Source organism: Sphingobium sp. (assembly GCF_036170395.1).
GTDB lineage: Bacteria > Pseudomonadota > Alphaproteobacteria > Sphingomonadales > Sphingomonadaceae > Sphingobium.
Genome location: NZ_JAVHPD010000001.1, coordinates 56,862 through 108,463 on the forward strand (window position 1 = coordinate 56,862; position 51,602 = coordinate 108,463).

At 66.7% G+C, this 51,602-nt stretch carries 53 protein-coding genes and 1 tRNA gene (1 of these 54 only partly in view); 36 read left to right on the top strand and 18 right to left on the bottom strand.

The window, feature by feature from the left end; genetic code table 11:
• Positions 1-587 carry the 3' portion of a DNA-binding response regulator gene (locus tag V2B31_RS00265; protein ID WP_328274223.1) on the top strand. Its footprint begins 328 nt before the window's first position, so only the last 587 of its 915 coding nucleotides appear in the window; the start codon falls outside the window, past its left edge; the stop codon is at positions 585-587.
• Positions 588-605: 18 nt separating this feature from the next.
• On the opposite strand, the gene V2B31_RS00270 is transcribed toward V2B31_RS00265, so the two are convergent.
• Positions 606-1,169: a TetR/AcrR family transcriptional regulator gene (locus V2B31_RS00270; RefSeq protein ID WP_328274224.1), complete on the bottom strand. Its 564-nt coding sequence runs from the start codon at positions 1,167-1,169 to the stop codon at positions 606-608.
• An 87-nt stretch (positions 1,170-1,256) separates the two neighbouring features.
• Here V2B31_RS00270 and V2B31_RS00275 point away from each other — a divergent pair, with 87 nt between their 5' ends.
• Together V2B31_RS00275 and mtgA are read left to right on the top strand one after the other, a co-directional pair.
• Positions 1,257-2,546 (top strand): MFS transporter, encoded by a 1,290-nt coding sequence (locus V2B31_RS00275; protein ID WP_328274225.1) that lies wholly within the window; start codon positions 1,257-1,259, stop codon positions 2,544-2,546.
• A 30-nt stretch (positions 2,547-2,576) separates the two neighbouring features.
• Positions 2,577-3,275, top strand: a complete 699-nt coding sequence (gene mtgA / locus V2B31_RS00280) for a monofunctional biosynthetic peptidoglycan transglycosylase (RefSeq protein ID WP_328274226.1) — start codon at positions 2,577-2,579, stop codon at positions 3,273-3,275.
• A 52-nt stretch (positions 3,276-3,327) separates the two neighbouring features.
• Here the strand turns inward: mtgA and V2B31_RS00285 are convergent, their stop codons facing one another.
• From V2B31_RS00285 to V2B31_RS00310, 6 genes are all read right to left on the bottom strand, one after another.
• Positions 3,328-5,835 carry a TonB-dependent receptor gene (locus tag V2B31_RS00285; RefSeq protein WP_328274227.1) on the bottom strand — a complete coding sequence of 836 codons (2,508 nt, stop codon included), beginning with the start codon at positions 5,833-5,835 and terminating at the stop codon, positions 3,328-3,330.
• Positions 5,836-6,201: 366 nt separating this feature from the next.
• Positions 6,202-7,470 (bottom strand): ATP-dependent Clp protease ATP-binding subunit ClpX, encoded by a 1,269-nt coding sequence (gene clpX, locus V2B31_RS00290; RefSeq protein ID WP_328274228.1) that lies wholly within the window; start codon positions 7,468-7,470, stop codon positions 6,202-6,204.
• 140 nt (positions 7,471-7,610) lie between these two features.
• On the bottom strand, positions 7,611-8,246 hold the full coding sequence (clpP, locus tag V2B31_RS00295) for an ATP-dependent Clp endopeptidase proteolytic subunit ClpP (RefSeq protein ID WP_328274229.1): 636 nt from the start codon (positions 8,244-8,246) through the stop codon (positions 7,611-7,613).
• A gap of 90 nt (positions 8,247-8,336) precedes the next feature.
• On the bottom strand, positions 8,337-9,314 hold the full coding sequence (locus tag V2B31_RS00300; RefSeq protein ID WP_328274230.1) for a glycosyltransferase family 2 protein: 978 nt from the start codon (positions 9,312-9,314) through the stop codon (positions 8,337-8,339).
• 351 nt (positions 9,315-9,665) lie between these two features.
• On the bottom strand, positions 9,666-11,297 hold the full coding sequence (gene tig, locus V2B31_RS00305) for a trigger factor (protein WP_328274231.1): 1,632 nt from the start codon (positions 11,295-11,297) through the stop codon (positions 9,666-9,668).
• Positions 11,298-11,364: 67 nt separating this feature from the next.
• A tRNA-Leu gene (locus V2B31_RS00310) sits at positions 11,365-11,449 on the bottom strand.
• A 120-nt stretch (positions 11,450-11,569) separates the two neighbouring features.
• Here V2B31_RS00310 and V2B31_RS00315 point away from each other — a divergent pair.
• The 10 genes from V2B31_RS00315 to V2B31_RS00360 all read left to right on the top strand — a co-directional run bounded on the left by V2B31_RS00315 (position 11,570) and on the right by V2B31_RS00360 (position 21,642).
• Complete coding sequence (locus V2B31_RS00315) at positions 11,570-11,770, top strand: hypothetical protein (RefSeq protein ID WP_422247180.1); 201 nt, start codon at positions 11,570-11,572, stop codon at positions 11,768-11,770.
• 200 nt (positions 11,771-11,970) lie between these two features.
• Positions 11,971-12,576: a sigma-70 family RNA polymerase sigma factor gene (locus tag V2B31_RS00320; RefSeq protein WP_328274232.1), complete on the top strand. Its 606-nt coding sequence runs from the start codon at positions 11,971-11,973 to the stop codon at positions 12,574-12,576.
• Positions 12,494-13,516 carry a FecR family protein gene (locus tag V2B31_RS00325; protein ID WP_328274233.1) on the top strand — a complete coding sequence of 341 codons (1,023 nt, stop codon included), beginning with the start codon at positions 12,494-12,496 and terminating at the stop codon, positions 13,514-13,516. Before V2B31_RS00320 ends, V2B31_RS00325 begins: the two co-directional genes overlap by 83 nt.
• 319 nt (positions 13,517-13,835) lie before the next feature.
• Positions 13,836-15,269, top strand: coding sequence for a succinylglutamate-semialdehyde dehydrogenase (gene astD / locus V2B31_RS00330; protein ID WP_328274234.1), 1,434 nt, complete (start codon positions 13,836-13,838; stop codon positions 15,267-15,269).
• A 311-nt stretch (positions 15,270-15,580) separates the two neighbouring features.
• Complete coding sequence (cobA, locus tag V2B31_RS00335; protein WP_328274235.1) at positions 15,581-16,444, top strand: uroporphyrinogen-III C-methyltransferase; 864 nt, start codon at positions 15,581-15,583, stop codon at positions 16,442-16,444.
• Complete coding sequence (locus V2B31_RS00340) at positions 16,441-16,737, top strand: DUF2849 domain-containing protein (protein WP_328274236.1); 297 nt, start codon at positions 16,441-16,443, stop codon at positions 16,735-16,737. The genes cobA and V2B31_RS00340 overlap by 4 nt, the downstream gene beginning before the upstream one ends.
• Positions 16,738-16,740: 3 nt before the next feature.
• The gene (locus tag V2B31_RS00345) at positions 16,741-18,372 is read left to right on the top strand and encodes a nitrite/sulfite reductase (RefSeq protein WP_328274237.1); all 1,632 of its coding nucleotides are present in this window, start codon (positions 16,741-16,743) and stop codon (positions 18,370-18,372) included.
• Between the two features lie 140 nt (positions 18,373-18,512).
• Positions 18,513-18,953: a DUF934 domain-containing protein gene (locus tag V2B31_RS00350; RefSeq protein WP_328274274.1), complete on the top strand. Its 441-nt coding sequence runs from the start codon at positions 18,513-18,515 to the stop codon at positions 18,951-18,953.
• A complete protein-coding gene (locus V2B31_RS00355) occupies positions 18,946-19,731 on the top strand; it encodes a phosphoadenylyl-sulfate reductase (RefSeq protein WP_328274238.1) in 786 nt (261 codons plus the stop codon). Before V2B31_RS00350 ends, V2B31_RS00355 begins: the two co-directional genes overlap by 8 nt.
• A gap of 108 nt (positions 19,732-19,839) precedes the next feature.
• Complete coding sequence (locus V2B31_RS00360; RefSeq protein WP_328274239.1) at positions 19,840-21,642, top strand: DUF885 domain-containing protein; 1,803 nt, start codon at positions 19,840-19,842, stop codon at positions 21,640-21,642.
• 132 nt (positions 21,643-21,774) lie between these two features.
• Here V2B31_RS00360 and V2B31_RS00365 read toward each other — a convergent pair whose 3' ends face one another.
• Positions 21,775-23,259, bottom strand: a complete 1,485-nt coding sequence (locus V2B31_RS00365; protein ID WP_328274240.1) for a replicative DNA helicase — start codon at positions 23,257-23,259, stop codon at positions 21,775-21,777.
• 115 nt (positions 23,260-23,374) lie between these two features.
• Between V2B31_RS00365 and V2B31_RS00370 the strand changes: the two genes are divergently transcribed.
• From V2B31_RS00370 to V2B31_RS00390, 5 genes are read left to right on the top strand one after another with little or no spacing between them, the layout of a single operon-like run.
• Positions 23,375-23,857, top strand: coding sequence for a UPF0262 family protein (locus V2B31_RS00370; protein WP_328274241.1), 483 nt, complete (start codon positions 23,375-23,377; stop codon positions 23,855-23,857).
• Between the two features lie 28 nt (positions 23,858-23,885).
• The gene (locus V2B31_RS00375; protein WP_328274275.1) at positions 23,886-24,554 is read left to right on the top strand and encodes a GH25 family lysozyme; all 669 of its coding nucleotides are present in this window, start codon (positions 23,886-23,888) and stop codon (positions 24,552-24,554) included.
• On the top strand, positions 24,554-25,012 hold the full coding sequence (locus tag V2B31_RS00380; RefSeq protein ID WP_328274242.1) for a cytidine deaminase: 459 nt from the start codon (positions 24,554-24,556) through the stop codon (positions 25,010-25,012). Before V2B31_RS00375 ends, V2B31_RS00380 begins: the two co-directional genes overlap by 1 nt.
• A 5-nt stretch (positions 25,013-25,017) precedes the next feature.
• Positions 25,018-25,572 (top strand): dCTP deaminase, encoded by a 555-nt coding sequence (dcd, locus tag V2B31_RS00385; RefSeq protein WP_328274243.1) that lies wholly within the window; start codon positions 25,018-25,020, stop codon positions 25,570-25,572.
• A gap of 14 nt (positions 25,573-25,586) precedes the next feature.
• Positions 25,587-26,360 carry a metallophosphoesterase gene (locus tag V2B31_RS00390; RefSeq protein ID WP_328274244.1) on the top strand — a complete coding sequence of 258 codons (774 nt, stop codon included), beginning with the start codon at positions 25,587-25,589 and terminating at the stop codon, positions 26,358-26,360.
• Between the two features lie 107 nt (positions 26,361-26,467).
• On the opposite strand, the gene V2B31_RS00395 is transcribed toward V2B31_RS00390, so the two are convergent.
• Entirely contained in the window at positions 26,468-27,157 is a 690-nt protein-coding gene (locus V2B31_RS00395) for an anti-sigma factor family protein (protein WP_328274245.1), read from the bottom strand.
• Complete coding sequence (locus V2B31_RS00400; RefSeq protein WP_328274246.1) at positions 27,154-27,642, bottom strand: RNA polymerase sigma factor; 489 nt, start codon at positions 27,640-27,642, stop codon at positions 27,154-27,156. Before V2B31_RS00400 ends, V2B31_RS00395 begins: the two co-directional genes overlap by 4 nt.
• A gap of 91 nt (positions 27,643-27,733) precedes the next feature.
• Here V2B31_RS00400 and V2B31_RS00405 point away from each other — a divergent pair, with 91 nt between their 5' ends.
• Positions 27,734-28,984, top strand: coding sequence for a S8 family serine peptidase (locus V2B31_RS00405; protein ID WP_328274247.1), 1,251 nt, complete (start codon positions 27,734-27,736; stop codon positions 28,982-28,984).
• Positions 28,985-29,090: 106 nt separating this feature from the next.
• Positions 29,091-29,720 (top strand): hypothetical protein, encoded by a 630-nt coding sequence (locus V2B31_RS00410; RefSeq protein ID WP_328274248.1) that lies wholly within the window; start codon positions 29,091-29,093, stop codon positions 29,718-29,720.
• 82 nt (positions 29,721-29,802) lie between these two features.
• Here the strand turns inward: V2B31_RS00410 and V2B31_RS00415 are convergent, their stop codons facing one another.
• The 3 genes from V2B31_RS00415 to V2B31_RS00425 all read right to left on the bottom strand — a co-directional run bounded on the left by V2B31_RS00415 (position 29,803) and on the right by V2B31_RS00425 (position 32,433).
• Positions 29,803-30,411: a methyl-accepting chemotaxis protein gene (locus tag V2B31_RS00415; protein ID WP_328274249.1), complete on the bottom strand. Its 609-nt coding sequence runs from the start codon at positions 30,409-30,411 to the stop codon at positions 29,803-29,805.
• A 129-nt stretch (positions 30,412-30,540) separates the two neighbouring features.
• The gene (gene ctrA, locus V2B31_RS00420; protein ID WP_328274250.1) at positions 30,541-31,248 is read right to left on the bottom strand and encodes a response regulator transcription factor CtrA; all 708 of its coding nucleotides are present in this window, start codon (positions 31,246-31,248) and stop codon (positions 30,541-30,543) included.
• Positions 31,249-31,539: 291 nt separating this feature from the next.
• On the bottom strand, positions 31,540-32,433 hold the full coding sequence (locus V2B31_RS00425) for a LysR family transcriptional regulator (protein WP_328274251.1): 894 nt from the start codon (positions 32,431-32,433) through the stop codon (positions 31,540-31,542).
• A gap of 107 nt (positions 32,434-32,540) precedes the next feature.
• On the opposite strand from V2B31_RS00425, the gene V2B31_RS00430 reads away from it, so the two are divergent.
• Complete coding sequence (locus tag V2B31_RS00430; RefSeq protein WP_328274252.1) at positions 32,541-33,260, top strand: pirin family protein; 720 nt, start codon at positions 32,541-32,543, stop codon at positions 33,258-33,260.
• Positions 33,261-33,378: 118 nt separating this feature from the next.
• The gene (gene wrbA / locus V2B31_RS00435) at positions 33,379-33,978 is read left to right on the top strand and encodes an NAD(P)H:quinone oxidoreductase (RefSeq protein WP_328274253.1); all 600 of its coding nucleotides are present in this window, start codon (positions 33,379-33,381) and stop codon (positions 33,976-33,978) included.
• A gap of 115 nt (positions 33,979-34,093) precedes the next feature.
• On the opposite strand, the gene V2B31_RS00440 is transcribed toward wrbA, so the two are convergent.
• A complete protein-coding gene (locus tag V2B31_RS00440) occupies positions 34,094-35,176 on the bottom strand; it encodes an AI-2E family transporter (RefSeq protein ID WP_328274254.1) in 1,083 nt (360 codons plus the stop codon).
• A gap of 124 nt (positions 35,177-35,300) precedes the next feature.
• Here V2B31_RS00440 and V2B31_RS00445 point away from each other — a divergent pair, with 124 nt between their 5' ends.
• The 6 genes from V2B31_RS00445 to V2B31_RS00470 all read left to right on the top strand — a co-directional run bounded on the left by V2B31_RS00445 (position 35,301) and on the right by V2B31_RS00470 (position 38,772).
• Entirely contained in the window at positions 35,301-36,098 is a 798-nt protein-coding gene (locus tag V2B31_RS00445) for a TrmH family RNA methyltransferase (protein ID WP_328274255.1), read from the top strand.
• Positions 36,099-36,140: 42 nt separating this feature from the next.
• On the top strand, positions 36,141-36,572 hold the full coding sequence (locus V2B31_RS00450) for an HPr kinase/phosphorylase (RefSeq protein WP_328274256.1): 432 nt from the start codon (positions 36,141-36,143) through the stop codon (positions 36,570-36,572).
• A complete protein-coding gene (gene rapZ, locus V2B31_RS00455) occupies positions 36,569-37,495 on the top strand; it encodes an RNase adapter RapZ (protein WP_328274257.1) in 927 nt (308 codons plus the stop codon). The genes V2B31_RS00450 and rapZ overlap by 4 nt, the downstream gene beginning before the upstream one ends.
• Positions 37,496-37,523: 28 nt before the next feature.
• Positions 37,524-37,928: a PTS sugar transporter subunit IIA gene (locus tag V2B31_RS00460; protein ID WP_325419834.1), complete on the top strand. Its 405-nt coding sequence runs from the start codon at positions 37,524-37,526 to the stop codon at positions 37,926-37,928.
• Positions 37,925-38,197: an HPr family phosphocarrier protein gene (locus V2B31_RS00465; protein ID WP_328274258.1), complete on the top strand. Its 273-nt coding sequence runs from the start codon at positions 37,925-37,927 to the stop codon at positions 38,195-38,197. The genes V2B31_RS00460 and V2B31_RS00465 overlap by 4 nt, the downstream gene beginning before the upstream one ends.
• 119 nt (positions 38,198-38,316) lie before the next feature.
• Positions 38,317-38,772 (top strand): hypothetical protein, encoded by a 456-nt coding sequence (locus V2B31_RS00470; protein WP_328274259.1) that lies wholly within the window; start codon positions 38,317-38,319, stop codon positions 38,770-38,772.
• Here the strand turns inward: V2B31_RS00470 and V2B31_RS00475 are convergent.
• On the bottom strand, positions 38,769-39,722 hold the full coding sequence (locus V2B31_RS00475) for an acyltransferase family protein (RefSeq protein WP_328274260.1): 954 nt from the start codon (positions 39,720-39,722) through the stop codon (positions 38,769-38,771). The two genes, V2B31_RS00470 and V2B31_RS00475, sit on opposite strands and share 4 nt — an antisense overlap.
• A gap of 64 nt (positions 39,723-39,786) precedes the next feature.
• Here V2B31_RS00475 and V2B31_RS00480 point away from each other — a divergent pair, with 64 nt between their 5' ends.
• The 6 genes from V2B31_RS00480 to V2B31_RS00505 all read left to right on the top strand — a co-directional run bounded on the left by V2B31_RS00480 (position 39,787) and on the right by V2B31_RS00505 (position 45,812).
• Positions 39,787-40,464: an RluA family pseudouridine synthase gene (locus V2B31_RS00480; RefSeq protein WP_328274261.1), complete on the top strand. Its 678-nt coding sequence runs from the start codon at positions 39,787-39,789 to the stop codon at positions 40,462-40,464.
• Between the two features lie 12 nt (positions 40,465-40,476).
• On the top strand, positions 40,477-40,902 hold the full coding sequence (gene arfB, locus V2B31_RS00485) for an alternative ribosome rescue aminoacyl-tRNA hydrolase ArfB (RefSeq protein WP_328274262.1): 426 nt from the start codon (positions 40,477-40,479) through the stop codon (positions 40,900-40,902).
• Between the two features lie 78 nt (positions 40,903-40,980).
• A complete protein-coding gene (locus tag V2B31_RS00490; protein WP_328274263.1) occupies positions 40,981-42,525 on the top strand; it encodes a glycosyltransferase family 39 protein in 1,545 nt (514 codons plus the stop codon).
• Positions 42,518-44,041 carry a glycosyltransferase family 39 protein gene (locus V2B31_RS00495; protein ID WP_328274264.1) on the top strand — a complete coding sequence of 508 codons (1,524 nt, stop codon included), beginning with the start codon at positions 42,518-42,520 and terminating at the stop codon, positions 44,039-44,041. The genes V2B31_RS00490 and V2B31_RS00495 overlap by 8 nt, the downstream gene beginning before the upstream one ends.
• 43 nt (positions 44,042-44,084) lie before the next feature.
• Positions 44,085-44,570 carry a GAF domain-containing protein gene (locus V2B31_RS00500; protein WP_328274265.1) on the top strand — a complete coding sequence of 162 codons (486 nt, stop codon included), beginning with the start codon at positions 44,085-44,087 and terminating at the stop codon, positions 44,568-44,570.
• Between the two features lie 144 nt (positions 44,571-44,714).
• The gene (locus tag V2B31_RS00505) at positions 44,715-45,812 is read left to right on the top strand and encodes an RcnB family protein (protein ID WP_328274266.1); all 1,098 of its coding nucleotides are present in this window, start codon (positions 44,715-44,717) and stop codon (positions 45,810-45,812) included.
• A gap of 7 nt (positions 45,813-45,819) precedes the next feature.
• Here the strand turns inward: V2B31_RS00505 and V2B31_RS00510 are convergent, their stop codons facing one another.
• The 3 genes from V2B31_RS00510 to thiS all read right to left on the bottom strand — a co-directional run bounded on the left by V2B31_RS00510 (position 45,820) and on the right by thiS (position 50,473).
• Positions 45,820-48,342, bottom strand: a complete 2,523-nt coding sequence (locus tag V2B31_RS00510; protein WP_328274267.1) for a sensor domain-containing protein — start codon at positions 48,340-48,342, stop codon at positions 45,820-45,822.
• A gap of 113 nt (positions 48,343-48,455) precedes the next feature.
• Entirely contained in the window at positions 48,456-49,268 is an 813-nt protein-coding gene (locus V2B31_RS00515; RefSeq protein WP_328274268.1) for an arginyltransferase, read from the bottom strand.
• A gap of 203 nt (positions 49,269-49,471) precedes the next feature.
• Complete coding sequence (gene thiS / locus V2B31_RS00520; RefSeq protein WP_328274269.1) at positions 49,472-50,473, bottom strand: sulfur carrier protein ThiS; 1,002 nt, start codon at positions 50,471-50,473, stop codon at positions 49,472-49,474.
• Between the two features lie 114 nt (positions 50,474-50,587).
• Between thiS and aroQ the strand changes: the two genes are divergently transcribed.
• Both aroQ and accB read left to right on the top strand, forming a co-directional pair.
• Entirely contained in the window at positions 50,588-51,028 is a 441-nt protein-coding gene (aroQ, locus tag V2B31_RS00525) for a type II 3-dehydroquinate dehydratase (protein ID WP_328274270.1), read from the top strand.
• Positions 51,029-51,117: 89 nt separating this feature from the next.
• The gene (gene accB, locus V2B31_RS00530; RefSeq protein ID WP_328274271.1) at positions 51,118-51,597 is read left to right on the top strand and encodes an acetyl-CoA carboxylase biotin carboxyl carrier protein; all 480 of its coding nucleotides are present in this window, start codon (positions 51,118-51,120) and stop codon (positions 51,595-51,597) included.
• The last annotated feature ends 5 nt before the right edge of the window (positions 51,598-51,602 follow it).

Here is a 51,602-nt window from a genome sequence, read left to right on the forward strand (position 1 = left end):
CCATCGTGGTCGAGGAATTGCTGGCGCGGGTTCGGGTGCATATGGCGAATGCGCGGCGGACCCAGGACGGCGAGTTCGCGCTGGACGCGACAGGGCGCAATCTGATCGCGGTGTCGGCGACGGGGCAGCTCAGCTGGAGCACGCCGGGCGCGGAGCGGCTGATGGAGATGCTGGAGCCAGGATGGAGCCGGGGCGCGCAGCCGCCCGCGCTGCTGCGCCCGGCGCTCGCGCGGCTGCTGGGCGACGATCGTCCCGCGGGGACAGCGGCGAAGGCGGACAGCGGGGTAGGCGATACGATCGAACTCATCATCGTCGGCCGGCCGCGGCGCGACGAAATATTGATCCGCCTGAACCATCTCGACCCGCAGGCCGATATCGGCCGGCTGCAAAGCCATTTCGGCCTGACCCAGCGGGAGGCCGAAGTGCTGCTATGGGTGAGTTATGGCAAGCCCAACCGGGTCATCAGCGAGATATTGGCGATCAGCCCGCGCACGGTGAACAAGCATCTGGAGCAGATTTTCGAGAAGCTGGGCGTGGAAACCCGCGCCGCCGCCGCCGCTTTCGCGGTGCGGGTGATCGCGCAATGAGGGGGGCGCGATGGGCGACTAACCCGCGCTGTCGAGGCCGGCCGCCTGGCGCGCCGCCGCCATGATTTCGTCGGAGAGGCTGGGATCGGAGACGCCGCGCGCGAGGGCGACTGCGCCGACCATCTGCGCCAGCCGCGCCAATGTCGTAGCGCGATCCATATCCGGCGCAGCCTGCCGAAGGATAGCGGCGAGCGTTTCGAGACCCGCGCCGAACGCCTCCGCCAGCGCCCCGCCCTGCCGCGCCGCATCCGCGCCGAGGCCGACCAAGGCGCAACCGGCTTCGGGCGAATCGCGGTTGCGGGCGCTGAGATAATCGTTCGCGATCGCGCGGGCCGGGTCATCGGCCTGGCCGGCCAGCGCGCGCCATCGCTCCGCGCTTTTCTCCAGCGCCGCCGCGCAGGCTTCGGCCGCCAGCGCCTCCTTCGACGCGAACTGGTTGTAGAAGCCGCCATGGGTGAGGCCGCTCGCCCGCATCACATCGCCGATCCCCACGCCATCGACGCCCTGCGCCCGGAACAGGCGCGATGCGGTCTCCACCACCGTTTCGCGATTGCGCGCCGCCTGTTCCCGGCTGACCTTCATATCCACTTTGCTCCGATCGGCGTCTTGACCTTATATATGATGTCCGTAATTTAACGCCAGCCCGATTTCAGCCCCAGGGGGATGTCCATGCTCTCGACCGCTCTTGCCGCCCGCCTGTCCGCGCGGCGCATCCATTATGGCTGGGCGGTCGTGGGCGCGACCTTCCTCACCATGCTGGTCGTCGCGGGCGCGGTCGGCGCGCCCGGCGTGTTCATCGTGCCATTGCAGAAGGAATATGGCTGGAGCGCGGCGGATATCAGCGGCGCGCTTGCGATCCGCTTCCTGCTGTTCGGCGGCATGGGACCGTTCGCCGCCGCCTTCATGAACCGCTTCGGGGTGCGGCGGATGATGCTCATTTCGCTGTCGATCGTCATCGGCGGGCTGCTCCTCTCGCTCGGCATGACGCGGCTGTGGCAGCTCGTGCTGCTATGGGGCGTCGTCATCGGCATCGGCACCGGGCTTACCGCCATGGTGCTGGGCGCGACGGTGGCGACGCGCTGGTTCGGGCAGCGGCGGGGCCTCGTGATGGGGCTGCTGTCGGCCAGCACGGCGACGGGCCAGCTCGCCTTCCTGCCGCTGCTCGCCGGCCTCACCGAAAGCCAGGGCTGGCGCGCGGCGCTGCTGTTGGTGTGCGGCGCGATCCTGGTCGCCGCGCTGGTCGTGCTGCTGCTGATTCGCGATCGGCCAGCGGACCTTGGCCTTGCCCCCTATGGCGAGAGCCAGGTCCAGCCCGCCCCGCCCCAGCCCGCGAGCCTGGGCGCGCTGCTGCTGAGTCCCCTCGCCATCCTGTGCGACGCGGCGCGGGTGCCGACCTTCTGGATCCTCTTCTTCTCCTTCTTCATCTGCGGCGCCAGCACCAATGGCCTCGTCCAGACCCATTTCATCCCGCTCTGCGGCGATTATGGGCTGGCGGCGGTCGGCGCGGCGTCGATGCTGGCGATGATGGGGCTGTTCGATTTCGTCGGCACGCTGGCGTCGGGCTGGCTCTCCGACCGGTTCGACAATCGCTGGCTGCTCTTCTGGTATTATGGCCTGCGCGGCCTGTCCTTGCTCTACCTGCCGTTCAGCGACTTCTCGCTCTACAGCCTGTCGATCTTCGCGGTCTTCTACGGCCTCGACTGGGTCGCGACCGTGCCGCCCACGGTCAAGCTCACGGCGCAGCGCTTCGGCCCTGAGAAGGCGAACATCGTCTTCGGCTGGATTTTCGCCGGGCATCAGCTGGGCGCGGCGAGCGCGGCGCTGGCGGGTGGCGTGTCGCGCACCGTCTGGGCGAGCTATATGCCCGCCTTCGTCGGTGCGGGGCTGCTCTGCCTGATCGGCGCGGGGCTGGTGCTGCTGATCAATCGTGGAAGGCAGGCGGTGTTCGCACCCGCTTGAACGAAGCCGCGGGTCGGCTAGTTTGGCGGGATGACAAGCCTCGCCCCTGCCCCGCGCCGCCGCCGCTTCCGCTGGATCAGCATTCCGCTCAAGATCGTTGGCGGCTTCATCCTCCTGTCGCTGCTGATGGTCGCGATCTACCGCTTCCTGCCCCCGCCGGTGACGCTGACGATGCTGTTTGATCCGAACGGCATCACCAAGGACTGGAAGAGCCTGGACGAGATCGACCCCAACATGGCGCGCGCGGCGATCGCGGCGGAGGACGGGAAGTTCTGCGCGCACCATGGCTTCGACGTGGACGCCATTGCCAGGGCGGCGATCCACAATGCCAGCGGCGGCCGCATCCGGGGCGGCTCCACCATCAGCCAGCAGACCGCCAAGAATGTGTTCCTGTGGCAGGGCGGCGGCTTCGTGCGCAAGGGGCTGGAGGCGTGGTTCACCGTCCTCATCGAGGCGATGTGGGGCAAGCCGCGGATCATGGAGGTCTATCTGAACGTCGCGGAGACCGGCATCGGCACCTATGGCGTGCAGGCGGGCGCGATCCGCTATTTCCGCCATGGCGCGGGCAAGCTGACGCGGGCGGAAGCGGCGCGCATCGCCGCCGTGCTGCCGCTGCCCAAGAAGCGCGCCGCCGTCGCGCCGAGCGGCTTCACCCGCCGCTACGGCAACAGCATCGCCCGCCGCATCGGCGTGGTGCAGCGCGACGGGCTGGACCAGTGCCTCAAATGAAAAGGGCGGGGACATGCGCCCCGCCCTTTCGGTGCTTCGATGAAGCAGACGATCAGAAGCCGACCGTCACCGTGCCCATGACCGTGCGCGGCGCACCCACCGAGAAATTCGGATTTGCGCCGGCAATGCCCTGGATGGTGCCCGCGTTGATCTGCGTGCTGATATTGCCGAAGTAGAATTCGTCGAACAGGTTGGTCACGTTCAGCTGGAAGAAGGTCTTTTCCGCCCCCCACTGGGCCAGGCTGAACCGCGCGTCGAGATCGACGGTCGTGTAGCTTGGCACCTTCACATCGTTAACATCGGTGGCGTAGCGGCTGCCGACATATTTCGCCTGCGCGCCGATCGACACGGGGCCGATGTCAACCTGAGCACGACCGCCGACCGTCCAGTCCGGCGTTTCCGTGACGCGCTTGCCCGAAGTCGGCGCGAAGATCGCCTGACCCACGGTGGTGCAGCCGATCGCCGCATTGACGGCCGAGCAGCTGCCGATCTGCACGTCGCTCTTCAGGCGGCTGTGGTTGTACGAACCGAAGCCATAGAGAGTCAGCTCGCGGATCGGCGAGAAGGCAAGGTTGGCGTCGACGCCATAGGCTTCCACCTTGCCCACGTTGCGATCGACCGAGATGCCCGCTTCCTGATCGAAGGAGGTCACGATGCGGTTCTTGAAGCTGATGTACCAGCCGGTCACCTGGGCCTGAATCTTGCCCGAGGTGTAGCGGGCGCCCAGATCGAAGGAGTCCGTGGTTTCCGGTGTGATGTTGATCACCGGCGCGCGATAGAGATTGTCGGTGCGCGGCGCCGAAATGCCCTTGGCGTAGCTGGCGAAGATGCTCGCCTGCGGCGTGATGCTGTAGGTCAGGCCGACATTGGGCAGAACCTTGTCGAACTTATAGTCGGACTGGAACGGCGCATAAAGCGAGTTGGCCGGGAAAGGCGCGACCTGCGTCGGCGGCACGATGACAAGCTGCGCCGGGGTCTGGCTGGTGCAGGTGGCAAAGCCGCTGCCCGAGGTCTGGATGTAGCAATAGGTTTCCAGATCGCGCTTGAAGAAAGGCGCGCGCACGCCGACTTCGACCCGCAGCTTCTCGTCCATGAACTTGCCGATATACTGGCCGGCGACCTGGTTCAGCAGCGCAATCGAGAGACGGTCGCGCTGTTGCAGCTGGAAGCCATCGGCGTTCAGCACCGGACGACCGTTACGGCCGCCGAAGACATTCTCGGGCGCGCCGTTGCTGCCCAGATAACCCCACTCGCCGGTCTGACGGTGACGCGCGCGATCATAGGTATAGGCCAGGCGGAAGCGGTGCTCGGGCGCGAGATCCCAGATCAGCGAGGCGAGTAGCGTATAGCGGTTGGTGTTGGTGTTGTTCGGCGTGTAGAAGCCGATCGTATCGGTGAAATCACCGTCGCCATTATAGTCGACGCCGCGCGAGGCTGGGTTCGCGCCGCGGATCAGCGCCGCATCCTCCCGGATGGCGGTGTAGCCGCCGCCGTTGGCAAGCGTATACTGATAGGCGCCATCGAGCGTGAAGATGAGGTTGTCGGTCAGTGTGAAGCGCGAGTTCAGACGCACATTGCCTGTATTCGACGGGTTGATGCGGAGGCCATAATAGTTGGTGCAGCCTACGATTCCGGCATTGCAGACCGCGTCATTTTCAAAACCGAAAAGGGTGTCGCGCTGCGCTTCGGTCAGGTTGAGCGTAACGGGGTTTGCCGACGAGATATTCGCCGCCGCAGGAATGGTGCCGGTGCCGAACAGCGTCCGCATGTCGTTGACGCTGGGGTTGCGATAGAAATTGTTACGGTTGACGTTCCAGTGACCGGCGAGCGAAATGAAGTCGCCGCTGGTGCCGAGCGGCTGGTAGATGCGCGCATTATATTGCTGCTTCTCGATGCCACCCGGCCCCTTGAACTTGTCATTCCGGGTCGTGCTCGCAGAGAAGAACATCTTGGTGCCCCAGGGACCGATTTCACCGGTCTGGATCAGGCCGAACAGGCGAAAATAGTCATATTCGCCTGCCGAACCCGACAGCAGCACGCCGAAATCATCGCTAGGCACGATCGTCCGATAGTTGACGGTGCCGCCAGCGGCCGAGGCGGTCGGACTGTCGATGTCGGTCGCGCCGAGGTTGACATTGACCTCCTGGATCAGTTCGGGGTCGAGCTGCTGATTGGGATAGATGGCATAGTTGCCCGAATCGTTCAGCGGGATACCGTCGAACGTCAACGAAACGCGGTTGCCGTCGAAACCGCGAATACGCAGGTTGCCGCCCGACGAGCCATAGGCGTCGCTGTTGGTGAAGTTCACGCCCGGGATCAGGTTAATCGCATTAAGGATCGTCTGGCCCGCGGGCTGACGTGCGATGATCTCCTGCGTCAGCACGCCGCGCGCCTTGGCCGAGTCCGGAATGACGACGCCACCGACGCCGGTGCTCGCGGTGCGCGCGCCCGTGACGATGATGGTGTTTTCGGTTTCGATCGAACCTGTCGACTGCGCCAGCGCAGCGGCGGGAGCGGCAACGGCGATGATCGCGGCGCTGCCCATCAGAAATTGTTTCATGTGACCCTTGTCCCTTTTTCCACAACCGGCGCGGCCCGCGCCGGTTGTCGTGCTTGATGAAGCCGGCCGCCTCGTGACGGCGCCTGACGACGCCCCTGTGATGCTGGGATTGCAGTTTTGTTACAATGCGGTAGGCTCGTTGTCATATTCGGCGTCAACCACTGTTACGGTCCCCGGCGAGCAGCCCCCAACCGGAACTTAAACCACATAAAACAGAGGCTTAAATCAACCGGACATGATCCAATCGCCGCTGGTGCAATTTTGCAACGCAGCGACAATTTTTGTGCGCTGCACGCACCCGTAACAAAAAAGGGGCCGGCGATCGCCTCGCCGGCCCCTCTTTTCAACCCATGTTGCGCCCTGCGATCAGGCGGCGTCTTCGGCGCGCTTGCCCTTGTCGCTGAACACGCGAATCGGCTCCTTGGTGCCGGCGACCACATCCTTGTCGACCACGACCTCGCCCACGCCTTCCATGCCGGGCAGGTCGAACATCGTGTCGAGCAGGATCGCTTCCAGGATCGAGCGGAGGCCGCGCGCGCCGGTCTTGCGTTCGATCGCCTTCTTCGCAATCGCAGTCAGCGCGTCGTCGGTGAAGCTCAGTTCCACATTCTCCATGTCGAACAGCTTGCCATATTGCTTCACCAGCGCGTTCTTCGGCTCGACCAGGATCTTGACCAGCGCGGTCACATCCAGGTCTTCCAGCGTCGCGATCACCGGCAAACGACCGACGAATTCGGGGATGAGGCCGAACTTCAGCAGATCCTCGGGCTCGCTCTGGCGGAGCAGTTCGCCGGTGCGGCGTTCCTCGGGCGCAGCGACATGCGCGCCGAAACCGATCGACTTGGCTTCGAGGCGATCGCCGATGATCTTTTCCAGACCCGCGAACGCGCCGCCGCAGATGAACAGGATGTTGGTCGTGTCGACCTGAAGAAATTCCTGCTGCGGATGCTTGCGCCCGCCCTGCGGCGGAACCGAGGCGGTAGTGCCTTCCATCAGCTTGAGCAGCGCCTGCTGCACGCCCTCGCCCGACACGTCGCGGGTGATCGAAGGATTCTCGGCCTTGCGGCTGATCTTGTCGATCTCGTCGATATAGACGATGCCGCGCTGCGCCTTCTCGACATTATAGTCGGACGCCTGGAGCAGCTTGAGGATGATATTCTCCACATCCTCGCCGACATAGCCAGCCTCGGTCAGCGTCGTCGCGTCAGCCATGGTGAAGGGCACGTCGAACGTCTTGGCGAGCGTCTGCGCCAGCAAAGTCTTGCCGCAGCCGGTCGGGCCGACGAGCAGGATGTTGGACTTGGCGAGTTCCACCTCGCCCGGCTTGGAGCCGTGGTTCAGGCGCTTATAATGATTGTGGACCGCGACGGACAGCACCCGCTTGGCGCGGTTCTGGCCGATCACATAATCGTCGAGCACGTCGCAGATTTCCTGCGGGGTCGGCACGCCGCCATCCTTCTTGCCGACGAGACCGCCCTTGGTCTCCTCGCGAATGATGTCGTTGCACAGCTCCACGCACTCGTCGCAGATGAATACGGTCGGCCCCGCGATCAGCTTGCGCACCTCATGCTGCGACTTGCCGCAGAAGGAGCAGTAAAGCGTGCTTTTCGAGTCCGAACCGGTAAGCTTAGTCATTCGTCATTCTCTCTTCCCTTTCGGGGGATCATAACCCGATCCGCGTCCGGCAAGGGATTTTCTGGTCCAAAGGCCATCCTAGACCGCGGTGCGCCCGTTCCACAAGGGGAGAAAGTGACGCGCCGCGGTAAAGATAGTCTTTAGGCGTCGCTGGATTCCGCTGCGACCGGGCGCCGATCGAACACTTCGTCGACCAGGCCGAACGCCTTGGCTTCGTCCGCCTCCAGGAAGGTGTCGCGGTCCATCGCCCGCTCCACCGCCTCAAGCGTCTGGCCGGTATATTTGACGTAGAGGTCGTTGAGGCGGCGGCGGATGCGCAGGATTTCCTTGGCCTGGATCTCGATGTCGCTCGCCATGCCCTGCGCCCCGCCCGAGGGCTGGTGCACCATGATGCGGGCGTTGCTAAGCGCGATGCGCTTGCCCGGCTCGCCGGCGGCGAGCAGGAAGCTGCCCATCGAGGCGGCCTGGCCGATGCAGACGGTGCCGACCTGCGGCCGGATATATTTCATCGTGTCGTGGATCGCCATGCCGGCCGTCACCACCCCGCCCGGCGAGTTGATGTACATCCAGATGTCCTTCTTCGGATTTTCCGATTCGAGGAACAGCAGCTGCGCCACGATCAGCGAGGCCATATGATCCTCGACCTGGCCCGTGATGAAGATGATCCGCTCGCGCAACAGCCGCGAATAAATGTCGAAGCTGCGCTCGCCGCGGTTCGACTGTTCGATGACGATGGGGACCAGCGCGGCCATGGGATCGGACATGATATCGGTCATTGTTGCTCTTTTCCGTGTGATTGCTTTTGCCCGAACCCTACATCGGGACAAAAGCGACAGGGTTCAAGAGGGCTTGAGGCCCCCGTCCGATCAGTCGCGCAGGGCGTAGTCCGACGGCGCGCGGAAGGCGAGATAGGCGAGCCGCCGCACCTCGCGCCGGCCGCGCACCACCGTGTCGAGGATCAGCCCGCACATCACCGACAGGGTCGCGAGGATCATGAGGCCGGTCACGAGGATGGCGGTCGGGAAACGGGGCACCAGCCCGGTCTCCATATAGGTAAGGATCAGCGGCGCGGCGAGCCCCAGCCCCGCCGCCGCGAGGAAGGCCGCGATGACGCCGAAGAACAGCACCGGCCGCTCGATGCGGTACAGGGTGATGATGGTCCGCAGGATGCGCCAGCCGTCGCGATAGGTGCTGAGCTTGCTGACCGATCCTTCGGGCCGCGCGCCATAGGCGGTCATCACTTCGGCCACCGGCATGGCGAGTTCGAGCGCATGGACGCTCATCTCGGTCTCGATCTCGAAGCCGGCGGACAGCACGGGGAAGCTCTTGACGAAGCGGCGCGAAAAGACGCGGTAGCCCGAGAGAATGTCGGTGAAGCTGCGGCCGAACAATTGCTTCAGAAGGCTGGTCAGCGCCCAGTTGCCAAAGCGATGGCCGCGCCGATAGGCCGCCTCCACCTCGTCGCGGCGCGCGCCCACGACCATGTCGAGATTATCCTCCAGCATGGCGGCGACCATGCGCGGCGCGGCGGCGGCTTCGTAGGTCGCGTCGCCATCGGCCATGATATAGATGTCGGCGTCCACATCGGCGAACATGCGGCGCACGACATGGCCCTTGCCCTGCTGGCTGACGCGCCGCACGATCGCGCCTGCGCTCGCCGCCAGCTCGCGGCTGCCGTCGCTGCTGTTATTGTCGAAGACATAGATGTCGGCGGCGGGCAGCGCGCGGCGGAAATCCTCGACCGTCCGCACGATCGCCCCGGCTTCGTTATAGCAGGGCAGGATCACGGCGATGCGCGGCGTGGGGCTGGCGACATCGCTGTTCACTGCCGGATATTCCTTCATCGCCTGCGCGCCCCTGCCCCGTCCATGCCAGCGACATGGCGCATCATGATTAAGATTTCGTCTGCCATGCCGCGCGCGAAATGAAAAGGCGGCTTTGGGTGAGCGGGGCGAACGGGGGTCACTTTCATTGGCCCTCTCCCGTCTTCACGGGAGAGGGTTGGGTGAGGGTCTCATTTTCTTGCCTAGGGTGCATTGGAAAAGACCCTCACCACTTCGACTAGGCAGCAAGATGCCAAGTCTTCGTTGCCTCTCCCGCGAAGGCGGGAGAGGATAAAGAAAATCGTGCGCCCGCACGTAAAAAGCGCCCGGCTTCAGCTTGAAACCGGGCGCTTTTCCTTTCTGTCGCGGCGCTTATTCGGCCTTGGCGGCGGCCTTTTTGGGAGCGGCCTTTTTCTTGGGCTTTTCCTCAGCGACCGGGGCGTCCTCAGTCACCGCTTCCTGTGCGGGAGCCTCTTCCTTCTTGGCGGCGGCCTTCTTGGGCGCAGCCTTCTTGGCGGGCGCGGCCTCAGCGGCGTCCTCCGTCACGGGTTCGGCGGCGGGCGCTTCGTCAGCGGCGGGTTCGGCGGCGGCCTTCTTTGGCGTGGCCTTCGGCTGGTCGTCATGATCGTGGTCATGGCCGCAGCCCGGCCCATGGACATGGGGCTTCAAATCGCCATCCTCGGCCTCGATCGCGGCTTCCAGTTCCTCGCGGGTCACTTCGCGGTCGGTGACTTCGGCCTTGTCGAACAGGAAGTCGACGACCTTGTCCTCGTAAAGCGGCGCGCGCAGCTGGGCGGCGGCCATCGGATCCTGGCGGACATATTGGACGAAGCGCTCGCGGTCCTGCGGGCTGTACTGCTGCGCGGCCTGCATGATGAGGCGGTTCATTTCCTGGTCGGAGACGGTCACGCCATTGGCCTGGCCGATTTCGGAGAGCAGCAGGCCGAGGCGGACGCGGCGCACGGCGATGGCGCGATAATCGTCCTTCTCCGCTTCCATTTCCTTGAGCGCCGCTTCGGGATCTTCCTCATGGCTGGCTTCATGCTCCAGCTGCGCCCAAATCTGGCCGAACTCGGCCTCGACCATGCTCGGCGGTACGTCGAAGTCATGGGCGGCGGCGAGCTGGTCGAGCAGCTTGCGCTTCATATGGGTGCGAGTGAGGCCGTTATGCTCCTGCTCGATCTGCCCCTTGAGCAGCTCGTTGAGCTTGTCGAGGCTTTCGAGGCCCAGCGATTTCGCGAATTCATCGTCCAGCTTGGGCTTGTCGCCGTTCAGCACCGACTTGACCGTCACGTCGAAGGTCGCGGCCTTGCCGGCGAGATGCTCCGCGCCATAATCCTCAGGGAAACTGACCTCGATGGTCTTTTCCTCGCCCTTCTTGACGCCGGTCAGCTGTTCCTCGAAGCCGGGGATGAACTGGCCCGAGCCGAGCTTCAGACGGATGTCCTGCGCGCTGCCGCCGTCGAACGCTTCGCCGTCGACCTTGCCGACGAAATCGATCACCAGCGTGTCGCCGTCGGCGGCGACATGGCCGTCCTCATATTCTTCCAGAGCGCCCTGCTGGCTGGCGATGCGGCCGGCGGACCCGGCGACCTGCGCGTCGGCGACCGGAACGGTCAGCCGTTCGAGCTTCAGCCCTTCGATGCTGGGGGCCTCGATCTGCGGCAGCACTTCCAGCGCGACCTTGACCTCGGCGTCCTTGCCGAACTCGAAGCCTTCGTCCAGCTCGACCGAAGGCTGCATCGCGGGGCGCAGCTTCTGGTCGGCGATCAGCTTCTGCACGCCGTCCTGGATCGAATTGTTGAGCGCGTCGCGCTGGAGCGCTTCGCCATGCATCTTCTTGACGAGGTTGGCGGGCACCTTGCCGGGGCGGAAGCCGGGCATGCGGACCTGGGGGGCGATCGCCTTCACTTCCTTTTCGACGCGGGCGTCGATGTCCGTGGACGGGATGGTCAGGGTATAGGCGCGCTTCAGGCCCTCGTTCAACGTCTCGACAATCTGCATCTCTTCTCTCAAACGCTTTCTTCAGCTGAATCCGGGTGGCGCCTGCGATGGCTTGGGTCTGGCGCACTGGTGCGGGCGAAGGGACTCGAACCCCCACATCTTGCGATACCAGAACCTAAATCTGGCGCGTCTACCAGTTTCGCCACGCCCGCATCGGTCGCCGGTCGGCGCGGCATAGAGAAAAGCGGATGAAGAGGCAAGGGATAGTGGCGCAGCCGCCGGAACCCCCGATCGGCCCCATGCGTAGCCCCTTTCCATGACAGAGGAGAGACATGATGGCGACCCGTCCCGACCCCGGCCCCGACGCCGTTCCCGGTCCCGACATCATCGAGCCGCAATCGCCGCAGGAGATGCCAACGCCCGACAACCCGGACGAGACGCCGATGGAGGAGCCCGACGAGATTGCCCCGGTCGGCCCTGACTATGACCAGCCCGACAGCGCGCCGACGGAACTGCCCCCGCCGCCGGACTGATACGCGCGCCGGAGCGGCCGACGACATGAACTGTGCTCCACGGCCCACATATCCACAACAAATTTGCGTCGGCCCGGAACTTCCGGGCCGATTGTTAAAAAATGGCCTTCTGCCCGCTGGACAGCCCCCTGCAAGCATGATTGAACTGTGACAAACAGAAGAAAGCGGGAGAGGCGCGGCTGACAATCAAGGGGGTCGACGTGCATCGGGTTCGCGCAAAGCTGGAATGGTTCAAGACCGTCATCCTGCCTCAGGAAGCCGCTCTGCGCGGCCGTCTCCGGCGCATTCTGCCCCACACTCATGAGCTGGACGACATGGTCGCCGAAGTCATGACCCGCGCCTATGCCACGGAAAATTGGGAGAATGTGACGACAGGCCGGGCCTATCTCTTCACCATCGCCCGTAATCTGGTGATCGACACCGCCCGCCGCAACAAGGTGGTGAGTTTCGAGACGATCGCCGATCTCGAACTGCTAGGCGGCGAGAACAACATGGAGTCGCAACTGCACGCCCGCGAGGCGCTGCGCCAGGTCGAGGCGATCGTCGAGTCGCTTCCCTCCCAATGCCGCCGGGTCTTCATCCTTCGCCGCATCCAGGAAAAATCCATGCTGGAAATAGCGGAGGAAATGGCGCTGTCCGTCTCTACAGTTGAAAAACATCTGGCCAAAGCCATCGCGATAGTTATGCGGGCCTGGGCGGAACGTGAGGAAACGGACTTCGAGCGTGCAGGCGTCGGGATCAGGTTCGGACAGCGCGGACAGGATCGCGATCGAAGCGGAAGCCGCGCGCCTGCTGGCCAGGCTTAACAGCGATCCCACGCCGCAAGACGAAGCCGCGATTTGCGCCTGGGTCGAATCGGACCCTGCCCATGGCGTCGCCTTCGCCCGCGCCGAAGCCGCGTGGGAAGCGGCCCAGCGCCTGAAGAGCGCAGCGGCCGACGTCACCCTTCCCCCTATCGAGCAGATCGTCAGCGAGGAGCAGCAGCGCCGCCTGTCGCGCAACATCTGGATCGTGGCGGGCATCGCGGTGCTGTTGTTCATCGTCGCCGCGATCGTCACCATCCGCACCTTCAACGGGGTCGAGCGCTACGAAACCGCGGTCGGCCAGACTCGCGACGTCAAGCTGGAGGACGGCTCTGTCCTGCATCTCAACAGCGACAGCGCGGCCGAAGTGCGCTTCACCGCCAATGGCCGCAAGGTTCGGCTGCTGAAGGGCGAGGCCGCGTTCGACGTCGCGCATGATCCCACGCGCCCCTTCGATGTCGAGGCGCGCGCGGCCGTGCTCCAGGCAGTCGGCACCGCGTTCAACCTGCGGATGCGCCCGTCGCTGGTCGAACTCACCGTCACCAAGGGCGCGGTCAAGGTTCATTCGGGCGGCGTCGCCAGCGGGCAGGTGCCGGCCGGCGGCGGCGCGGTCATCCAGCCTCGCGCCATATCGCTGACCCGCCTCGGCCCCGATCTCGTCGGCCAGCGCACCGCCTGGCGCGAACGCATGGTCGCTCTGGACGGCGAACCGGTGGAGCAGGCGGCAAGCGAGTTCAACCGCTATCGCACCGCGCCGATCCTGATCGGCGACACGCGCGTGTCGGCGCTGCGCGTCGCGGGCCGCTTCCGCACAACCGACAGCGCCGCTTTCCTGCGCGCCCTCCAGACCAGGCTGCCGGTGCGTGTCGTGCATGGCGAGGACGGATCGGTGATGCTGCTCTATCGCGACGAAGGGACGGGGCCTGCGCTGGCGGCGCGATAGGTTCGCGCCGGACAGGACAGCAGGAACTGGCGAAACGTCATCCTCCCCTTGCAGGGGAGGTGGCTGGCCGAAGGCCAGACGGAGGGGTGTCGCCCTATCGAGAGCGGGACACCCCTCCGTCACGCGCTCCGCGCGCGCCACCTCCCCCTAAGGGGGAGGATGATGCGACGTCGCCCTATGTCGAACCGGCCGAGGTCAAGCGCGCCGTTGCGCGGGCGGGACGCAGCGGCCATATGGGACCGTTCAGGGCAGGCGGATCGGCCGCACCCCCCTCCCCTATCCATTCCTTAACCCTTTTGCGGCATAGGCTTATCCCCAAATGGTCGCCTCGCTCTCTTCGCATGAACCCGCCACCGGCGCGCTGCTCTGGCAGGGGGAGCCGGGCGATGTGAGCGCCGAAGTCGAGCGCGCGCGCAAGGCCTGGCCCAAATGGGCCGCGCAGCCCATCGCCTATCGAATCGAGACGCTGCGCCGCTTCGTCAATGTCGTGCGCCGGCACGAGGACAAGCTCGCCGACCTGATCGCGCGCGAAACCGGCAAGCCGCTGTGGGACGCGCGCAACGAAGTGCAGGCGGTGATGGGCAAGGTCGACATCAGCGTCGCCGCCTATTCGGACCGCACCGGCCAGCGGCGGCTGGAGGCCAATCTCGGCGCGCGCCAGTCGGTGCGGCACAAGCCTCATGGCGTGATGGCGGTGCTCGGCCCCTATAATTTCCCCGCGCATCTGCCCAACGGGCATATCGTTCCAGCGCTGCTGGCCGGCAATGCGGTGCTGTTCAAGCCGTCGGAAAAGACGCCGGCGGTGGGCGAGATGCTGGTCAAGCTATACCATGAGGCGGGGGTTCCGGCCGATGTCGTGCGGCTGCTGCCCGGAGGGCCGGACACAGGCAAGGCGCTGACCGCCCATCCCGATGTCGGCGGCGTGCTCTTCACCGGATCGGCGCAGACCGGCATCGCGATCAACCGCCAGTTTGCCGCCCAGCCATCCAAGATATTGGCGCTGGAAATGGGGGGCAACAATCCCATCGTCGTTTGGGACACGCCCGAGATCAACGCGGCGGCGACGATCGTGATCCAGTCCGCCTTCATGACGAGCGGGCAGCGCTGCACCGCCGCCAGCCGCCTGATCGTGCGCGACACGATCGCCGACCGGCTGATCGCGGAGGTGAAGAAGCTCGCCGACCGGCTGATCGTCGATCATCCCCATGCCGACCCCGCGCCCTATATGGGGCCGGTGATCGACAATCAGACCGCCGATGGGCTGACCGAGAGTTTCCTCTATCTGATGAGCAACGGCGGCCGGCCGATCAAGCATATGGTGCGGCTGAACAAGGAGCGCCCCTTCCTCAGCCCCGCCATCATCGACGTGACGGCGATGAAGGAGCGGCCGGACGTCGAGCTGTTCGGCCCGCTGCTCCAGGTGATCCGCGTCGCCGAGTTCGGGGAAGCGATCGCGGAGGCGAACAATACGCGCTATGGCCTTTCGGCCTCGCTGATCGGCGGGTCGCCCGAACAATATAATATGTTCTGGTCCAACATCCGCGCCGGCATCGTCAACTGGAACCGCCCAACCAACGGCGCTGCCTCCAACGCGCCGTTCGGCGGCGTCGGCATATCGGGCAACCATCGGCCAAGCGCTTATTATGCCGCCGACTATTGCGCCTATCCGGTGGTGTCGGCGGAGATCGAGACCCCGCGCGCCTCGATCGGCGTGGGGCTGAAGGACATCGACGTGGCGGCGATGGGGGATTGATGGGAGAGACTCAGTGTAAGCGTAGCGGAGCGAGGGAACGCCGCGGAGCCATAATCCTCCCCTTGCAGGGGAGGTGGTGCGCGCAAAGCGCGTGACGGAGGGGTGTCCCGCTATCGAGAGGGTGACACCCCTCCACCATTCGCTTCGCAAATGGTCCCCCTCCCCTTGCAGGGGAGGATGATGTCGGACCGTACACCGAAGCCTGCATTTTGTTGTTCTACTCAGGCAACTCCCCCCAACAAAACTTTTCCTAACCCCCCGCATACCCATTCTGAATTGAACTTGGGGGCCGCTTTCGCCATCTGGCGACCATGGCTGAAGCTGCACCTTCTACCGTCCATCTCGTGGGCGCGGGGCCGGGCGATCCCGACCTGCTGACGATCAAGGCCGCGCGCCTGATCGGTCAAGCGGACGTGATCGTGCATGACGGGCTGGTGTCGGCCGACATTCTCGCCCTCGCCTCGCCCGACGCCGATCTCATTTCCGTCGCCAAGCAGCGCAGCCGCCACAGCCTGCCGCAGGACGCGATCAACGCGCTGCTGGTCGAATTGGCACGCGAAGGGCGGCGCGTGGTGCGGTTGAAGGGCGGCGATCCCTTCATCTTCGGGCGCGGCGGCGAAGAGGTCGAGGCCTGCCGTGCCGCCGGCGTGGCCGTAGAGGTCGTGCCCGGCGTCAGCGCGGCGCTCGGCAGCGCGGCGCAGGCGCAGCTCCCCCTCACCCATCGCGCGGCGTCGAGCGCGGTCAGCTTTGTCGCCGGCCAGTGCAAGGGGCTGACGGATCAGGACTGGTCGGGCCTTGCGGGCAAGGGGCGTACGCTCGTTATCTATATGGGCGTCGCCACCGCCGCCGATATTGCCGAGAAGCTGATCGCCGATGGCGTTTCGCCCGCCATTCCCGTGGCGGTGCTGGAAAATGGCACGCGCGCCGACATGCGGACGCTGCGCACGCTTCTCGCCGATCTGGGCGACATGGTCTTGCGCGAACAGGTGAAGAGCCCGGCGCTGATCGTCGTGGGCGAGGTGGCGGCGCATGCGATCGCGCGGGACGTTTGGAACAGCCTGCCATCGGTTTGGCCTGAGCCTTTCGAAGGCCGGGCTTTTCCTTCGGATGAGGGTTCGCGAACAGAAGGGCGGGGCTTCGACAGGCTCAGCCCGAACGGAGTTAGGGGCAAGTGAAGATTTTGACCGGCAATGATCTTGTGACCGGCGACGTGATCTGGTGGGCGGGCGATGGCTGGTCGCGCCAGGTGTCCGACAGCGTCGATGTCGGCGCGCAGGGCGAGGATCTGGCGCGCACCGAAGAGGCGGCGCTGCGGGTCGTGGGCGCCTATGTGATCGACGCGACGCTGACCGACGCGGGCGTCCGCCCCGCCCATATCAAGGATCGCATCCGCGCACTCGGCCCGACGGTGCGCCCCGACCTGACGTTGAAACCGAACGACGCCGACGCCGGCAACTGGGTGATCTGAACCATGTATCGCTACGACAGCTATGACCAGTCCATGGTGGACGCCCGCGTCGAGGAGTTTCGCGATCAGGTGCAGCGCCGCCTGACCGGCGCGCTGACCGAGGATCAGTTCAAGCCGCTGCGGCTGATGAACGGCCTCTATCTTCAGCTCCACGCCTATATGCTGCGCGTCGCCATTCCCTATGGCACGCTGTCGGCGCGGCAGATGCGAAAGCTGGGCGAGATCGCGGCGAAATATGACCGCGGCTACGGCCATTTCACCACGCGGCAGAATTTGCAATATAACTGGATCAAGCTGGCCGACGCGCCCGACATTCTCGCCGAACTAGCGACCGTCGAGATGCACGCGATCCAGACCAGCGGCAATTGCATCCGCAACATCAGTTCGGACCAATATGCCGGCGTTTCCGCCGACGAGATCGCGGACCCCCGCCCCTGGGCCGAGTTGTTGCGCCAATGGTCGAGCTTCCATCCTGAATTCACCTATCTGCCGCGCAAGTTCAAGATCGCGGTGATCGCATCGGACGAGGATCGGGCGGCGATGCGGCTGCACGATATCGGGCTGAAGCTGGTGGCGCGCGAGGGGAAGATCGGCGCGGAAGTCTATGCCGGCGGCGGCATGGGGCGCACGCCCATGGTCGCCCCGCTTATCAGGGACTTTGTGGGCGAGGACGAGATCGTCGCCTATCTCGAAGCCTGCCTGCGCGTCTACAACCGCTACGGCCGGCGGGACAACAAATATAAGGCGCGGATCAAAATTCTGGTCCATGAACTCGGCGTCGAGGAATATAAGCGGCAGGTGGAGGAGGAGTATGCGCATATGCGCGACCTGGGCCTCAACCCGCCGGTCGAGGAACTGGATCGCATCCGCGCCTTCTTCGCCCCGCCTGCCTATGAAACGGGCCTTGGCGAAGAGATTGACCGCGGCGACCCCGCTTTCGCGCTGTGGGTCGACCGGCAGGTCGCGGCGCACAAGGCGCCAGGCTATGCGATCGTCAACATCAGCCTCAAACCGCTGACCGGCATTCCCGGCGACGCGTCGGCCGAGCAGATCGCGCTCGTCGCCGACCTTGCCGAACGCTATTCGCTGGACGAAGTTCGCGTCACCCACGCGCAGAACCTCGTCCTGCCGCATGTGAGGAAGACGGACCTTTACGCCATCTGGCGGGCGCTGGACGAAGCGGGGCTGGCCGAGGCCAATCTCGATCTCATCACCGATATCATCGCCTGCCCCGGCCTCGATTATTGCGCGCTTGCCAATGCCCGATCGATCCCGCTGGCGCAGAAGATCGCGCAGCGCTTTGCAGCGCAAGAGCGGCAGGCGGAGCTGGGCGAGCTGAAGCTCAAGATTTCCGGCTGCATCAACGCCTGCGGCCATCATCATGCCGGGCATATCGGCATATTGGGCGTGGACCGGAAAGGCGTGGAGAATTTCCAGCTGCTGCTCGGCGGATCGGGCGCGGAGGATGCGTCGCTCGGCCAGATCACCGGCCCCGGTTTTTCCGAGGATGGCGTGGTCGATGCGATCGAGAAGGTGACGGATATCTACCTCGCCCAGCGGGAAAGCGGCGAACGCTTCCTCGACACCTATCGCCGCATCGGCATGAAGCCGTTCAAGGAGGCGATTTATGGGTGATGTCGTGCGGCATGAGCCGTTCGTCATTCCCGCGAAGGCGGGAATCTATCTCCCACGCTATCCCCAGCCGCAACGGCGGGAGATGGATCCCCGCCTCCGCGGGGATGACGGGGTTGGTCAAGCGGACGGAGATTGCCAAGATGGTTGAGTTCCTCTCCTTCCGCGACGGCGAGGCCAGTCAGGAGCCCGGCGTTACGGTCGAGGCCTTTACCGGCCAGTCCAATTCCACCGCCGTCCGCATCGAGGCGGGCGAGGATGCGCGCGAATTGCTGCCGCATCTCGACCGGCTGTCGCTCGTGGAGGTGAACTTCCCCGCTTATGGCGACGGGCGCGGCTATTCGGCCGCGCGCATCCTGCGTGAAGCCGGCTATCAGGGCGAACTGCGCGCCGTGGGTGACGTTCTGGTCGACCAGATCAACGCCATGCGCCGCTGCGGCTTCGACAGTTTCCATCCCGCAAAGCCGCTTGACGATGCCGCCGTCGATCGCGCGCTCACCCGCTATGCCGATGTCTATCAGAAGACGATCGACGGCCGCAGCCCCATTTGGGCGAAGCGGCACCCGGAGAAGACCCATGGCTGAACCCGCCCGGCAGATCGACATCATCGACGCCCGCCCCGCCTTCACTCAGGCCGATGCCAACGCGCTCAACGCCCGGTTCGAGGGAGTCGATGCCCTGACGATGCTGAGGACCGTGTTCGCGGAGGGACTGGCCGGCAATGTCGGCGTCGTCTCCTCCTTCGGCACCGAAAGCGCGGTGCTGCTCGATCTGGTGGCGAAGGCCGATCCCAGCGTGCCGGTGATCTTCGTCGACACGCTCAAGATGTTCGACGAGACGCTGCATTATCGCGACCTGCTGGTGAAGCGCCTCGGCCTTGCCGACAGCCGCACCGTGACGCCATTGCCCGATGTGCTGGCGGCGAAGGATGCGACCGGGCTGCGCTGGTCCTACGACCCCGACGGCTGCTGCGACATTCGCAAAGTGGAGCCGATGAAGCGCGCTAAATCCGGCCTGGATGCCTGGATTTCCGGGCGCAAGGCGTTCCAGTCGGTCACGCGCCAGAACCTCCCCCGGTTCGAGGTCGAGGATGGGCGGCTGAAGATCAACCCGCTGGGCGACTGGACCAAGGCTGACCTCGAGGCCTGGTTCGCCGAGCATGACCTGCCGCGCCATCCACTGGAGGCGCAGGGCTATCTGTCGATCGGCTGCGAACCCTGCACGTCGAAGGTGCTGCCGGGCGAAGACCCGCGCGCGGGGCGCTGGCGCGGGTGGGACAAGGTGGAATGCGGCATCCATTCGCCGGTCTCGCCGATCGGCAAGGCCGATCCCGAAGACCCGGCCAACCAGCCGGTTTTCTGACCCGCTGCTCGACCGAAAATATCGCCCGGCCGTAACAATGTTACGAGCGGCTGGACGGATCGTGGCAGCCGCGCAATACACTCTTATGCACATATAAGGGAGTCGCGCATGGATCGTCGTTCATTTCTCGCCAGCAGCGGGGCGGTTGCTCTGGCCGCCGCCGCGCCGCGCGCGCTTGCCCAAAGCGAGGGGCGTGACGATGCGCGCCTCAATGCCGCCTTCGCCGCCATTTTCGAGCGGCAGCTCGATCTTTCGCCGACGCTCGTCACCAGCCTCGGCCTCGACAAGGGCGCGCGCGCCGGGGCGAAAAGCCAGCTCGACGACAATAGCAAGTCGGGCATGATGAAGGATCTGGCGGCCACCCGCGCCGCCATCGCCGAACTGGAGGGCTATAAGAGCGCGAGCCTGTCGGAGAAGCAGCGGCTCAACCTCGACGTGATCCTCTATTCGCTGGGGCAGCAGACGGTCGCGCCGGGGCGCTTCGAACTCAACAGCGTGCAACGGCCCTACCGCATCTTCCAGCAGGGCGGCGCCTATTTTCGCACGCCGGACTTCCTCAACACCGCGCATACGATCAACGCCGCGCCCGATTGCGAGGCCTATGTCGCGCGGCTCGACGCGCTGGCGCGCAACCTGCGCACCGACACGGCGCTCCAGCGGGACGAGGCGGCGCGGGGCTATCTGGCGCCGGCCTGGTCACTGGACTTGACTATAGGGCAATTGAAGAAGCTGCGCGGCCAGCCCGCCGCCGACAGCTCGATGGTGCAGTCGCTGGTCAAGCGCGCCGCCGCCAAGGGCATCGCTGGCGACTGGCAGGCGCAGGCGAGCGCGATCGTCGAAAAGGCGATCTACCCCGCGCTGGACGAGCAGATCGCGGCGATCGAGGCGTTGAAGGGCAAGACGGCGGCGGGCGACGGGGTGTGGCGCACGCCGCGCGGCGACGAAATCTATGCCGCGGCGCTGAAGCAGGCCACCACCACCGACCTCAGCGCCGACCAGATCCACGCCATGGGGCTGGAGCAGGTCGCCGACATCAGCGCGCAGCTCGACACGATCCTCAAAGGCGCGGGCCGCACCAGCGGCTCGATCGGCGAGCGGCTGGCGGCGCTCAATGTCGATCCCGCACAGCTTTATGCCGACAGCCCGGAGGGACGCACAGCGCTGCTGGCGCAGCTCAACCGCGACCTTGACGCGATGAAGGCGAAGCTGCCCCAGGCGTTCCCCACCATCCCCGACACGCCGCTGGAAATCCGGGCGGTGCCGGTCGAGATTCAGGATGGCGCGTCGAACGGCTATTATAACCGCGCCGCGCTCGACGGGTCGCGGCCGGCCATTTACTTCATCAATTTGAAGGATGTGGGCGACTGGCCGAAATATGGCCTGCCGGCGCTCACCTATCACGAAGGCGTGCCGGGCCATCATCTCCAGATTTCGACCGCGCAGACGGCGGGCGACGTGCCGATGCTGCGCAAGATCGCCTTCATGAGCGCCTATTCGGAAGGCTGGGCGCTCTATGCCGAGCAGCTCGCCGACGAACTGGGCGGCTATGCGACGCCGATCGACCGAGCGGGCTATCTCCAGTCCTTCCTGTTCCGCGCGGCGCGGCTGGTGATCGACACCGGCATCCATGCGAAACAATGGAGCCGCGAAAAGGCGACCGACTATATGGTGCAGACCACCGGCTTCGCCCGGCCGCGCTGCCAGCGCGAGGTCGAGCGCTACTGCACTCAGCCGGGCCAGGCGACCAGCTACAAGGTCGGCCACGGGATCTGGAGCAAGGCGCGCGCGGCGGCTCAGGCGGCGCAGGGGAAGAGTTTCGATCTCAAGCAGTTCCACGCCATTCTTGAGGAAGGCGCGATGCCGTTGTCGATGCTGGAGCAGAGGATCGCGGTGAGGGCGAAGGCGGTATAAAATTCCTCCCCTGGCAGGGGAGGTGGCAGGCGCGTAGCGCCTGACGGAGGGGTGTCCCGCTATCGAGAGGGTGACACCCCTCCACCATTCGCTTCGCGAACGGTCCCCCTCCCCTTGCAGGGGAGGATGAGATTATTCGTAACCCATATCCTCATACCCATCCTCGGCGAGGTCGGAGAAGCGGGTGATTTTCGCGTCGAATTTCATGCGGATACGGCCGGTGGAGCCGTGGCGCTGCTTGGCGACGATGACTTCGGCCTTGCCGTAGATGCGGTCCATATTCTCGCGCCAAGCGGCATAGGCGGTTTCGTCCTCGACCTTGGGCTCCTTGGCGGCTTCATAATAATCCTCGCGGAACACGAACCAGACCATGTCAGCGTCCTGCTCGATCGAGCCGGATTCGCGCAGGTCGGAAAGCTGGGGGCGCTTGTCCTCGCGCTGCTCGACCGCGCGGCTGAGCTGCGAGAGGGCGAGCACCGGGACGTGGAGTTCCTTCGCCAGCGTTTTGAGGCCCCGCGAAATCTCCGAAATCTCGTTGACGCGGTTGCCGTCGCCCTTGCCCGTGCCTTGCAGAAGCTGGAGGTAATCGACCACGATGAAGCCGATATCGTGCCGGCGCTTGAGCCGCCGGGCGCGGGTGCGGAGCGCCGCGATGGTGAGGCCGGGCGTGTCGTCGATGAAGAGGGGCAGTTCCTGCAAGTCGCGGGCCGCGCGTGACAGGTTCTGGAAGTCGGCGCGGCTGATCTTGCCCATGCGGAGCGCTTCACCGCTGATCCCTGATTGTTCGGCCAGAACGCGGGTCGCGAGCTGGTCGGCGGACATTTCGAGGGAGAAGAAGGCGGTCTTCGCCCCCATATTTTTTTCCGGCGGGATGCCGTCGGCATTGTCGCGGACCCAGCGCGAGGCGGCATTATAGGCGATATTGGTGGCGAGCGAGGTCTTGCCCATGCCGGGGCGGCCGGCGAGGATCATAAGGTCCGAATTGTGGAGGCCGCCGATCTTGGCGTTGAGGCTGTTGATGCCGGTGGTTATGCCCGAGACATGGCCGCCGCTGTTGAGCGCGCGCTCGGCGACCTGCACCGCCATGGTCGACGCGGTGAGGAAGCTCTTGACCGAGCCACTCTCCCCCTCCCCCTCCGACACTTTGTAGAGCGCGACTTCGGCCGCCTCGATCTGCTCGCGCGGGTTGACATCCTCGCTGGTATCGAGCGCATTTTCAACCAGTTCGCGCCCGACGCTGACCAGCTGGCGCAGCAGAGCGAGGTCGTAGATCTGGGCGGCGAAGTCGCGCGCGCCGATCAGCGCCGCGCCGCTGCCGGTCAGCTGCGCCAGATAGGCCGCGCCGCCCAGTTCCTTGAGCGCGGGATCCTGATCCAGCATGGGCTTCAGCGTCACCGGATTGGCGACCATGTCGCGGTCCAGCAGGCGCATGATCGCGTCGTAAATGCGGCCGTGGAGCGGCTCGAAGAAATGCTCGGCCTTGAGCTTGAGCTGGACATCCTCGGCGATGCGGTTGTCGATCATGATCGCGCCCAGCAGTGCGGCTTCGGCTTCCACATTGCGCGGCAGCTCAACGCCGCTCGCCTCGGCGGGATGAATTTTCAGCAGTTCGACCATGCGCCCTCTTTCGGCCCGACGCGCCGCCCACGCAAGGGGGCGGTCCCCAAGCAGTTGTGGATAAGTGGCGCTTGCATTTCACCGGCCGCCGCCCCACTGACTGTTCGCTTCGCTTATGCCCGATCCGCGCATCATAGACATAAAGCTCGACGAGCGCACGATCCTCTGGCGCAACGCCGACGTGGAGCAGGAACGGCGCATCGCGATCTTCGACCTGCTGGAGGATAATCATTTCGCCCCCCAGCGCGCCCATGCCGACGGCTATGCCGGCCCCTATAAGGTGGTGCTGCGGGTCGAGGACGGGCGGCTGGTGATCGAGATCAACCGCGAGGACGACGCGCCGCTGGAAGCCGTGATCCTGGGCCTCGGGCGGTTTCGCCGGCCGATCCGGGACTATTTCGCCATTTGCGACAGCTATTATCAGGCAATCAGCAACGCTTCGCCCCAGCAGATCGAGACGGTCGACATGGCGCGGCGGGCGATCCACAATGATGCGGCGGAGCAGCTGATGGAGCGGCTGGAGGGGAAGATCGCCGTCGATTTCGACACGGCGCGGCGGCTGTTCACGCTGATCTGCGTGCTGCATATCAAGGGATAGGACGATCAGGGTCGTGACATTGGGGGGATTGCTGGGCCGGATCGCGGGGGGACTCGCGCTGGTCGCCGTGCTGGCGCTGGCGCTGTGGCTCTATGCCCGCGCCTGGGCGCCCTCCCGCGAGCAATATCCGGTGCAGGGGGTGACGATCAGCGCGGCCGACGGCGCGGTCGATTGGGGCACGCTGGCGGCGCAGGGGGCGGACTTCGCCTATATTCGCGCGGCGGTGGGCGCGGACCGGCGCGATCCCGCCTTCGCGGCGAACTGGCGCGGGGCGCGGGCGGCGGGGATGCGCTATGGCGCGACGATCGACTTTTCCCCCTGCCGCCTCGCCAGCGATCAGGCGACGCGGTTCATCACCACAGTCCCGCGCGACAATGCCGCGCTGCCGCCGGTCATCCGCCTGGCCTTCACCCCCGAATGCAGCGCGCGGCCGGGGCGCGACCTGCTCTTGTCAGAACTCAACACGCTGGTGAACCTGATCGAGGCCCATGCGGGCAAGCCGGTGCTGCTGAACGTCACCGAGGATTTCGACGCGGCCTATGACATTGGCGGCGGGATCAACCGGACATTGTGGCTCGACGGCAATTTCTTCCCGCCCGATTATGCCAGCCGCCCCTGGGTGATGTGGACAGCCAGCGACATGCGGCATATCGACGGGATCGACGGCCCGGTGCGGTGGGATGTGGTAGCGCCCTGATGCAAAGCGAACAGCGAGTGGAACAGCTGATTGAGGCTGCGCGGCAGGCGATGGCCCATGCCCATGCGCCCTATAGCCGCTTTGCCGTAGGGGCGGCGGTGCGGCTGACCGATGGCGCGATCGTGACGGGGTGCAACTTCGAGAATGCGAGCTATGGCCTTTCGCTATGTGCCGAGACGGTGGCGCTGGCGAGCGTCAATGCGCAGGGGCGCTTGGCCGATGTCGAGGCGATCGCGGTCGTAGGCGGGGCGATGGACGCTGAGGCCGAAGCGCTGGTTACCCCTTGCGGCCGGTGCCGGCAGATCATGAACGAGGCGGAGCAGATGGCCGGCCGCCCCCTCGCCATATATTGCGCGACACCGGGCGGCGACCGGATGCTGACCCTCAGCGTCGCCGATCTTCTTCCTCATGCCTTTGGTCCCAAGGATTTAGGGATCGTTCCTGACAGGACATCTTAACAGCCATGGCCATACTTTCCGACCGCTGGATCCGCGAGCAGGCGCTTGCCACCGGCATGATCGAGCCCTTTGTCGAGAGCCAGAAGCGCGAGGGCTGCATCAGCTACGGCCTCTCCTCCTACGGCTATGACGCGCGGGTGGCGGACGAGTTCAAGATCTTCACCAATGTCGACAGCGCGGTGGTGGACCCCAAGGATTTCGCCGCCAACAGCTTCGTCGATCGCAAGACCGATGTGTGCATCATTCCGCCCAACAGCTTCGCGCTCGCCCGCACGGTCGAATATTTCCGCGTGCCGCGCGACGTTCTGGTCATCTGCCTCGGCAAATCCACCTATGCGCGGTGCGGGATCATCGTGAACGTGACCCCGCTGGAACCGGGCTGGGAAGGGCATGTGACGCTGGAATTTTCCAACACCACCCCCCTGCCCGCGAAAATCTACGCCAATGAAGGGGCATGCCAGTTCCTGTTCCTTCAGGGCAATGAGCCGTGCGAGGTCAGCTATGCCGACCGGGCGGGCAAATATATGGGGCAGCAGGGCGTGACATTGCCGCGCCTCTAGCGGACACTGGCGCCATGAGCTTCTGGCGCAATCTCCTGCGGCCCGCGCCTCTGCCGGTGGACGGACCGCCGCCCAGCGTCGGCGAGGATCGGCGTGTCTATGCGGTGGGCGATGTGCATGGCCGGCTCGACTTGCTCGAGGACTTGCTCGGCCGGATCGCGGCGGACGACCGCGCGCGCGGGCCGATGCCGCCGCACCTCATTCTGCTCGGCGATCTGGTGGATCGCGGGCCGGCCTCGCGCCAGATCGTGTCGCTCGTAATGACTTTGGCGGCCGAAGAGGCAGGACTCCAGTGCCTCAAGGGCAATCATGAGGAGCTGTTCCTGCTGGCGGCGAAGGGCGATGTGACGGCCATCCCGACCTTTCGCAAGGCGGGCGGCGGGGCGACTCTCGCCAGCTATGGGCTGCCGCAGCGCGATTTCGAGGCGATGGCGGACATAGAGATCGCCGCCTGGATGCTGGCCCATGTGCCGCGCGACCATGTCGATTTCCTCGACGCGCTGCCCGATCGCCTGATCGTGGGCGACTATCTCTTCGTCCATGCCGGCATCCGCCCCGGCGTGGCGATCGAGCGGCAGAGCGGCGCGGACATGCGCTGGATCAGGCGGGACTTTCTGGAGCATGAGGGCGCGCACCCGCTGATGGTGGTGCATGGGCACAGCATCACCGACGATGTGGACGAGCGGGCGAACCGGATCGGGATCGATACCGGGGCCTATTTTTCGGGGCGGCTGACGGCGCTGGGGCTGGAGGGAAGCAAGCGCTGGGTCATCCAGACGGGGGAATGAACCCATCCATCTCGCCCGTCACCCCGGCCGAAGAGCCGGGGTTCCGCTTCTCCGCTGCCGCCGCAAAGGCAGCGGGACCCCGGATCACGTCCGGGGTGACGAAGGAATTATCGCCAACCCTGCGCCACCGCCGCCTTCTCGCCCGCCGCGTCGACCGGTGCGCCGTCTATCAGCGCGTCGACCGTCGCCATGACGCGCGCGTCGGTGGAGGAGGCCTGGCGGTAGGCGGCGCCGGGGCCGCCGCCGGGGAGCATCTGCTGGACCTGCCAGCCATCCCCTTCGCGGCAGGCGACGCCCGCCACCGCGCCGTCGAAACTGCGGCACCAGCCGCCGCCCTTGCGCCGGAAGCTGAGGCCGATCCGCACCGCCGCGCCGTCCTGCGCCGAGGCGAGCTGCGTGTCGAGGGCGCGGGCGAGGTCGCCCTGCGCTACCAGAACGCCGCGTTCCATGCCCACCGGCCCGGCCTCCTCGCTTGAGACGCGCCCCAGCGTCAGGCCAAGGACAAGGCTGGCGGCGATCGCCCCGCCCGTCATCCAGCCGCGCCATCGGGGGGCCGGGCGCGCGAGCGGCACCACCGCCGCGCCTTGCTCCAGCATCGCGCGGAGGCGATCGGGTACGGGTTCTTCAGCGACCGGCGCATAATGATCGGCCAGCCGTTCGCGCAGCCGCTGATGGCGCGCAAGCCGCTCGGCGAGCGCAGGGTCATCCGCCACCGCGCGTTCGATCCGCCGCCGGTTGACCTCGTCCAGCTCGCCGTCCACCAGCGCCATCAGCATGGCTTCGTCGATATTGCTCATGCCGCCTCTCCCATCATCTCGATCAGCGCCCCGCGCCCGCGCACCAGCCGCGAGGTCAGCGTGCCCATCGGCACGCCCAGCACCGCCGCCGCTTCCTTGTAGGACAGCCCCTCCACCAGCACGAGCGCGATCGCCTCGCGCTGTTCGTCGGGCAAAGCCTGCATCGCGCGATCGACGTCGGACAGGGCCATATGCGCCTCTATGTCGCGCTCCCCGGCATGGCCGACCGCCGCGCCCGCCTCTTCGGGGGCGAAGGTGCGGGCGGCGCGCTGGCGGGCGCGGGCTTCGTCGATCCAGAGGTTACGCATGATCCGGTACATCCAGCTGTCGAGACGGGTGCCGGGCTGCCACTGGTCGCGCGCCTTCAACGCCCGTTCCAGCGCCGCCTGGCATAGATCGTCGCCATCGGCGCGGTCGCGCGACAGGCTGAACGCGAAGCGGCGCAGCCGGGGCAGGATCGCAAGCAGGTCGCGCTCGAACGACATCGGCTCTCCGTCTCAGGTTTTCAGGGATGAAACGCGCGACCCCGGCCGTTTCATCCCTCGAAGATGGAAGACGAACGGACATTTTTTCGCAATGGATCATTTTGCAGGCGAAAGGAATGAGGATGCGATGCGGCTGACCCGCCCCTGGATGATCGCCGGGCTGATCCTGATCGCGCCTGGCGCGACCGGCGCGCAGGCGCAGCTTCTGCCGCCGGTCGGGCACGTCGCGCCCGACCTGCTGGGGCGGGTCGGCGGCGTGTTGGACGCGGCCGGGCTGGAGCGGCTGTCGCCTTCGCGGATTGCCGATCGGCTGGCGGCGGCGCGGGTGGCGCGGATTGACGGGCTGCTGCGCGCACATGGCGATCGGATCGAACTGGACGACCGGCGCGAGCCGGCGCGGCGGGGCGTCATCCTGCTGACCGGGGCGGATGCCGCCGCGTTGGAGGCGCTGCGGGCGGCGGGCTATGGCGTCGCGAGCGAAACGGTCGAGGGGCTGGACCTTTCGGTCACGCGACTGACCCCGCCTGCTGGGCGCAGCCTGGCGCGGGCGCTGCGCGAGGTGCGCAAGCGCGCGCCGGGGGCGCAGGCGAGCGCGGACAATCTCTACTTTCCGAGCGGGCCGGGCTTGGCGCTCGCCGCCGATGCGCTGGCGTCGGGCAAGGTCTCAGGGCGCGCCGCCGGGCTGATCGACGGCGGGGTCGCGCGCCATCCTTCGCTCACCGGCGGGGTCGAGCAGCGCGGCTTCGCGCAGGGCGCGCCGCGCGCCAGCGCCCATGGCACCGCCGTCGCCTCGCTGATCGCGGGGGATGGGGCGATCAGGGGGGCAGCGCCCGGCGCGCCCTTGCTGGTGGCCGATGTCTATGGCGACGATCCGGCGGGCGGCAGCGCCTTCGCCATCGTGCGGGCGCTGGGATGGATGGCGGCGCGGGGCGTGCCGGTGGTGACCGTCAGCCTGGTCGGCCCGGCCAATCCGCTGCTGGAAGGCGCGATCCGGCTGGCGCGCGACAAGGGGGTGATGGTGGTCGCGGCGGTGGGTAATGACGGGCCGGCCGCGCCGCCCGCCTATCCCGCCTCCTACCCCGGCGTGATCGCCGTCACAGGGATCGACGGGCGCGGACGGCCGCTGCCCGAGGCTGGCCGGGCGCTCCATGTCGATTTCGCCGCGCCGGGCGCGGACATGCGCGCGGCGACGTTGGATGGCGGCAAGGGCGCGGTGCGGGGAACGAGCTTCGCCGCGCCGCTGGTCGCCGGACGACTGTTCGCGCGCGGGAGCGTCCCGGCCCTGCGCGCCGAGGCCGGGCGGGGCAAGCCGCCGGTGCTGTGCGGCGGGTGCATAAATTAGGGTGGAATATCCGTTATTTGGACAATTTTTCTGCAGCTGAGGGATGAAAAGCGATACGCCTCCCGTTCTCCTCGCATCGGAACGACATGCTTGAAGGAGACGAGCGATGAAAGCCACATATCTGATTGCCGCGACCTGCATCCTGCCCCTCGCTTTTGCGACGCCGGCGTCGGCGCAGCTGCTGGGCGGCGGCGGCGGTGGCCTGGGCGGCGCGCTGGGCGGGAGCCTGGGCGGCAGCGCCGGTGGGCTCGGCGGGACGCTGAACAATGGGCTCGGCGGTCGGGGCGCGCTCGACCGCAGCCTCGATCTCGACAATGGCGAGGTCAGCACCCGCGCCCATGGCCATGGCCGCGCACGCAGCGGCAGCCGGGTGGACGGCCCCGACAAGAGCCGCCGCGTCGCCGGATCGGCCGATGGCTCGGGCAGCCTGGGCGCGAGCGTCGATACGGTCGGCGTGAATGATGTGCGGAATGCCACTGGCGCAGTGCGCGACCGCGCGACCGGCACGGCGGGCGCGGCGCGGGATCGCGCGGTGACGACCGCCAGCGCCGCCCGCGATCGGGCGACGGGCGCCGCCGGCGCTGTGCGCGATCGCGCTGCATCGACCGCCGGGTCTGCGACGGGCGCGGTCGGCGACGCCGCTTCCTCGGCGAATGTGAGCGGCAGCGTCACGGGCAGCGCGTCGGGCAGCGCATCGGCGAACAGCGCCGGCAATCCAGGTCAGGCGGACGAATGACCCCCGCAGGCGCGTCCCCCGTGCGCGCCACCGCCTGAACAGGCCGGCGATCCCGAAGCGGATCGCCGGCCTTTGCTTTTGTTCAGGCCGCCGCTTCGACCATTGCGCGGGCGCGGTCGGTCGCGGTGCGGGTGTCGCCGGCAAGTTTCTTGACCTCCTGCGCCACCACGGCAAAGCCGCGCCCCGCCTCCCCGGCGCGGGCGGCCTCGATCGTGGCGTTGAGCGCGAGAAGGTTGGTCTGGTTAGCGATGAGGCCGATGCCGTCGACGATATCGACCAGCCCGTCGACCATCGTCCTGAGTTCGGCGCGCAGCGTCTTGGACGGGGTGGTGTCGGTTGCGATCTTCAGGATACGCTGGACGCGGCCGGCTTCGTCGAACACGGGGTTGTAGGTCGCCTGCAGCCAGACTTCGCGGCCGTCCTTGCCGATGCGGCGATATTCGCCCGCGTCGAAATCGCCGCGACCGAGCTTGCGCCAGAAATCGGCATAGGCGAGCGAGGCTGCATCCTGCTCCAGGCAGAAGATGCGGTGATGCCGCCCGACGACGTCGCCGAGCGCATAGCCCATCGTGCCAAGGAACAGGTCGTTGGCCCAGAGGATGACGCCGGTGGGATCGAACTCGATCACCGCCTGCGACCGGCAGATCGCGTCCCAGGCAGCTTCCAGGCTGTGATGGGCGGCTTGCCCCATGATCGTCTCCTTCCCGGCCGGTTTAGGAGCGACCGGTTAAGAGGCGCTTAAGCACCAGAGCCAAGCCATGGAAAAGGCCGGCATCCTTGCGGACACCGGCCTTTCCACCCCCCACATGATGGCGTCGAATCAGGCGACCTTGGCCTGCTGTTCCGACACGTCCTCGGGATCGCGCAGCACATAGCCGCGGCCCCAGACGGTCTCGATATAATTATCGCCGCCGCAGGCCAGCGCCAGCTTCTTGCGCAGCTTGCAGATGAACACGTCGATGATCTTGAGTTCAGGCTCGTCCATGCCGCCATAAAGGTGGTTCAGGAACATTTCCTTGGTCAGCGTCGTGCCCTTGCGCAGCGACAGCAGCTCCAGCATCGCATATTCCTTGCCGGTCAGGTGGACGCGGTTGCTGTCCACTTCCACCGTCTTGGCGTCCAGGTTGACGGACAGTTTGCCGGTGCGGATGACCGATTGCGAATGGCCCTTCGAGCGGCGCACGACCGCATGGATGCGGGCGATCAGTTCCTCGCGATGGAAGGGCTTGGTGACATAATCGTCGGCGCCGAAGCCGAAGGAGCGGACCTTGCTGTCCATCTCGCTGATGCCCGACAGGATCAGCACCGGGGTCTGCACCTTTGCCGCGCGCAGCTTCTTGAGCACGTCATAGCCGTGCATGTCGGGCAGGTTCAGGTCCAGGCAGATGATGTCGTAATCATAGAGCTTGCCGAGGTCCAAGCCCTCCTCGCCCAGGTCCGTCGTATAGACGTTGAAGCCCTCGGTCGTGAGCATCAGCTCGATCGCCTTGGCGGTGGTCGGTTCGTCCTCGATCAGCAGCACGCGCATGTGAAGCCCCTTTGTACCTTCCGGTCCGTCGCAGTCCCGTTCACCCCACCAGAACGGCTTCCGCGCCAAATCATTAACCAAAAAACTTCTGAAGGACAAAGGTTAATTATTCGCTAACCCGCAGGAATCCGCGAGTCGCTTGATTTTGAATCATATTACAAGGGTTTGCAGCCGAAATAAGCGGGGCGGAGTCAAGATAGATTCACCTGCGCAACGACGTTTACCCCCGGTTAAAGCCCGCATGGGCATGGGCCAAGCCATTAAGAATTGGTCCGCCCAAGGTCGACATCGTTAACAGCCATGGTGCCGGGCGAGAAAGTCGAGCAGCGCCTCCACGCGCGCGGGGCGCAGGCGCGAGGGCGGCGTTACCAGATGAAGGCCGACGGGCGGCGGCCGCCAGTCGAGCAGCACTTCCTCCACCTCTCCGTTCGCGAGCGCCGGGCCGATGATGAAGTCGGGCAGCCGGGCGATCCCTACCCCTTCGCGCAGCGCGGGCAGCATCGCTTCGCCGCTGTTCACCGTCAGGCGGCTGCGCACCTGCACCACGACCGTCTGCTGCCCAGGACCGGTGAAGCGCCAGACATCGGGCGTCGCGACATTGGAATAGCAGAGGCAGTCATGCGCGCCGAGGTCGCTGGGATGCTGCGGCCGGCCGCGCGCGTCCAGATAGGCGGGGGACGCGATGACGTGCATCATGACGTCCGCCAGCCGCCGCGCGCGCAGGCTGCTGTCGGGCATGTCCGAGATGCGGATGGTAGCGTCGAGACCCATTTCGACAATGTCGATCTTCGCGTCGGACAGGTGCAGATCGACGTCGACCAGCGGGTTCGCCTTGGTGAACTGCGCCACCAGCGGCGCGACGCGCAGCAGGCCGAAGGTCATCGGCGCGCCGAGCCGCACCACGCCCGAAAGGTCCGCCGTCTCGTCGCGCGCCGCTTCCTCGGCCGCCTGTCCTTCGGCCAGGATGCGCTGGGCGTGATCGGCGAGCCGCCGGCCGCTCTCGGTCAGCGCCAGGCGGCGGCTGGTGCGGTTGAACAGGCTGGTGTCGAGATGCTCCTCCAGCCGGGTCACCGCCTTCGATACGGTTGCCTTGGAAACGCTGAGCGCTCTTGCGGCGTCGGTGAAGCTGCGATGTTCGACCACGGCGGCGAACATTGCCCAGGCCTCGAAATCGGGAAGGCGCATACAGAAACAATCCGTTTCAATGCTGTCGGTTTATGAAACGATGATGAGGGCTACATTGTCGGAAAGCAAGCGGGACCGAACGGCTCCGCAACGAAAAGGCACTTATCATGACCACGACCACGCAGAGCCGCATCGAGCGCCGCCCCTTCGCGTCGCTGGGCCATGCGGACCATGGCTGGCTCAACGCCCGCCATCATTTCTCCTTCGCCGACTATTATGACGACGAACGGATGGGCTGGGGCGCGATCCGCGTCTGGAACGACGATGAGATCGGTCCGCGATCGGGCTTTCCGCCGCACCCCCATGCCGACATGGAGATCATCACCTATGTCCGCACCGGCGCGATCACGCACCAGGACAGCCTCGGCAACAAGGGCCGCACGGCAGCCGGCGACATTCAGGTGATGTCGGCGGGCAGCGGCATCCGCCACGCCGAATATAATCTGGAGGGGGAGACGACGACGCTCTTCCAGATCTGGATCATGCCCCGCGCGCGTGGCGGCCAGCCCTGCTGGGGGACCAAGCCCTTCCCGAAGGACGACCGCGCCGGACGGCTGGCGGTGCTCGCCAGCGGCTATGAGGAGGACACAGAGGCGCTGCGAATCCGCGCCGACGCCCGGCTGCTGGGCGGCACGATCAAAGCCGGGCAGAGTGTAACCTATGACGGTGCGGCGGGTCGCCACATCTATATGGTGCCCGCGACTGGCCGCATCGCAATAGACGGCCAGATATTCGAGGCGCGTGACGGCGCGGCGATCCTTGGCGGGTCGCCCATCACCATCACGGGAATCGAGGACGCAGAGATCGTCCTGGTCGACAGCCTTTGACCTTTTTGGGGGTCCATCCTTCCCCCACGCCGGATGGACCTCCGGGCCGCCTGTACATCCCCCTTCTCCCGTACAGGCGGCCGCCTTCCCCTGACCAATCCTTTCAAGGAGACTGACCATGGCTAAAGTTCTGGTGCTCTATTATTCGTCCTACGGCCATATCGAGACGATGGCGAAAGCCGTGGCCGAAGGCGCGGCGTCCGCGGGCGCTGAGGTCGACATCAAGCGCGTCCCCGAAACCGCGCCGCTCGAAGTCGCGAAGAACGCGCATTTCAAGCTGGATCAGGACGCGCCGGTAGCGACCGTCGCCGAGTTGGCCGATTATGATGCGATCATCGTCGGCACCGGCACGCGCTTTGGCCGCATGTCGAGCCAGATGGCGGCGTTCCTCGACCAGGCCGGCGGGCTGTGGGCGCGCGGCGCGCTCAATGGCAAGGTCGGGGGGGCGTTCACCTCGACCGCGTCGCAGCATGGCGGGCAGGAGACGACGCTCTTCTCGATCATCACCAACCTGCTGCATTTCGGCATGACCATCGTCGGCCTCGACTATGGCTTCCAGGGCCAGATGGGCGTGGACAAGGTGCGCGGCGGATCGCCCTATGGCGCGACCACGCTGGCCGATGGCGACGGCAGCCGCCAGCCGAGCGAGGAAGAGCTGGACGGCGCCCGCTATCAGGGCCGCCGGATCGCCGAAACGGCGATCAAGCTGCACGGCTGAGCGCGTAGGGCGTCGTCTAATCGATGCTCGTGCCGCTGAGCCTTGAAGTCGCGAGGATCATGGCCGGCAGGGGCTGGCGCGGCGGGACTCCGCGCCAGCCCCTTATCCGGTGCGCTCAACTGACGGCCGGGTCGCCTTCCTTGCGCATCTGGGTGAAGATGTTCCAGGTGGCGATAAACAGCGCGGCGATGACCGGGCCGATGACGATGCCGTTGAAGCCGAACAGTTCGATCCCGCCGAGCGTCGAGATCAGCACGACATAGTCGGGCATCCGAGTGTCGCGCCCGACCAGGATCGGGCGCAGCACATTATCGACCGATCCGATGATGATCGCGCCGCAACCGACCAGCACCGCGCCCTCCCACACCGCGCCGGTGGCGAACAGGTAGAGCGCGACCGGCACCCAGACGAGGCCCGCGCCGATCGCCGGCAGCAGCGAGGCGACGCCCATCAGCACACCCCACAGCAGCGCGCCCTGAATGCCCAGCATCCAGAAGACGATGCCGCCGATGAACCCCTGAACGATGGCGACGACGATGCTGCCCTTGACCGTGGCGCGGATGACGACGACGAAACGGCGCAGCAGCGCCTCGCGCTGGCTGGGGCGCAGCGGCGCGGCTTCGGCGAAGCGTTGCGAAAGCCGGTCGCCGTCGCGCAGCAGGAAGAAAGCGAGATAGAGCATCACGCCGAGCGCGATGATGAAGCTGAACGCCCCCTGCCCGATCGTCAGCGCCTGGCCCGCGACGCTGCGGAAGCTGCTGGTGATGCCGCGCGTGACCGTAATGCGCGCCGCGTCGAAATTGCTTAGCCCCATGCGCCGCAGCAGCCCGTTCGCCCAGTCGGGCAGCGCGGCGTGCATCTGCGCGAACATGCGCGCGAAGTCGATTTCGCCCGACTGAATCTTGGCGTAGAAATGCGCGGCCTCCTGCACCAGCGCGAAGCCGAGCAGGATCGCGGGCAGGATGACGATAGCGACGATCAGGGTCAGCGTGATGAGCGCCGCGCTGTTCCGCCGCCCCGGCATCGCCGCCAGCAGCGCCTGGTTCACCGGCCAGAATAATATGGCGACGATGATGCCCCACAGCACGGCGGCGAAGAAAGGCTCCAGCACCAGCGCGAAGGCGATCGAGACGAGGATCACGAGGCCGAGGAAGAAGCCATCCTCGATCCGGTGGCTGCGGGATTGCGGTTCGGTCATTTCACCCCCGTAAGCAAGTTCGCAAGGCAAATCCATGGGCGCGCGCGCCGGTTCCATGCCCCCTGTCCTTTTGCCCGGCCCGGCGATAGAGACGGCGGCGACAAGCACCGACATTGAGGCAAGAGTGGCACGCGAAATCACCGGATTTTCCAACCCGCTGGTGAAGCGCGTCCGGTCGCTGCGCGAAAAGAAATATCGCAAGGCCGAAGGGCTGTTCATTGCCGAAGGGCTGCGTATCCTCACTGAAGCGCGCGAGGAAGGCGTGCTGCCCGAAATGCTGTTCCACGCCGGATCGGTCCATCCGCTGGCGCGGGAGCTGATCGCGGCGATGGAGGCGGCGGGCGGCGACGTCATCGAAACGACGCCCGACATCCTGTCCAAGATCAGCGGCAAGGAGAATGCGCAGGCGGTGGTCGGCGTCTATCGCGACCGGCTGACGCCGCTGGCCGAGATCGACCGCAGCCGCGCCGACACCTGGATCGTCGCCCAGTCGCTGCGCGATCCCGGCAACCTTGGCACCATATTGCGGACGGGCGATGCGGTGGGCGCTGGCGGTCTCATCCTGATCGACGATTGCGTCGATCCCTTTTCGGTCGAATCGGTGCGCGCCAGCATGGGGGCGCTCTTCACCCAGTCGATCACCCAGACGCGCTGGGAGGAGTTCGTGCCGTGGCTGCGCGGCGGGCCGGGGCAGCTCATAGGCACCAGTCTCAAGGCCACGCAGGACTATCAGGAACCGCGCTACGACAGTCCCGCTTTCCTGCTGGTGGGTAATGAGGCGCAGGGGCTGCCCGCTGCCTATGAAGCGGAATGCGACCTGCTGGTGAAGATGCCGATGCGGGGCAAGGCCGACAGTCTGAACGCCGCCGTCGCGACTGCGGTGATGGCCTATGAGCTGCTGAACCAGAAGCGGCGCGGCTGAGCATTTGCATCGCTGGCCGCAGCCGTTAGAAAGGCGCGGGGTATGGCGCGCGCATTATCATCCGAGACGCTTCATGCGACGAGCGTCGCCATCGGCGGGCGCGCCGTCCTGCTGTGCGGGCCGAGCGGCATCGGCAAGTCCGACCTCGCCCTGCGGCTGATCGATCGCGGTGCGGTGCTGGTCAGCGACGATTATACGCTGGTGAAGCGGATCGACGGCCGGCTGCTGGCGACGGCGCCCGGCACCATCGCCGGCAAGATGGAGGTGCGCGGGATCGGCATCGTGGCGATGCCGGCACTGGCCGAAGCGCCGGTCGCGCTGCTGGTCGATCTTTCCGACCGGGTCGCGCGGATGCCCGATGCGGCGCAGCGTTCCGTCGCGGGCGTGGCGGTGCCGCTCGTCACGCTCGCGCCGCTCGAAGCGTCCGCCCCGGTCAAGGTCGAACTGGCATTGAAGAGCCTCGGCCTGCCATGACCGCGCCCAAGACCATATTGCTGGTGTCGGGCCTCTCGGGCGCGGGCAAGAGCACGGCGCTCAGGACGCTGGAGGATATGGGCTGGGAAGCGGTCGACAATCTGCCGCTCGTGCTGCTCGACCGGCTGCTCGGCACGCCGCTGCCCGAAGGCCATGCGGGCGAGGATGGGCGGCCGCTGGCGCTGGGCATCGATGCGCGCACGCGCGGCTTCGACGCCGCCGCCATCGTGCAGCGGATCAAGGCGCTGCGGGAGCGGCACGGCCATGATGTCGAGACGCTGTTTCTCGACTGCTCGGGCACCGAACTGGAGCGCCGCTTCGCCGAGACGCGCCGCCGCCACCCGCTCGCGCTCGACCGCCCGGCGGCCGACGGCATCGCCCGCGAGCGCGAGCTGACCGAGCCGCTGCGGCGCTGGGCGGCGCATGTCATCGACACGACCAGCTTCACCAGCAATGCGCTGCAACAGGAAATCCGCGCGCGTTTCTCACGCGAAGGGCTGTCGGAGCCGATCCTGACCATCCTGTCCTTCGGCTTTTCGCGCGGGGTGCCGCGCAACGCCGACCTGATGTTCGACATGCGCTTCCTGCGCAACCCGCATTGGGACGACGAACTGCGCCCGATGACCGGGCTCGATCCGCGCGTTGCCGCCTACATTCAGGACGATCCGGCTTACGAGGCAGCGGTCGGCAAGATCGAGGATCTGCTCGTCACGCTGCTGCCCCGCTATGCCGAGGGCGGGAAAGCCTATATCACCGTCGCCTTCGGCTGCACCGGGGGGCGGCACCGCTCCGTCCATGTCGCCGAGCGCGTCGCGAAACACTTGCAAGGGGCGGGCTTTTCGCCCACCTTACTGCACCGCAATATAGAATCAGCGCCCCAGGACAGTCTGGAGAAGCGCCGTCCGGGAGGCCCGAAAGCATAATCATGACACAGGTGGGCCGCACAGGGACATGATCGGACTCGTACTCGTCACCCATGGGTCGCTGGCGACGGAATTCGTCGTGGCGATGGAGCATGTCGTCGGCCCGCAGCAGCAGATCGCAACCATCTGCATCGGGCCGGAGGATGACATGGAGCTGCGCCGCGCCGACATCGCGGCGGCGGTCGCCCGCGTCAATGACGGGTCGGGCGTGATCCTGCTGACCGACCTGTTCGGCGGCACCCCCTCCAACCTTGCCATATCGCTGCTGAAGGCGGGCGAGATCGAGGTGATCGCAGGCATCAACCTGCCCATGCTCATTCGCCTGGAAAGCGCGCGCAAGGTGATGGACGTGCGCGCCGCCGTCGCCGCCGCACGCGAAGCCGGGCAGAAATATATCAGCGTCGCATCGGAACTGTTGGGCAGCACCACATGAACGAAATCAGCCAGCAAGTGCGGATCAGCAACAAGCGCGGGCTTCATGCGCGCGCCAGCGCCAAGTTCGTGACTCTGGCAAGCGGCCTGCCCGCCGACATCACCGTCAGCAAGGACGGCAATCATGTGACCGGCACGTCGATCATGGGGCTGATGATGCTGGGCGCGGCGATGGGCGACCATATCGTCATCAAGGCGACCGGCCCGGAAGCCGAGGATTCGCTGGGCAAGCTCGTGACTTTGGTCGAGGAGAAGTTCGGCGAGGAATGAGGCTGGCCGGGGCTTTGTCACGCCCGGCATGCTTAACTGCCCGCTAAGCGCGTCCGTTGGGAAGATGGCAGGATAGGCCCGACTAGAACGGCCGCGGGGACGGACGTTTTAGGATCATCATGGTCAGCGCCATCAACGGCCCCGGCAATGCCTGGGGACAGATCAAGAAGACGGTGGAGACCGTCACCGCCCCGGTGACAAGCGTGGTTACGCCGGCACCCGCCCCCAGCGCGCCAGCGCCCACGCCGCCCCCTACGCCCGTGGCCGAGACGCCCTCGCCCGATCCGGCGACCGCCGCTGCGCCGTCCGCGCCGCTCACCTACGCCGCGCCCTCGTCCGGCCGGCCGCAGCTGAACGCCCCCGCGACGCCGCAAAGCACGCTGGCGCAGCAATTGACGAAGGCGGGCTTCTACTATTCCGGGCCTGAAAGCGCTGTCGTCGCGGATCCGGTCGCGCCCGCGCAAAAGGTCGATGGCGACGCGCTCAGCCGCGCGCAGATCGTGGCCCAGGCCGCCTATTCGCTCGTCGCGAGCGCGCAGGAGGATGACCGGCTGACGTTGATCCAACAGGGTTAAAGCAGCCAGCGGGCAAGCCGCGGCGACAGGCGAATGAGCCGCGCCAGCGCGACCGGGATCAGCAGCGCCAGCGCCAGCAGCCAGAGCTTGCCCAGATAGGGCGTCAGATAATGGATGACGGCGACATGGCAATACATGATCGCCAGCGACTCCCGCCCCAGCGCCGCGATCGGCCGGGCGAAGGGGGCGACTAAGGCCGACAGCCGGAACAGCAGCAGCGCGGTCGCGATCGCCGACCCGATCGAGAGCAAGGGCCAGCCATAATCGGCCGCTTTCATGTTGAGCGTGGGCAATAGGCCGCTCAGCCCCGCCAGTGCGAGCAGCCCCAGCGGCAGGATCTTGCCATTATGCCAGCGCAGCCGGGGCCAGGCCGCGCCGACCCAGAGCAGGACGAAGGCCATGGGGACGCTCAGCAGCCCCAGCACCGACGCCTGCGTCCACCAGCCCAGCGTATAGGCGAGCGCCAGCATTGGCGGCAGGATCATCGCCCAGCGCCGGTCGAGCGGATCGGGCCAGCGGCTGAGCGCCAGGTTGAACAGGATGCGCGCCACCATCAGGCAAGGCACGAACCAGAAGATGGTGAACGGCCCGCGCAGCCAGAAGCCGCCAAGCAGGATCGGCACGATGTCTTCGGGCCATTGGTGGAAGATCGGGCGGTTGCCCTTGGCGGTCTCGACGATCTGGTCGAGCGCGATCAGCGCAGCCAGGAAGACGGCATAGGGGCGCATCTGCCCAATCACCTGCCGCCGGGTGAAGTCGCCGGGCGGATGCGACCGCGAGAGCATCCCCGACAGGAGGAAGAAGAGCGGCATGTGGAAGCTGTACATCGCGTCGCGCAGGCTCCCGCGCGTCCACACATGCCCCACCACGACGGCAAGGATGCCCAACCCCCGCGCCACATCGACCCAGTCGAGCCGGAACCCCGCCTCTGCCTGCCCCCTATTCTCCATCGTCCTTCCGACCTATAGGATGCGCCGATTACGTCAACTTGCCCCCTCCCCGATCGGAACCGATTTGCCCCTGCTGACCGACCATGTGCTGTTCATCGACGGCGAAGCGATCATCATCGACAAGCCCGCCGGCCTGCCCGTCGATGCGCCGCGCGACGGGTCGATCAGCCTGGAAAATCATCTCGCCTCGCTGACCTTCGGCTTTCAGCGCTGGCCGCTGCCGGTGCATCGGCTGGACCGGGACACGAGCGGCTGCTTGCTGCTTGCCCGCAATCCCAAGGCGCACAAACGCTTCGCCGCCGCGTTCGAGGCGGGGACGGTGGAGAAACGCTATGTCGCGGTGGTGGACGGGGTGCCGGCGGAGAAGGACGGCACCATCGCGCTGTCGCTCAAGAAGGTGAGCAGCGAGGCCAAGGGCTGGCGCATGATCGCGGCGAAGGCGGGGAAGCCCGCCGTCACCTACTGGCGCAAGATCGCGGAGAGAGGCGGCCGCGCGCTGATCGCCTTCACCCCCGAAACCGGCCGCACCCACCAGATCCGCGTCCATGCCGAACATGGGCTGGGCTTCGGCATTGTGGGCGACCCCGTCTATGGCAAGGGCGAAGGCCCGATGCTTCTCCACAGCCGCTTCCTGAGCGTCCCGCGCGGCGACAAGCCCCCGGCGCAGGCGGTCGCGCCGCTGCCCGAGACCTTCGCGGCGGCGGGGTTCGGGGCGGCGTTGCTGGAGGATGCGGGGGTTTGAGATAGCGGCAACATGGTAGCCATCCCCATCTCCCGCACCATCGCGATCGACAGCGACGAGCTGGTCGAGAGCTTCACGCGCGCGTCCGGGCCGGGGGGGCAGCATGTCAATACGACCGACAGCGCGGTGATGCTGCGGTTCGATGTCGCGGCGTCGCCCAGCCTGCCTGATGCGGTCAAGCATCGGCTCGCCGTCGTCGCAGGCTCGCGCATGACGCGCGAGGGTGTGCTGGTGCTGCGGAGCGAAGGCGCGCGGTCGCAGTTGCTCAATCGGCAGGAGGTGCGCGACAGGCTGATCGAGATGATCCGCGAGGCGCTGATCGTGCCGAAGACGCGCCGCCCGACCAAGCCCGGCAAGGCGGCCAAGGCACGGCGGGTGGACGCGAAGAAGGCGCGCGCTTCGGTCAAGCAGGGGCGTGGCAAAGTGTCGATCGACTGACCCGCCCCGCCGCCAAGATGGTAAAGAATTTCTTAGCACCTGCCTGCTAGTCCCGCCTGGACCAGCGGGAGGCGGGACATGGGGACGATCGGATCGAAGGGCGCGATGGCCGGAACGGCTCTGCCGCGCGGCGCGGCGACACCGGGGCTGATCGCCGAGCTGGTCGCGCCCCTGTGCTGGACCGCGATCGGCGTCGGCATCGCCTGCCGCCTGTTCGCCGGGATCGATGCGCCGCTCTGGTTCGACGAGACCTTCTCCGCCGCCATCGCCTCGCAGGACGGCGCGGGCGCGGTGCGCTGGATGCTGCATGAACTGAGCGGCCCGGTCTATTATTCGATGCTGTTCCTGTGGCAGCATATCGCGGGCGACGGCAATGCCGTGCTGCGGCTGCCGAGCCTGCTCTTCTCGATCGCGACGCCGCTGCTGATCCTGTGGAAGGGCCATCCCGACCGGCAGGTGCGGATGGTTTGGGCGGCGCTGATCGCGCTGTCGATCATGGCGTTCGACACGGCGACGCAGGCGCGGCCCTATGCGCTGCTGCTGCTGCTTGTGGCGGCGCAGGCGATCGCCTTCCTGCGGCTGATCGACCGGCCGACGCGCGCCCAAGCGCTGGCCTGGACCAGCCTGTCGGCGCTGGCCGTTCTGACCCATTATCATGCCGCCATATTGTGCGGGATACAGGGGGTCGCCTATCTGGCGATTTGCCGGGAGCGGGCGCTGCGGACCTGGCCGGCGCTGGCGCCTCTGCTGCCGATGGCGGCCTGGATGGCGGTGCATATCCCCTTTCACCTGAGCTACGCCAGCAAGGACACGGTCTGGTATGATGTTCTGGGGCCGGGCGCGCTGTGGCTCGTGCCGTCGCTGATCGCGGGGCTGCCCTGGGTCGGGGCGGTGCTGATCGGCGGGCTTGGCGTCAGCTTCGGATATGACCTTGCGCAGACGCTGCGCGGGCGCAGCCGTTGGCCTTACAGCGCGGGCGAGACCGCGCTGGCGGCGAGCGGCTGGCTGGCGCTGGCGCTGGTCATGGGGATGGGCTTTGTCGCGCCGTCCTTTTCGGTGCGCTATGTCCTGCCCTTCGTGCCGGCACTGCTGGCGGGCATTGCTCTTTGGGTCCGGCGGATGGGAACGCAGGGGCCGCTGATCGCCGCGCCGCTGCTGGCCGTCATGATCGCGGCGGCGGCGACGCAGCTGATCGGCTATATCCGCGATCCGCAGGCGGATTTCCGGTACGCCTATAATCTGGAGCAGCCGTCCGCGTGGATCGCGGCGCGGGGGGCGGAGCGGCTCATCTTCTTCTGGGACAATCCGGCCGCCGCCCTGCCCGATCCCGACGGCAATATGGCGAAGATCGGCGGCTATTTCTTCGCGCGGGCGGGTCGGCCGGTCGCGGTCGTGGTGCCGCCATGGCGTCGCGGCGACGATCCCAACCGGCTGCTGCCGGCGCTGGCGGGCGAGGAACCGGGCACCGCGATCCTCTGGGCCTATGACGCCGGGGTCAGGGGAACGCTGGGCCGCGATCATCCCTGGGCGATCGCGCGCCACGACCCAAGCTGGCTGTGCCGCGATTTCGGGCGCAGGCCGATCACGGTGCTCGCCTGCGTGAAGCGCGAGCGCCATGGCTGACATCGCCCTCCCCGCCCCCCGTTCCGACAGTTTCGCGTCGCTGCGCGCGGCGATGCCGCGGCTGCTGCCGATGCTGACCGGCGCGGCGCTGCTGCTCGGCCTCGCCTGCCGCCTCTATGCCGGGATCGACGCGCCGCTGTGGCTGGACGAGACCTTCTCCGCCGAGATCGCCAGCCAGCCCGATTTTCCGCATTTCCTGCGCTGGGCGCTCACCGAAATGAGCGGGCCGGTCTATTATGGCAGCCTGTTCCTGTGGGAGAAGATCGCGGGCAACAGCGATCTGGCGCTGCGGCTGCCGAGCCTCGCGCTCTCGATCGCCGCGCCTCTGGTGGTGCTGCGGTGGGGTCATCGCGACCGCGACGTGCGGATGCTGTGGGCCGCGATCCTGGCGCTGTCGGTCGTGGGGTTCGACAGCGCGACCGAGGCGCGCCCCTATGCGCTGCTACTGCTGCTCGCCTGCCTCCAGACCATCGCCTATGTCCGCATGATCGACGCGCCGACGATCCGGCGCGCGCTCATCTGGACCAGCCTGTCGGCGCTGATGGTGCTGACCCACTATTATGCCGCGCTGATCTGCGCGGTGCAGGGCGTCGCCTACCTCGCGATCTGCCGCGGGCGCGCGGTGCGGACCTGGCCTGCGCTTGGCCCCCTCGTGCCGATGGCGCTATGGGCGAGCTATCATCTGCCCTTCGTGCTGGGCTTCGCGACGTCGGACGCCAACTGGTATCGGCTGTTGCAGCCCGATGCGCTGTGGCTGATCCCGCTGCTGCTGACCGGCATGAGCTGGCCGGGCCTGCTGTTGCTGGCGGGGATGGCGGCGCAGGTCGGAATGGACGCGCGCGCGGCGTTGGTGGGCAAAGCGCGCTGGCCTTACACGCCGGGCGAGACAGCGGCGGCGGCGAGCGGGCTGATTGCGCTGCTGGCGCTGCTGGCGGCGGGCTTTGTCGTGCCGACCTTCACGCCGCGCTATGTGCTGCCCTATATTCCGGCGATTTTCTTAGGGATGGCGCTGTGGGTGCGGCGGACGCTGCCGCTGACGCCTTTGGTCGCGCCGGTGCTGCTGTGCGCGCTGCTGGGATCGGCGGGCTCGCAGCTGGCCGGCTATATCCGGCATCCCGAGGCGGATTATCGCTATATCTTCAATTTCGCGGCGCCCTCGCGCTGGATCGCGGCGCAGCAGCCGCTCAGGCTGGTCTTCCTGTGGGACGGGCCGACCGCGCTGATCCCCGACCCGGACCGACATATGGCGGCGGTGGGCAGCTTCTTCCTGCGGCGCGACGGGATCGACATTCCGGTCGTCACGCCGCCCTGGCCGCGCGATGGCGACCCCAACCTCACCCTGTTGCAGGCGGCGGGACAGGAATCGGGCACTGCGATCCTGTGGGCCTATGACGTCAATATTCCCGGCACGCGCGGGCGCGCGCATCCCTGGCGCATCCCGGCGATCGACCCGCGCTGGGACTGTCGCGACTTCGGCCGGGGGCCGGTAGCGCTGGTCGCCTGCATCCGGCGCTGACGCGGGGCTTGGCCGGGCGGCGCTGAAGCCCTACATCGGCGCCATGTATGATTTTGCGCCCGCCGCCGATGCCGACAAGTCGACCCTCTATGCCGATCTCCTCTCCGCCGCCGACGCGCTGACCGCCGGCGAGCCTGACCCGGTCGCCAATATGGCGAACCTGTCGGCGCTGCTCTGGCAGTTTCTGCCCGATCTCAACTGGGCGGGCTTCTACCGGATGGTGGAGGGCGAACTGGTGCTGGGGCCGTTTCAGGGCAAGCCGGCCTGCATCCGCATCCCGGTGGGGCGCGGGGTGTGCGGCGCGGCGGCGGCGACCGGAGAGACGCAGCTGGTCGCCGATGTCCACGCCTTCCCCGGCCATATCGCCTGCGATGCGGCGAGCGCGTCCGAGATCGTCGTGCCGGTAAAGCTGGGCGAGCGGCTGATCGGCGTGCTCGACCTCGACAGTCCCCGGCCCGCGCGCTTCGACCGGCAGGATGCCGATGGACTGGAGCGGCTGGTGGCGCTGGTGGCCGCGCGCATCGGCTGACCGGTTAACCTTCCCTCGCCCCGTTTCGGGACAGGAACGGCAGCGGCGAATCGTGGATTGCGGCGGATCGTCATGCTAAACGAGGCGTTAGCATCCGGTCCGCGCGCCCGCCGCGCGGCCGCGCAGGAACAGGGAGCGTTAACCATGAGGATTTCCGGCCTATTGCTTCTGGGCGCCGCCGCCAGCCTGGCTGGCGCGGCCACGCCCGCCTTTGCGGGAGGTGCCGGCGGCAAGGGCTGGAGCGGCGGGCATATGCCGCGTCCGGGCATGCACATGCCCCGTACGGGGATGCACATGCCGCCGCGTGGCGGAAGCTGGCATGGCGGCGGCTGGAATGGCGGCGGCCATCGCTGGGGTCAGCGCTATAATGGCCGCTGGCATGCCGGCTGGCGCGCGCCGGGCGGCTGGGGCGCCTATCGCCGCCCGGTATATGGCTATGTGCTGCCGAGCTACTGGATCAGCCCGCAATATTATATCGGCAATTACGGCGCCTACGGCCTGCCCGCGCCCGGCTATGGCTATGGCTGGTCGCGCTATTATGACGATGCGGTGATGACCGATCGCTACGGCCGGGTCTATGACCATCGCAGCGATGTCGATTGGGGCCGCTATGAGGGCGGCTATGACGATCGCGACTATGATTATGACGCGCCCCGCCGCGACAATGGCGTGGGCGGCGCGGCGATCGGCGCGGTCGTGGGCGGCATCGCCGGCAACCGCATCGCCGGGCGCGGCAACCGCACCGCCGGCACGCTGATCGGCGCGGGCGTCGGCGCGGTCGCGGGCATGGCGATCGACAAGGCCGAGGATGATCGCAGGCGTGACGCCCCGCCGCCATCGCGTCGTCCCGGCGCAGCCTATGATTATGGCTATGGCTATGCCGACGACAGCGTGACCACGCAGAATGACTATGAAGGCCGCTGGACCGGCACATGGACGACCGATGACGGCCGCCGGGTGAGCGGCACCTATGAGGGCAGGTTCGAGGGGCAGGTGCGTGGGCCGGGCGTCGATTATGACGCGCCGCCCTATGCCGGCGGGCCGCACTGGTCGCATGGGGGTACCCCCGCGGTGCCGGCAGGCGGCTATATTTCGGGCGGCTATTATTATCCCGCGCCGGTCGTGACCACCGTGACGGTGCAGCCGGCGGTGACGACCACCACCACGACCACCTATGTCACCGAGACGGTCGGCTATCACAAGCCGGCGCGGCGGCGGGCGCGCAGCTGCCGCTGCAAATAAGCGGTCGTCAGGCGGGGCGCGGCCGGAAGGCGCTCGCGGGCTGCGGTCGGCCGAGGTGGAAGCCCTGGCCGACCACGCAGCCCAGCTCCAGCAATATCTGCGCCTGAACGGCCGTTTCGACGCCTTCCGCCACCACTTCCATGCCGAAGCTGCCGCCGAGCTTGACGATCGCGTCGACGATGGCGGCGTTCGCGCTGTCCCGGTCGATATCCTGCACGAAGCTGCGGTCGATCTTGAGCACATCGACCGGATAGCGTTTGAGATGCGTGAGCGAGGCGAAGCCCGTCCCGAAATCGTCGAGCGCCACGCGAACGCCCGCGTCGACAAAGTGGCGCAGCGTTCGCGCGACCTGATCGGCGCCCCGATCGAGAAACACGCTTTCGGTCACCTCGACCTCGAAGCAGTCGCCGGGGATGCCGAACCGCGCCAGCCCGCTCAGGACGCGATCGGCAAAGTCGCCCTGCGCGAAATCGGCGGCGGCGGCGTTGATCGCGATCCGTCCGGGCGCGAGCGCGGCCTCCAGCCAGCCGCGCATGTCGGTGAGGACAGCGTCGAGCATCAGCCCCGTCAGCGCGACCGCGATCTCCGCATGGTCGAAGGCGGCGGCGATGCTGCCGGGCGACTGGATGCCGAGCCGCGGATGCCGCCAGCGCAACAGCGCCTCATAGCCGAGCACCGCGCCCGAGCGCATGTCGACGCGGGGCTGATAATAGGGCGTCACCAGCCGGTCGGCGACGACATGGCGGGCCATGCGGATCATCGAATCGCGCTGCTGCGCTTCGGCACGCAAGGATGAGTGGAACATGGTGAGCCGCCCGCGCCCGTCGCGCTTGGAGGCGTAGAGGGCGAGATCGGCCGCCTTCAGCAGGTCGTCGGCGCGATCGGCATGGTCGCCGAAGATCGCGCCGCCGATGCTGACGCCGCAATCGAGCTGCCGCCCCTGATGCGCGAGCGGCGTGCGGGCGCTGGCCATGATCCGGTCGGCGAGCGATTGCAGCGCGGCAGCATGGCCGATAGAGGGCGCAACCAGGCCGAATTCGTCGCCGCCCAGCCGGCCCAGCACGGCGTCGGGCGGAGCGACCGCCGCCAGCCGTTCGGCGAACCCGCAGAGCAGGGCATCGCCCGCATCATGCCCGAGCGAATCGTTGATCCGCTTCAGATCATCGATGTCGAGCATCATCAGGCCGAAGCCCTGCCCCTCCGCCTGCGCCTGTCCCGCCAGCCCCTCCAGCGACGCCTGCCAGAGCGCCCGGTTGGGAAGGCGGGTCATCGCGTCGTGGGTGGCGGCCCAGCGCACCCGTTCCGCCGCATCGCGTTCCTCGGTGACGTCGAGGAAGGTGACGATGATCCGCTGCGGCCTTCCAGAGTCCGATCGGGTGGTCCATCCCGTGCTGCGGATCCAGCGCAGCGCGCCCGTGTCGGCGCGATGGATGCGCAGCGTCGCCTCGAAATGCTGCGGCAGCGAACCGGCAGCGACCGCATCGAGCATCGCGCGCAGCCGGTCGCGGTCGTCGCTATGGACCAGACCGAGCGCCAGGTCGGCAGTGGCCGGCTGGGTCTCGCTCAGCCCCAGCATCCGGCGAAATTCGGGCGACCAGGTCCGCACGCCGGTCACGCAGTCGAAATCCCATATGCCCAGCCGCGCCGACTGGATCGCGAGGCGGAAGCGTTCCTCGCTTTCGCTGAGCGCCTGTTGCGCCAGCCGTTCGGCATGGACATCCTCCAGCGTGCCGTACCAGCGAACGACCTGCCCATCCGCGCCGAACCGGGCCGAGGCGCGCGCACGCATCCAGCGATAGCCGCCGTCGCGCAGGCGAATGCGATAATCTATATCGACCGGCGCGCCGCTCGACAGATGCGCGGTCCAGATCGATATCGTCCGCTCCACATCATCGGGGTGGAGCGCGCCGACCCAGCCGGTGCCAAGCGCCTGTTCGGGCATCATGCCGGTCAGCTCGAACCAGCGCGGGCCGACCTCCTGGATGCCGCCGTCGGGCGACGCCGTCCACGGCACCTGGGGGCTGAGGTCGACCGACCAGCGATAATGCTCGCGGCTTTCGGTCAGTGCCTCGGCGAGCAGGCGGGCTTCGCGGTCGCGCTGGTCGTGAATATCCTCGACCGTGCCATACCAGCGCTCGCCTGCCCCCGGCGCGCCGACGCGCGCGAAGCGAAGCTGCGACCAGCGCGCCTGGCCATCGGCGCAGCGCAGCCGCACCACGACCGGCCCGCCGCCCTTCCCGCCCAGCATGGCGCGCAGCAGCATGCGCCGGTCGTCCCGGTCGAGCAGGTGGCGCCAGCCCAGCCCGGCGGGATCGGCGGCGAGGCGCGGCGCGAAATCCCCCCGCTCGCGCTCGATCGCGCCGATCCGTCCGCGCGCGTCGGCGACCCAGCGCAGCAGCGGCGGAGAGACATGCTCGAACAGCGGCGAGAGCAGAAGATCATGCGCCGGCAGAAAGCTGTCGCCGACCGCCAGGCCCGCTTCCAGCGCAAGCCGCGCATCGCTGAAACGATGGTCAGCGAAGCGATCCATGCGCCGCCTGCGTGAAAATGCCCCTGTTTCCGCTCATGCGGCGAACGTAACGGAAAAAAGTTAAACAAATTCCATCCGGTACGTCCGGGAGCAGACTAACATTCGATAAGATGTCAGCGGTTCAGCATCGCCGCCAGTTCGACCGGAAGCGGCGGTTCGTCCCGGCGCTGGGTGCTGCCGCGGACGGGCGCGTCGGGCTCGAACCGGACCCAGCCGGTGCGGCTGAGCTTTTCGAGCGGGCGGTAGCGGATCTTATACTGCATCCGCTGCGACCCATCGACCCAATAGCCGAGATAGACATAGGGCAGCCCCGCGCCCGCCGCGCGCAGGATATGGTCCATGATGATATAGTTGCCGAGGCCCTGCCGGTCCGCCGCCTGCGTGTCGAAGAAGCTGTAGATCATCGACAGCCCGTCGCCCTGCCGGTCGGTCAGGCACGCGCCGACCAGCCGACCGACACGGCCGTCGATCGATGGCTCCCGATATTCGACGACATAGCTGTCCACCGGGGTCTGTTCGACCATGTCGGCGAAATCCATTTCGTCCATTTCGGTCATGCCGCCGCCCGGATGCCGCGCCCGCAGATAGCGTTGCAGCAGAGCGAACTGCTCCTCGGTCGACCAGGGCTTGCACGCGGTGACCTGAAGATCGCTGTTGCGGCGGATGAGCTTGCGCTGGGTGGCGTTGGGGCGGAATTCCTTCGCGACGACGCGCACCGAGACGCAGGCGGAGCAATCGGCGCAGCTTGGGCGATAGGCGACATTCTGGCTGCGGCGGAAGCCGATGCGGCCGAGCGCGTCGTTCAGTTCGCCGGCATTGTCGCCGCTGAGTTCGGTGAAGACCTTCCGCTCGCTCTTGCCCGGCAGATAGGGGCAGGGCGACGGATTGGTGACGAAAAAGCGCGGAAAGCGGAACGGCGCGGTCATGCCTCTCCCCCCGATTCCACCATGCGCGCCCTCCGCCTCATGCTGCGTTTATGCCGCCCCCCGATGCGCCTGAAAAGGGCATTTACCACGAAAAAATGTCACAATTGCCGCTTAGGGTGTCGCGTCGTCGGCAGGCGGGCCAATCCGGGGCGATTTCCCCCCTCTTCAACCGGTCGCGCCGTCCCTCGCCTCGCCCCTTCAGCTTAGATGAGGCCAGCCAGCGGGCTCGACGGGTCGGCATATAGGCGCTTGCCCATCCGCCCGGCGCGATAGGCCATGCGGCCCGCTTCGACCCCCGCTTTCATCGCGGCGGCCATCAGCACCGGGTCTTTGGCTTCGGCGATGGCGGTGTTCATAAGGACGCCGGTGCAGCCCAGCTCCATCGCCTGCGCCGCTTCGGACGCTGTGCCCACCCCCGCATCGACCAGCACCGGCAGCCTGGTGCCCTCCACGATCAGCCGGATAGTGACGCGATTCTGGATGCCGAGGCCCGACCCGATCGGCGCGCCCAGCGGCATGATCGCAACCGCGCCGACATCCTCCAGACGCTTGGCCGCGATCGGATCGTCGACGCAATAGACCATCGGCTTGAAGCCTTCCTTGGCGAGGATTTCCGTCGCCCGCAGCGTCTCGACCATGTCGGGATAGAGCGTCCGCGCCTCGCCCAGCACCTCCAGCTTGACCAGATCCCATCCCCCCGCCTCGCGCGCCAGCCGCAGCGTGCGGATCGCCTCCTCGCCGGTGAAGCAGCCGGCGGTGTTGGGCAGGTAAGTGACCTTCTTGGGGTCGATATAGTCGGTCAGCATCGGTGCGTTCGGGTCGCTAACATTCACCCGCCGCACCGCCACGGTCACGATCTCCGCGCCCGACGCCGCCAGCGCCGCCGCATTCTGCTCGAAGCTCTTATACTTGCCCGTCCCCACGATCAGGCGCGATCGGAACGTCTTGCCTGCTACGGTCCAGCTATCGTCATCGACGGGCGATACGTCACCACCCCCCACGAAATGCACGATCTCCAGCTCGTCCCCATCCTCGACCCGCACATCCTTCAGCGTCGATCGCGGCACCACCTCCAGATTGCGCTCCACCGCCACTTTCTCGGGCACGAAGCCCAGCTCGCTCGCGAGGTCAGCGAGCGTCAGCCCGTCGCGCACGCGGCGATGCTCGCCATTGATATGGATGGAAATGGTGCCGTCTATGCTCACGCTCATGTCCTGAATTGGCGAAGAGTCTCGACTAAGCGAGACGGGAAAGGCTAAGGATCGTGCCGCATATAGGGGCCACCGCGCCTCTGCCGCAACAGCGTAAGGGGACAGGGCTTGAGCGACACACGCAAAATCTACGTGCTGAACGGCCCCAACATCAACATGCTGGGCACGCGGGAGCCGGACATCTACGGCTATGACACGCTGGACGACATTGCCGAGCGGATGGACGACGCCGCCAATCGCGCGCATGTGGAGCTGGACTTCCGCCAGTCCAACCATGAAGGCCATCTGGTCGACTGGCTCCAGGAAGCGCATCAGGAGGGTGCGCACGCCGTCATCCTCAACGCCGCCGCCCTCACGCATACGTCGGTCGCGCTGCACGATGCGATCAAGGCGATCAGCGTGCCGGTGATCGAGGTTCACCTGTCCAACCCCCACAAGCGCGAGGAATTCCGCCACAAATCCTATGTCGGCATGGCCGCGAAGGGCACGATCGCGGGGTTCGGCGCGCTCTCCTATATGCTGGCGCTCGAAGCCGCGCTGGAACTCTGAGCCTCCGCCACCCGCCGCACGAAAGTTGCGCTTCGGCGTAAAACTGCCTACGCGCTGGCCGCGACAAGATTTTCCAACAAGGGTCTCTCATGAACGACAAGCATGACAAGGGCGCGATGCAGGTGGACGTTCAGCTGGTGCGCGATCTCGCGGCGCTGCTCGACGACACCAACCTGACCGAGATCGAGGTCGAGGATGGCGACCGCAAGATCCGCGTCGCGCGCAAGGCCGGCGGCGCTGCCCCCGTCTATGCCGCCCCTGCCCCGGTCGCGGCAGCGCCCGCCGCCGCCCCGGCCCCGGCCGCCGCAGCGCCCGCCGAAGCCGCGCCGCCCTCCGGCAATGTCGTCAAATCGCCGATCGTCGGCACTGCCTATCTGTCGGCCGAACCGGGCGCTGCCCCCTTCGCCCGCGTCGGCGCGCAGGTCGCGGCCGGCGAAACCCTGCTGATCGTCGAAGCGATGAAGGTCATGAACGCCATCCCCGCGCCCGTCGCCGGCACGGTTCGGGCGATCCTGGTCGATAACGGCCAGCCGGTCGAATATGACCAGCCGCTGATCGTCATCGAATAAGGCCG

Bases quoted from the DNA above. Each gene is read 5' to 3' on its own strand.
- V2B31_RS00270 (WP_328274224.1), bottom strand. From the start codon at position 1,169: ATGAAGGTCAGCCGGGAACAGGCGGCGCGCAATCGCGAAACGGTGGTG.
- V2B31_RS00275 (WP_328274225.1), top strand. From the start codon at position 1,257: ATGCTCTCGACCGCTCTTGCCGCCCGCCTGTCCGCGCGGCGCATCCAT.
- mtgA (WP_328274226.1), top strand. From the start codon at position 2,577: ATGACAAGCCTCGCCCCTGCCCCGCGCCGCCGCCGCTTCCGCTGGATC.
- V2B31_RS00285 (WP_328274227.1), bottom strand. From the start codon at position 5,835: ATGAAACAATTTCTGATGGGCAGCGCCGCGATCATCGCCGTTGCCGCT.
- clpX (WP_328274228.1), bottom strand. From the start codon at position 7,470: ATGACTAAGCTTACCGGTTCGGACTCGAAAAGCACGCTTTACTGCTCC.
- clpP (WP_328274229.1), bottom strand. From the start codon at position 8,246: ATGACCGATATCATGTCCGATCCCATGGCCGCGCTGGTCCCCATCGTC.
- V2B31_RS00300 (WP_328274230.1), bottom strand. From the start codon at position 9,314: ATGAAGGAATATCCGGCAGTGAACAGCGATGTCGCCAGCCCCACGCCG.
- tig (WP_328274231.1), bottom strand. From the start codon at position 11,297: ATGCAGATTGTCGAGACGTTGAACGAGGGCCTGAAGCGCGCCTATACC.
- V2B31_RS00315 (WP_422247180.1), top strand. From the start codon at position 11,570: ATGATGGCGACCCGTCCCGACCCCGGCCCCGACGCCGTTCCCGGTCCC.
- astD (WP_328274234.1), top strand. From the start codon at position 13,836: ATGGTCGCCTCGCTCTCTTCGCATGAACCCGCCACCGGCGCGCTGCTC.
- cobA (WP_328274235.1), top strand. From the start codon at position 15,581: ATGGCTGAAGCTGCACCTTCTACCGTCCATCTCGTGGGCGCGGGGCCG.
- V2B31_RS00345 (WP_328274237.1), top strand. From the start codon at position 16,741: ATGTATCGCTACGACAGCTATGACCAGTCCATGGTGGACGCCCGCGTC.
- V2B31_RS00350 (WP_328274274.1), top strand. From the start codon at position 18,513: ATGGTTGAGTTCCTCTCCTTCCGCGACGGCGAGGCCAGTCAGGAGCCC.
- V2B31_RS00355 (WP_328274238.1), top strand. From the start codon at position 18,946: ATGGCTGAACCCGCCCGGCAGATCGACATCATCGACGCCCGCCCCGCC.
- V2B31_RS00360 (WP_328274239.1), top strand. From the start codon at position 19,840: ATGGATCGTCGTTCATTTCTCGCCAGCAGCGGGGCGGTTGCTCTGGCC.
- V2B31_RS00365 (WP_328274240.1), bottom strand. From the start codon at position 23,259: ATGGTCGAACTGCTGAAAATTCATCCCGCCGAGGCGAGCGGCGTTGAG.
- V2B31_RS00370 (WP_328274241.1), top strand. From the start codon at position 23,375: ATGCCCGATCCGCGCATCATAGACATAAAGCTCGACGAGCGCACGATC.
- V2B31_RS00380 (WP_328274242.1), top strand. From the start codon at position 24,554: ATGCAAAGCGAACAGCGAGTGGAACAGCTGATTGAGGCTGCGCGGCAG.
- dcd (WP_328274243.1), top strand. From the start codon at position 25,018: ATGGCCATACTTTCCGACCGCTGGATCCGCGAGCAGGCGCTTGCCACC.
- V2B31_RS00390 (WP_328274244.1), top strand. From the start codon at position 25,587: ATGAGCTTCTGGCGCAATCTCCTGCGGCCCGCGCCTCTGCCGGTGGAC.
- V2B31_RS00395 (WP_328274245.1), bottom strand. From the start codon at position 27,157: ATGAGCAATATCGACGAAGCCATGCTGATGGCGCTGGTGGACGGCGAG.
- V2B31_RS00400 (WP_328274246.1), bottom strand. From the start codon at position 27,642: ATGTCGTTCGAGCGCGACCTGCTTGCGATCCTGCCCCGGCTGCGCCGC.
- V2B31_RS00405 (WP_328274247.1), top strand. From the start codon at position 27,734: ATGGATCATTTTGCAGGCGAAAGGAATGAGGATGCGATGCGGCTGACC.
- V2B31_RS00410 (WP_328274248.1), top strand. From the start codon at position 29,091: ATGAAAGCCACATATCTGATTGCCGCGACCTGCATCCTGCCCCTCGCT.
- V2B31_RS00415 (WP_328274249.1), bottom strand. From the start codon at position 30,411: ATGGGGCAAGCCGCCCATCACAGCCTGGAAGCTGCCTGGGACGCGATC.
- ctrA (WP_328274250.1), bottom strand. From the start codon at position 31,248: ATGCGCGTGCTGCTGATCGAGGACGAACCGACCACCGCCAAGGCGATC.
- V2B31_RS00425 (WP_328274251.1), bottom strand. From the start codon at position 32,433: ATGCGCCTTCCCGATTTCGAGGCCTGGGCAATGTTCGCCGCCGTGGTC.
- V2B31_RS00430 (WP_328274252.1), top strand. From the start codon at position 32,541: ATGACCACGACCACGCAGAGCCGCATCGAGCGCCGCCCCTTCGCGTCG.
- wrbA (WP_328274253.1), top strand. From the start codon at position 33,379: ATGGCTAAAGTTCTGGTGCTCTATTATTCGTCCTACGGCCATATCGAG.
- V2B31_RS00440 (WP_328274254.1), bottom strand. From the start codon at position 35,176: ATGACCGAACCGCAATCCCGCAGCCACCGGATCGAGGATGGCTTCTTC.
- V2B31_RS00450 (WP_328274256.1), top strand. From the start codon at position 36,141: ATGGCGCGCGCATTATCATCCGAGACGCTTCATGCGACGAGCGTCGCC.
- rapZ (WP_328274257.1), top strand. From the start codon at position 36,569: ATGACCGCGCCCAAGACCATATTGCTGGTGTCGGGCCTCTCGGGCGCG.
- V2B31_RS00460 (WP_325419834.1), top strand. From the start codon at position 37,524: ATGATCGGACTCGTACTCGTCACCCATGGGTCGCTGGCGACGGAATTC.
- V2B31_RS00465 (WP_328274258.1), top strand. From the start codon at position 37,925: ATGAACGAAATCAGCCAGCAAGTGCGGATCAGCAACAAGCGCGGGCTT.
- V2B31_RS00470 (WP_328274259.1), top strand. From the start codon at position 38,317: ATGGTCAGCGCCATCAACGGCCCCGGCAATGCCTGGGGACAGATCAAG.
- V2B31_RS00475 (WP_328274260.1), bottom strand. From the start codon at position 39,722: ATGGAGAATAGGGGGCAGGCAGAGGCGGGGTTCCGGCTCGACTGGGTC.
- arfB (WP_328274262.1), top strand. From the start codon at position 40,477: ATGGTAGCCATCCCCATCTCCCGCACCATCGCGATCGACAGCGACGAG.
- V2B31_RS00490 (WP_328274263.1), top strand. From the start codon at position 40,981: ATGGGGACGATCGGATCGAAGGGCGCGATGGCCGGAACGGCTCTGCCG.
- V2B31_RS00495 (WP_328274264.1), top strand. From the start codon at position 42,518: ATGGCTGACATCGCCCTCCCCGCCCCCCGTTCCGACAGTTTCGCGTCG.
- V2B31_RS00500 (WP_328274265.1), top strand. From the start codon at position 44,085: ATGTATGATTTTGCGCCCGCCGCCGATGCCGACAAGTCGACCCTCTAT.
- V2B31_RS00505 (WP_328274266.1), top strand. From the start codon at position 44,715: ATGAGGATTTCCGGCCTATTGCTTCTGGGCGCCGCCGCCAGCCTGGCT.
- V2B31_RS00510 (WP_328274267.1), bottom strand. From the start codon at position 48,342: ATGGATCGCTTCGCTGACCATCGTTTCAGCGATGCGCGGCTTGCGCTG.
- V2B31_RS00515 (WP_328274268.1), bottom strand. From the start codon at position 49,268: ATGACCGCGCCGTTCCGCTTTCCGCGCTTTTTCGTCACCAATCCGTCG.
- accB (WP_328274271.1), top strand. From the start codon at position 51,118: ATGAACGACAAGCATGACAAGGGCGCGATGCAGGTGGACGTTCAGCTG.